General features: G+C 44.9%; 56 protein-coding genes (2 of these 56 only partly in view). 34 read left to right on the plus strand and 22 right to left on the minus strand.

Going from position 1 to position 57671, the window contains the following annotated elements:
• The 6 genes from R8N49_RS03365 to R8N49_RS03390 form a co-directional block, all read right to left on the minus strand.
• A protein-coding gene (locus tag R8N49_RS03365; protein WP_390904731.1) for a F390 synthetase-related protein crosses the window boundary here: on the minus strand, positions 1-85 show its 5' end (the start). 1184 nt of this gene lie to the left of the window's left edge; only the first 85 of its 1269 coding nucleotides appear in the window; its start codon is at positions 83-85; its stop codon lies off the left edge, out of view.
• Positions 73-936: an MBL fold metallo-hydrolase gene (locus R8N49_RS03370; RefSeq protein WP_186584721.1), complete on the minus strand. Its 864-nt coding sequence runs from the start codon at positions 934-936 to the stop codon at positions 73-75. Before R8N49_RS03370 ends, R8N49_RS03365 begins: the two co-directional genes overlap by 13 nt.
• A complete protein-coding gene (locus tag R8N49_RS03375; RefSeq protein ID WP_186584722.1) occupies positions 905-1891 on the minus strand; it encodes an NAD-dependent epimerase/dehydratase family protein in 987 nt (328 codons plus the stop codon). Before R8N49_RS03375 ends, R8N49_RS03370 begins: the two co-directional genes overlap by 32 nt.
• Complete coding sequence (locus tag R8N49_RS03380; protein WP_186584723.1) at positions 1888-2877, minus strand: ketoacyl-ACP synthase III; 990 nt, start codon at positions 2875-2877, stop codon at positions 1888-1890. The genes R8N49_RS03375 and R8N49_RS03380 overlap by 4 nt, the downstream gene beginning before the upstream one ends.
• A gap of 194 nt (positions 2878-3071) precedes the next feature.
• Complete coding sequence (locus R8N49_RS03385) at positions 3072-3521, minus strand: YaiI/YqxD family protein (RefSeq protein ID WP_005380310.1); 450 nt, start codon at positions 3519-3521, stop codon at positions 3072-3074.
• A complete protein-coding gene (locus R8N49_RS03390) occupies positions 3518-3811 on the minus strand; it encodes a hypothetical protein (RefSeq protein WP_005391777.1) in 294 nt (97 codons plus the stop codon). The genes R8N49_RS03385 and R8N49_RS03390 overlap by 4 nt, the downstream gene beginning before the upstream one ends.
• A gap of 932 nt (positions 3812-4743) precedes the next feature.
• On the opposite strand from R8N49_RS03390, the gene R8N49_RS03395 reads away from it, so the two are divergent.
• Positions 4744-5229, plus strand: a complete 486-nt coding sequence (locus tag R8N49_RS03395) for a GNAT family N-acetyltransferase (RefSeq protein ID WP_025768243.1) — start codon at positions 4744-4746, stop codon at positions 5227-5229.
• Here R8N49_RS03395 and R8N49_RS03400 read toward each other — a convergent pair.
• Positions 5189-5488, minus strand: coding sequence for a DUF3301 domain-containing protein (locus R8N49_RS03400; protein ID WP_005380315.1), 300 nt, complete (start codon positions 5486-5488; stop codon positions 5189-5191). The two genes, R8N49_RS03395 and R8N49_RS03400, sit on opposite strands and share 41 nt — an antisense overlap.
• 13 nt (positions 5489-5501) lie before the next feature.
• Positions 5502-6539, minus strand: a complete 1038-nt coding sequence (locus R8N49_RS03405; RefSeq protein ID WP_017636035.1) for a DUF3549 family protein — start codon at positions 6537-6539, stop codon at positions 5502-5504.
• Positions 6540-6615: 76 nt separating this feature from the next.
• Here R8N49_RS03405 and R8N49_RS03410 point away from each other — a divergent pair, with 76 nt between their 5' ends.
• Together R8N49_RS03410 and truC are read left to right on the plus strand one after the other, a co-directional pair.
• Complete coding sequence (locus tag R8N49_RS03410) at positions 6616-6930, plus strand: YqcC family protein (protein ID WP_186584724.1); 315 nt, start codon at positions 6616-6618, stop codon at positions 6928-6930.
• 4 nt (positions 6931-6934) lie between these two features.
• The gene (gene truC / locus R8N49_RS03415; RefSeq protein ID WP_186584725.1) at positions 6935-7705 is read left to right on the plus strand and encodes a tRNA pseudouridine(65) synthase TruC; all 771 of its coding nucleotides are present in this window, start codon (positions 6935-6937) and stop codon (positions 7703-7705) included.
• Between the two features lie 66 nt (positions 7706-7771).
• Here truC and R8N49_RS03420 read toward each other — a convergent pair.
• The 4 genes from R8N49_RS03420 to map all read right to left on the minus strand — a co-directional run bounded on the left by R8N49_RS03420 (position 7772) and on the right by map (position 13228).
• Positions 7772-8976, minus strand: a protein-coding gene (locus R8N49_RS03420) for an IS3 family transposase (RefSeq protein WP_186584726.1) whose coding sequence is annotated in 2 segments (ribosomal slippage) — positions 7772-8625 and positions 8625-8976 — 1206 coding nt in all. Because the reading frame shifts where the segments join, the coding sequence is not laid out codon by codon here.
• Between the two features lie 114 nt (positions 8977-9090).
• Positions 9091-9474, minus strand: a complete 384-nt coding sequence (locus R8N49_RS03425) for a DUF3461 family protein (RefSeq protein WP_005380322.1) — start codon at positions 9472-9474, stop codon at positions 9091-9093.
• 142 nt (positions 9475-9616) lie between these two features.
• Positions 9617-12241: a bifunctional uridylyltransferase/uridylyl-removing protein GlnD gene (gene glnD, locus R8N49_RS03430; protein WP_017636037.1), complete on the minus strand. Its 2625-nt coding sequence runs from the start codon at positions 12239-12241 to the stop codon at positions 9617-9619.
• A gap of 108 nt (positions 12242-12349) precedes the next feature.
• The gene (map, locus tag R8N49_RS03435; protein ID WP_005380326.1) at positions 12350-13228 is read right to left on the minus strand and encodes a type I methionyl aminopeptidase; all 879 of its coding nucleotides are present in this window, start codon (positions 13226-13228) and stop codon (positions 12350-12352) included.
• Between the two features lie 384 nt (positions 13229-13612).
• Here map and rpsB point away from each other — a divergent pair, with 384 nt between their 5' ends.
• The 21 genes from rpsB to R8N49_RS03540 all read left to right on the plus strand — a co-directional run bounded on the left by rpsB (position 13613) and on the right by R8N49_RS03540 (position 36452).
• On the plus strand, positions 13613-14341 hold the full coding sequence (gene rpsB, locus R8N49_RS03440) for a 30S ribosomal protein S2 (protein WP_005380327.1): 729 nt from the start codon (positions 13613-13615) through the stop codon (positions 14339-14341).
• A gap of 132 nt (positions 14342-14473) precedes the next feature.
• Positions 14474-15319, plus strand: coding sequence for a translation elongation factor Ts (tsf, locus tag R8N49_RS03445; RefSeq protein WP_005380328.1), 846 nt, complete (start codon positions 14474-14476; stop codon positions 15317-15319).
• 147 nt (positions 15320-15466) lie between these two features.
• Positions 15467-16192 (plus strand): UMP kinase, encoded by a 726-nt coding sequence (pyrH, locus tag R8N49_RS03450; protein WP_005380329.1) that lies wholly within the window; start codon positions 15467-15469, stop codon positions 16190-16192.
• A 100-nt stretch (positions 16193-16292) separates the two neighbouring features.
• Positions 16293-16850: a ribosome recycling factor gene (frr, locus tag R8N49_RS03455; protein ID WP_005380330.1), complete on the plus strand. Its 558-nt coding sequence runs from the start codon at positions 16293-16295 to the stop codon at positions 16848-16850.
• A 96-nt stretch (positions 16851-16946) separates the two neighbouring features.
• Entirely contained in the window at positions 16947-17702 is a 756-nt protein-coding gene (locus R8N49_RS03460; RefSeq protein ID WP_005380331.1) for an isoprenyl transferase, read from the plus strand.
• Between the two features lie 12 nt (positions 17703-17714).
• Positions 17715-18557, plus strand: coding sequence for a phosphatidate cytidylyltransferase (locus R8N49_RS03465; RefSeq protein ID WP_005385351.1), 843 nt, complete (start codon positions 17715-17717; stop codon positions 18555-18557).
• Between the two features lie 50 nt (positions 18558-18607).
• On the plus strand, positions 18608-19813 hold the full coding sequence (gene ispC / locus R8N49_RS03470; protein WP_005385353.1) for a 1-deoxy-D-xylulose-5-phosphate reductoisomerase: 1206 nt from the start codon (positions 18608-18610) through the stop codon (positions 19811-19813).
• Positions 19813-21171, plus strand: a complete 1359-nt coding sequence (rseP, locus tag R8N49_RS03475) for a sigma E protease regulator RseP (protein ID WP_318189862.1) — start codon at positions 19813-19815, stop codon at positions 21169-21171. Before ispC ends, rseP begins: the two co-directional genes overlap by 1 nt.
• A 44-nt stretch (positions 21172-21215) precedes the next feature.
• Positions 21216-23630, plus strand: coding sequence for an outer membrane protein assembly factor BamA (gene bamA, locus R8N49_RS03480; RefSeq protein WP_005391802.1), 2415 nt, complete (start codon positions 21216-21218; stop codon positions 23628-23630).
• 13 nt (positions 23631-23643) lie between these two features.
• A complete protein-coding gene (locus tag R8N49_RS03485) occupies positions 23644-24153 on the plus strand; it encodes an OmpH family outer membrane protein (RefSeq protein WP_165935368.1) in 510 nt (169 codons plus the stop codon).
• A gap of 6 nt (positions 24154-24159) precedes the next feature.
• Positions 24160-25191, plus strand: coding sequence for a UDP-3-O-(3-hydroxymyristoyl)glucosamine N-acyltransferase (gene lpxD, locus R8N49_RS03490; protein WP_005380347.1), 1032 nt, complete (start codon positions 24160-24162; stop codon positions 25189-25191).
• 232 nt (positions 25192-25423) lie between these two features.
• Positions 25424-25876: a 3-hydroxyacyl-ACP dehydratase FabZ gene (gene fabZ, locus R8N49_RS03495; RefSeq protein ID WP_005380349.1), complete on the plus strand. Its 453-nt coding sequence runs from the start codon at positions 25424-25426 to the stop codon at positions 25874-25876.
• A 1-nt stretch (position 25877) separates the two neighbouring features.
• Positions 25878-26666 carry an acyl-ACP--UDP-N-acetylglucosamine O-acyltransferase gene (gene lpxA, locus R8N49_RS03500; RefSeq protein WP_005380357.1) on the plus strand — a complete coding sequence of 263 codons (789 nt, stop codon included), beginning with the start codon at positions 25878-25880 and terminating at the stop codon, positions 26664-26666.
• Positions 26667-26785: 119 nt separating this feature from the next.
• The gene (lpxB, locus tag R8N49_RS03505; protein WP_017636041.1) at positions 26786-27925 is read left to right on the plus strand and encodes a lipid-A-disaccharide synthase; all 1140 of its coding nucleotides are present in this window, start codon (positions 26786-26788) and stop codon (positions 27923-27925) included.
• A gap of 9 nt (positions 27926-27934) precedes the next feature.
• Positions 27935-28570, plus strand: coding sequence for a ribonuclease HII (gene rnhB / locus R8N49_RS03510; RefSeq protein WP_085570097.1), 636 nt, complete (start codon positions 27935-27937; stop codon positions 28568-28570).
• 81 nt (positions 28571-28651) lie between these two features.
• On the plus strand, positions 28652-32131 hold the full coding sequence (dnaE, locus tag R8N49_RS03515; protein ID WP_005385364.1) for a DNA polymerase III subunit alpha: 3480 nt from the start codon (positions 28652-28654) through the stop codon (positions 32129-32131).
• A 46-nt stretch (positions 32132-32177) separates the two neighbouring features.
• Positions 32178-33137, plus strand: a complete 960-nt coding sequence (gene accA / locus R8N49_RS03520) for an acetyl-CoA carboxylase carboxyl transferase subunit alpha (RefSeq protein ID WP_005380365.1) — start codon at positions 32178-32180, stop codon at positions 33135-33137.
• Positions 33138-33244: 107 nt separating this feature from the next.
• The gene (tilS, locus tag R8N49_RS03525) at positions 33245-34555 is read left to right on the plus strand and encodes a tRNA lysidine(34) synthetase TilS (protein WP_258489260.1); all 1311 of its coding nucleotides are present in this window, start codon (positions 33245-33247) and stop codon (positions 34553-34555) included.
• Positions 34556-34625: 70 nt separating this feature from the next.
• Complete coding sequence (locus R8N49_RS03530; RefSeq protein WP_005391816.1) at positions 34626-34940, plus strand: c-type cytochrome; 315 nt, start codon at positions 34626-34628, stop codon at positions 34938-34940.
• A 187-nt stretch (positions 34941-35127) separates the two neighbouring features.
• Positions 35128-35466 (plus strand): nitrogen regulatory protein P-II, encoded by a 339-nt coding sequence (gene glnB, locus R8N49_RS03535; RefSeq protein WP_005380372.1) that lies wholly within the window; start codon positions 35128-35130, stop codon positions 35464-35466.
• A 140-nt stretch (positions 35467-35606) separates the two neighbouring features.
• Positions 35607-36452, plus strand: coding sequence for an endonuclease/exonuclease/phosphatase family protein (locus tag R8N49_RS03540; protein WP_025768251.1), 846 nt, complete (start codon positions 35607-35609; stop codon positions 36450-36452).
• A 1-nt stretch (position 36453) separates the two neighbouring features.
• On the opposite strand, the gene R8N49_RS03545 is transcribed toward R8N49_RS03540, so the two are convergent.
• From R8N49_RS03545 to gloB, 3 genes are all read right to left on the minus strand, one after another.
• Complete coding sequence (locus R8N49_RS03545) at positions 36454-37140, minus strand: YIP1 family protein (RefSeq protein WP_005380375.1); 687 nt, start codon at positions 37138-37140, stop codon at positions 36454-36456.
• Positions 37137-38720, minus strand: coding sequence for a LysM peptidoglycan-binding domain-containing protein (locus R8N49_RS03550; RefSeq protein ID WP_017820746.1), 1584 nt, complete (start codon positions 38718-38720; stop codon positions 37137-37139). Before R8N49_RS03550 ends, R8N49_RS03545 begins: the two co-directional genes overlap by 4 nt.
• 254 nt (positions 38721-38974) lie before the next feature.
• Positions 38975-39733, minus strand: coding sequence for a hydroxyacylglutathione hydrolase (gloB, locus tag R8N49_RS03555; RefSeq protein ID WP_017636045.1), 759 nt, complete (start codon positions 39731-39733; stop codon positions 38975-38977).
• Positions 39734-39770: 37 nt separating this feature from the next.
• On the opposite strand from gloB, the gene R8N49_RS03560 reads away from it, so the two are divergent.
• Positions 39771-40517 carry a class I SAM-dependent methyltransferase gene (locus R8N49_RS03560; RefSeq protein WP_017636046.1) on the plus strand — a complete coding sequence of 249 codons (747 nt, stop codon included), beginning with the start codon at positions 39771-39773 and terminating at the stop codon, positions 40515-40517.
• On the opposite strand, the gene rnhA is transcribed toward R8N49_RS03560, so the two are convergent.
• Entirely contained in the window at positions 40514-40978 is a 465-nt protein-coding gene (gene rnhA / locus R8N49_RS03565) for a ribonuclease HI (RefSeq protein WP_005380384.1), read from the minus strand. The genes R8N49_RS03560 and rnhA overlap by 4 nt on opposite strands.
• A 59-nt stretch (positions 40979-41037) precedes the next feature.
• On the opposite strand from rnhA, the gene dnaQ reads away from it, so the two are divergent.
• From dnaQ to R8N49_RS03590, 5 genes are all read left to right on the plus strand, one after another.
• Positions 41038-41760, plus strand: a complete 723-nt coding sequence (dnaQ, locus tag R8N49_RS03570; protein ID WP_005380385.1) for a DNA polymerase III subunit epsilon — start codon at positions 41038-41040, stop codon at positions 41758-41760.
• A gap of 8 nt (positions 41761-41768) precedes the next feature.
• Positions 41769-43019 (plus strand): TIGR03503 family protein, encoded by a 1251-nt coding sequence (locus R8N49_RS03575; protein ID WP_047102600.1) that lies wholly within the window; start codon positions 41769-41771, stop codon positions 43017-43019.
• Positions 43020-43241: 222 nt separating this feature from the next.
• Complete coding sequence (locus R8N49_RS03580; RefSeq protein ID WP_258489259.1) at positions 43242-43772, plus strand: hypothetical protein; 531 nt, start codon at positions 43242-43244, stop codon at positions 43770-43772.
• A 191-nt stretch (positions 43773-43963) separates the two neighbouring features.
• Positions 43964-44356, plus strand: a complete 393-nt coding sequence (locus tag R8N49_RS03585) for a DUF1353 domain-containing protein (protein ID WP_017633769.1) — start codon at positions 43964-43966, stop codon at positions 44354-44356.
• A gap of 84 nt (positions 44357-44440) precedes the next feature.
• On the plus strand, positions 44441-44851 hold the full coding sequence (locus R8N49_RS03590; protein WP_017633770.1) for a GNAT family N-acetyltransferase: 411 nt from the start codon (positions 44441-44443) through the stop codon (positions 44849-44851).
• Positions 44852-44924: 73 nt separating this feature from the next.
• Here the strand turns inward: R8N49_RS03590 and R8N49_RS03595 are convergent, their stop codons facing one another.
• Together R8N49_RS03595 and fadE are read right to left on the minus strand one after the other, a co-directional pair.
• Positions 44925-46700: a SulP family inorganic anion transporter gene (locus R8N49_RS03595; protein ID WP_005380390.1), complete on the minus strand. Its 1776-nt coding sequence runs from the start codon at positions 46698-46700 to the stop codon at positions 44925-44927.
• Positions 46701-46906: 206 nt separating this feature from the next.
• A complete protein-coding gene (fadE, locus tag R8N49_RS03600; RefSeq protein WP_005385392.1) occupies positions 46907-49351 on the minus strand; it encodes an acyl-CoA dehydrogenase FadE in 2445 nt (814 codons plus the stop codon).
• Between the two features lie 376 nt (positions 49352-49727).
• Between fadE and lpcA the strand changes: the two genes are divergently transcribed.
• Both lpcA and R8N49_RS03610 read left to right on the plus strand, forming a co-directional pair.
• Positions 49728-50303, plus strand: a complete 576-nt coding sequence (gene lpcA, locus R8N49_RS03605) for a D-sedoheptulose 7-phosphate isomerase (protein WP_005380392.1) — start codon at positions 49728-49730, stop codon at positions 50301-50303.
• A 50-nt stretch (positions 50304-50353) separates the two neighbouring features.
• Positions 50354-51199, plus strand: coding sequence for a class II glutamine amidotransferase (locus R8N49_RS03610; protein ID WP_005380394.1), 846 nt, complete (start codon positions 50354-50356; stop codon positions 51197-51199).
• Between the two features lie 389 nt (positions 51200-51588).
• Here R8N49_RS03610 and purN read toward each other — a convergent pair whose 3' ends face one another.
• Positions 51589-52245 carry a phosphoribosylglycinamide formyltransferase gene (gene purN, locus R8N49_RS03615; protein ID WP_005394347.1) on the minus strand — a complete coding sequence of 219 codons (657 nt, stop codon included), beginning with the start codon at positions 52243-52245 and terminating at the stop codon, positions 51589-51591.
• A gap of 151 nt (positions 52246-52396) precedes the next feature.
• Positions 52397-53437 (minus strand): phosphoribosylformylglycinamidine cyclo-ligase, encoded by a 1041-nt coding sequence (gene purM, locus R8N49_RS03620; RefSeq protein ID WP_005389861.1) that lies wholly within the window; start codon positions 53435-53437, stop codon positions 52397-52399.
• 179 nt (positions 53438-53616) lie between these two features.
• Here purM and upp point away from each other — a divergent pair, with 179 nt between their 5' ends.
• Positions 53617-54243, plus strand: a complete 627-nt coding sequence (gene upp, locus R8N49_RS03625; RefSeq protein ID WP_005380401.1) for a uracil phosphoribosyltransferase — start codon at positions 53617-53619, stop codon at positions 54241-54243.
• A gap of 116 nt (positions 54244-54359) precedes the next feature.
• Here the strand turns inward: upp and R8N49_RS03630 are convergent, their stop codons facing one another.
• The gene (locus R8N49_RS03630) at positions 54360-55613 is read right to left on the minus strand and encodes a uracil-xanthine permease family protein (protein WP_186584727.1); all 1254 of its coding nucleotides are present in this window, start codon (positions 55611-55613) and stop codon (positions 54360-54362) included.
• Positions 55614-55978: 365 nt separating this feature from the next.
• On the opposite strand from R8N49_RS03630, the gene R8N49_RS03635 reads away from it, so the two are divergent.
• Positions 55979-57187, plus strand: a complete 1209-nt coding sequence (locus tag R8N49_RS03635) for a DUF2066 domain-containing protein (RefSeq protein ID WP_053306713.1) — start codon at positions 55979-55981, stop codon at positions 57185-57187.
• Positions 57188-57327: 140 nt separating this feature from the next.
• Here the strand turns inward: R8N49_RS03635 and R8N49_RS03640 are convergent, their stop codons facing one another.
• Positions 57328-57671, minus strand: the 3' portion of a protein-coding gene (locus R8N49_RS03640) for a DUF2069 domain-containing protein (RefSeq protein WP_005380407.1). 97 nt of this gene lie beyond the right edge of the window; the window shows 344 of its 441 coding nt (coding positions 98-441); its start codon lies off the right edge, out of view; its stop codon occupies positions 57328-57330.

Below are 57671 nucleotides of genomic sequence, written 5' to 3' on the forward strand. Positions count from 1 at the left end.
GCCACGCTTCGACTTGTTCCCTTGAACCGAAAGGGCGGTAGCGGGTTCGCCAGAATTCTGAGATAAGCGTTATCACTTCATCCACCTTTCTTTGATTAGCTGCTGGATAGTTTCCTGACAATGTGAAGGCACGAAGCGAACAAAGTGGTGGGTTTGTTGGTAGCAACTTCTCAACTCGGAGAGGGTGTTTTTATAGGCCTTTGTGTCATCGCAAAGCATGTTAGCCAGCCAATGCTGATCGATATTTTCACTCAAGCTCTCAATTAACCAACATGCATCGGCGAGTAAGAACATCCAATCTCGTTCTCTTTTAACTAATAGGCCCACTTGACCCGCAGCATGGCCTGGCAAGCTAACCATATAAATGAATCCGTCGTCGAACATGTCTTTACAGAGCAAATTAACACCTTGGCACTGAGGAAGAATTTGGCTGATTGGTACAGAAAAGTCATCATGAATGAATAAGTTAGATTCAAGTTGTGGAGGAAGTAGAGCTTTTAGGTATCCTTTTCTTACGCCTCCAATTCGACCACTTTTAGTAATTGCATTCACCCCTTTTTGTTGGCAATGCAATTGAGAGTGGGGAAACTCAGACACGGCAGCAATGTGATCAGCATGGAAGTGGGAGAGCACCAAGTGTTCAATATCATGAGGTTTGAGACTTTCTTTTGCTAACTGCGCAACAATTCCGTGTTCTTTTTTATAGCGACAAGGTGTTGTCCAAGCATAAAAACGTTCAGGGAAGGGACGAGTCGCGCTAAAAAAGTGCTCGTGATATCCCGTGTCAAACAGGATGTTGCCTTGTGTTGGGTGCTGAATTAACGCAACGGCTGCCGGAAATGCTCTAGGCTTGATACCAGAGCCTGGTTTGACAACAAAGCCTGGGTGTACGCAGTGTCCAGCCTCAAAGATTTTTATTTTTAGACCAGTTTGCATACTGCTGTATTCCTTCTTGAATTGAAAAAAGCGGTTGGTAATTCAGTGCTTGTTTCGCCTTGTTGATATCCAGAGTTTGATGGTAGTTAAACAATCCTGCGCTGTATGAGGTGAGCCTTGGTTCTGGCTGATGTGGTAAGTGCCTTCGTATTTGCTCACTGAGCTTTAATAATGGTGATACAACGCCGTATGGTAATGATTGTAACGTTACTTTTAGGTTTAACCCCTCACATAAAGCTTGCAGAACAGTCTCAATTGGCATTGGTTCGTTGTTGGAAATGTTGAACACATCACCATGCTGAAGTCGGTCTGCCTGAGTGCAAGCGAGCATCGCTGCATGGGCAACGTTGTCGACATAGGTCAGATCAACCACAGGATTTCTACCCGATGGCAGAAGCAGAGTGTTGTTTTTTATCGCCTTAAGCACTCTTGGGATAATCGCGCGATCATTGGGTCCAAAAATGCCACGCGGTCTTAAAATGATCGCTTTGCTTTGGCCTTTTACGGCTTCAATTTCCGATAGGTATTTTGTGTGTGCGTAATCATTACACCAGTATGAAGCTATGGCGTCGGTTTCTCGAATATTCCAACGGTCTTGATGGTCAAAGTAGACGCTGGTGGAGGAAATATGGATAAAACGCGAGATTTGATAGGTATTAGCCGCATTGACGAGGTTTTTGGTGGCATCTACATTGGCTTGATAAAACGCCTGCCACTTTCCCCATGGGCTTGAGAGAGCGGCACAATGGATGATTGCATCCATACCTTGGCATACCGCATGAACTGCTGAGTGGTCTCTTAAATCGACTATATGTGGGATAACATCGAATTGCTCGGCGAGTTGTTTAGCGATGACTGTGTTTCGTGCTGTAAAGTGCAGTTCATGCTGCTGGTGAAACATTCTCAGAATTGCGCTACCCAACATCCCGCTGCCACCAGTGACCAATATCTTCATAGTTTTAGCACTCCCATCCCTAGTGACAACCCTGCGGCGGTGCCAGCTAATAACACATGTTTTCCTGCGGCTTCTGGCTGATTACGCAGCCAGTGTAAGTTAATTGGGAGTGAGGCGGCAACTTGGTTTCCCAAAGTCGAAAAGTGATTAACGGTTTTCTCTGTTGGTAGCCCGGTGAGTGAAGGCAGTTTTTTTAATCCATGCGCGCTGGCTTGATGAGGAAGAAAATAATCAATATCGCTGAATGTTACCGGAGAGGCGTCAAACCCTTTTTTTAGAAACGCTGGTAAGGCTTTACGCACATGTTTAAAGAGTGCTTTGCCCTCCATCTCAAACTGGCAACTTTTTAAATAGGCTTGATGCTCAGAGGTATGCGGATTGATATGACTACCTCCGCCCTTAATTTGACAAAATGAATACCCGGTATGATGCGTTTCAAAGTGACTGGTGAGCAATCCATCATCGTTGCGTTCTTCGAGCAAAAATGCGGCGGCACCGTCTGCGAATAGCGTTGCAACTTCTGGTTTGAGCGTAAAATTTCGATTCAGTGTGATGCCAGTGGCGAGTTCGCTGGTGACAATAAGAATCCGACGGTATCGTTTTGCTAAGAATAGACTCTGGGCAAGATCAAGCGCAGAGAGAAAGGATAAACAGGTGCTGTTCAAATCAAAGCTTTCTAGCCATGTTGGAGCGTCTAACGCGGCGAGAACCGCTGAGGCGTCGTAGGGTAGAGACTGGTGGTGTGTGCCGCTAGCGTAGATAAGAAGATCAACGGAGCTTAAGGTATGTGTGTTTCCTAAACACTGCTCTATTGCCTGCACCGCCATGTAAATAGCGGTCTCTTTTGTATTGGCTACATGACGATATTCAACGTCGAATTTATTTCGGCAGGTCCCTGGCGCTAATTTTAGGAAGCGATCCATCTCTCGATCAGACCATTGATTCGTTGGCAGGTAGCTTCCACTGGAAACGATGTTAAAGCCCATTATTCTCTATACACTTATTAAAAACGTCGTTCAAAATAAACCACGTTGCATATTGAAGCTATGGCGAGCGAGATGAAAAATAAACAGAACAAAACAAATGTGAGTAAGAGCACGCTTTGGGTGCAATGCTGAGAATGAATTTTCAGGAATGAGCCAGGCTTTGATTTGCTGGCTCAATATGAATAGAGTGAGGGTTACTTCTTGAATTTCGCCAAAATACGATCCAAATGGTTTGCAAATTCGCGTCGATCGGTTTGAGAAAGCGCGGCGGGCCCACCTGTCTGAATTCCGCTTGAACGCATGGTTTCCATAAAGTCGCGGATATTTAGGCGAGCTTTGATGGTGTCTTTTGTATAGAGCTCGCCACGAGAACTGAGGGCTTGAGCGCCTTTAGAGATGACCTCATCTGCAAGCGGAATATCTGACGTGATCACCAAATCGTTGGCTTCTACACGCTTGACGATTTCGTTGTCTGCGATGTCAAATCCCGCAGGGACTTGCAGCGAGTGGATGTTGTCTCTTTTCGGCACAGGGACAACGTGGTTAGCGACAAACGTACATTCAATCCCCGTACGCTCGGCGGCACGCACAATGGTTTCGCGAATAACTTTCGGACACGCGTCTGCATCTACCCATAACTTCATGATGATTTCTCACTGAGTTTCGCTTCTAACTCTTCAATACGAATGGCTAGCATTTTTACGGTGCGCTCTAGGGCTTCAAGACGATCATTATCGGTGTGGTGTTGTGCTGCGATTTCAACCTTGGGTACGCGTTGAGCACTCTTCCAACTTTTTATTGCGGTGATTAATGCTGGCATTGGAACTGGCGTTTTCAAGCGTGCTTTCACTAACGCTACGGTTGGCTCTTTTCCTTGTTGTTGCAACTGTTCCATTGCCGCTTCTAATTCTTTAGTAACGTCTTGAGTTAACATTTTTAATCCTTAACAACGATATATCTATCATCATACGTTGAGTGCGCTAATTTGGCGAATGGCATTTTGGAGAGTGTAGTGTGAGAGATCTCTTACATAGGTTGTGAGAGAAAACGATTTCGTAAGCGGAAAAAGAGAAGATAAAGAGCTTAAGTTTATGATAAATAATAATTTAACAACTTGTTAACCAATGTGAGAGCCAAATATTTATCTTAGATAGATTGTCTATTTTTGGAAAAGGCGTAAATTGAGAGTTGTCAGCAGGAAGCAGACATGGAACAGGAAAGCACCAAGGATTTGGTTATCGTCAGGAAGACGATTTGGTTGGTCAGGATGATTAATCAAGCATGGAGCGTAGGACATTGTAAGGATACGATCATCAATAGGATGTTGATGACTAAGGATAGACAATGGACCCCTCTAGGATTGAGGCTATGGACAGCATCAGGAAGATGCAAGGGACACCGCTCAAGGAACAAGTGACGTGTGCTAACGAGGAATGTTAGCAGTCAGGATGATAAGGACACCGCTAGGACGGCGACGTAAGGAATAAGCTGACGGAATCAGCCACTATTATGGATGATGCATGGAGCACTTTTAGTAGCCGGACTGCTGCGAGTAAGACCATGACCCCGATACTTATGTGTCGGGGTCTTTCTTATATAAAAACGATATCCAGTGTTCTCATTGAATTAAGCATCTCGATGTTACTTGGGGATATCAATATCACAAAATATATAAATTCCTAATAACACTTAATAAAAAACAACTCAGATCAATATCCTTTCCAACCAGTTGGTTTAACTTTCGGCTTCTCTACAAGGTGTTATGCCCGCAATCATTGAGCATGTTCAGCTCATCGAGTTTGTGATCTGCGGATAGATTAAGTTTGTTGTAATCAAGGAACAGATGTGGCCATAGTAACCAGAAGAATGCTTCTTCTACCCTACAATGAGTCGTTGCAACTAGAATTCGTCATGCTGAATTGCTGTGCGAAAAACCGTGCTGAATTGAATGGTCCGTATACAGTTGCGTCTGCCAAACAGATGTTTGAGAAAATACTGGATGATGAGAACATTTATAGTATGGCAGTGCTAGAGAGCACCAGTCGTGACTATATGGGGCACGTGTTTATTGCTAATCTCGATTCCGAACCTGAATTAGGGTTTATTTTTGATAAATCATATTGGGGTAAAGGGTTAGCAACAGAAGCACTAAAAGCATTTTTCCCCAAAGCGTGCCGTGAGTTGGGCTTGAATAAGGTGAAAGCTAACGTGAATAGCAATCATCAGGCTTCTATGGCGGTACTGAAAAAGCTGGGATTTGTTAAAACAAAAGAAAGTAAGGATGTATATGGTCCTTACTTTGAAATGGAATTTACAAGCGATGCGGTGGTAGGTGAAAGTTCTGCGGCCTGAAACCGACCATGGTTAACTCTCCTTGGTAGCAATCGTCACCAAGAGATGAAAACTCAAATTGATACACCGTATGCCAACGCCAGACTCCGTCTGGCGTTTTTAGTTTATGGGCACCAAAGGCGATGCTGATTAATTGGAGATCCAATTGCTCACATTTACGCGTGATGGCCGCTTTTGCGAGTTCGGCTTGGCGACGCTGTTGCCAAAACAGGTAACAGAAAAAGCAGAGCCCTAAAATTGCTAAAAGATCACCAATCATTCCTGAACCTTTCTTAGCTTTTTGTTGCTTGTTGTAAGCTTACTAGCGCATTTGCTAGTTCCTCTGATGGGTTTGAATGCAGCAAAGGCAATAACACCATTCTTAACTCTGGCAGCATCACTAAATCGGCAAATAACTGATTAAATAGGGCTTGATTACCGGTTTGAGCTAAACGCAGCAAAAACTGTTCTGCTACCTTTTCATTGGCGAGTAAGTGCCAAGCGCGACCCGCCACACCAATCAATACCTCCTGATGGCTTAAACGAGGGCTATGCAATATCGCATCTAATACTGGAGAGGCGACTTCTGTTGGTGCACCAGCAAGGGCTCGGATAAGTGCTGAAAGTAGGAAGAGATCAGGTTCGCTACTTGCGATTTCTTGCTGTGCCTTTTCCGCGATACGTTCTGCTAAACGCTCTTGAAGCTCTACATGCTCAAGCGCACCTAATAGGGCATAAAGTGGCTCATTTGGTAGGTGGTTCAACGCTTTGCGTATCATTACCCCGTTTTGCTCTTTGTCCAAACGAGCGGCCATGTCGGTGATCCCTTGCAGACCTACGGTTTGCCAATTATCCCAGCCTAAACCACCTGAAAAGTAATGCTGAGTGTGCTCATAATATTGGCTGGTAGGAAGATCGAGGTTCGCGCGGACCTGGCTATGAAACACGGCCATTTTGTCTTCGGAAGGTTTGAACGTATATGGGTTATTAGACAGCTTTTGCTGTTGCTCTTCAGAGATATCACCATTGAGGCGTGTTCCCATGGCTTCCACTACGTATTTAATGAAATTGCCGATATCTGATTGCTTTAACAAACCGCGCTCGTCCAATTCAAACTTTAGAAACCAAATCCAAGGTTGCTTTTGTTCATTCCAATAAGCGATGGCAAGGTGTGCTTTACGCTGCATTGGGAATGGGTACGGTGCTTGACCTTTTTCTACATCGGCAAACTCTTTCTTAGCGATGGTTTTGATACGACGACCAAGATCGAAGATTTGATAATCACAGCGGCTGTTGTTCAACAGTTGAGTGAGGGTTTGAATGTTTTCCATTAAATACGACGTCCTAACGTTCTTTTCACAAGAAATGGTATCATTCTCGGCTAATTCAAGGTTCGAGATAGAATTAATGGTAACAAATACTCAATTGGTCGACTTACTTCACCAACTTGAAACGCAGCTTAAAGAACATAAGTTGTGGCAACACACTAGGCCTTCAGAGCAAGCCTTACAAAGCGTGGAGCCATTTGCGATTGATACATTGCATCCTCATGAGTGGTTGCAGTGGATCTTTATAGACAGAATGCACGTGCTAGTGGAAAACAACCAACCATTGCCAAGAGGGTTTTCTCTCGAGCCCTATTTTTCAGAAGCGTGGAAGCAGGAACCGCAGTTCGTAGAGCTGCTTGTTACAATCCGAACCATTGACGAACTGTGTAAGTAAACGAATGCTAGAACAAGAAATAGCGCGATCTTCAGAACCAGTTGAGCTGGAGATCGTTTATCAGGATGAATATTTTGTAGCGGTCAACAAGCCTGCAGGCATGTTAGTGCATCGCAGTTGGTTAGATAAACACGAAACTCAGTTTGTCATGCAAACTTTGCGCGACCAAATTGGTCAGCATGTGTTCCCATTGCATCGTCTGGATCGTCCAACATCTGGTGTGCTCGTGTTTGCGTTGTCGAGTGAAGTCGCATCACAAGTCATGCCGATGTTTGCTGAACATAAAATGGAAAAGACATACCACGCAGTAGTACGCGGTTGGATTGAGGAAGAGGGCATCTTGGATTACGCACTCAAAGTGGAGTTAGACAAGATTGCGGATAAGTTCGCTTCACAAGAAAAAGAAGCGCAAGAAGCGGTGACGGAATATAAGCCGTTGGCTAAAGTGGAGGTTCCCTATTCGACGGGTAAATTTCCTACAACGCGTTATTGCTTAGTTGAGATGAAACCTAAAACGGGGCGTAAGCACCAACTTCGTCGTCATATGGCACATCTACGCCATCCGATCGTGGGTGATACAACGCACGGGGATGGAAAGCACAACAAGCTGTATCGCACAGAGTTTGATTCTCATCGTTTGCTACTGCATGCTTCAGAGTTACGGTTTGTCCATCCATTTACCGATCAAGAGATTGTCATGACGGCCAATCTTGATGAAACTTGGCAGCAATTGTTTACTCGATTTGAGTGGGATGAATCGATGATTAACCGATAATCGGTGCAGTTAGATCTCGATAATGATTGGGTATGACCCGTCCTGATATGGGTTGACACTTTTTAACTAAAACGCTCGATGTACTTCATCGGGCGTTTTGTATTTTAAAGCCGTATGAGGCCTCATTTGATTATAGATATCTACGGACTCTGCTACCATCGTCCTTGCTTCTTTCAGATCTTTCGGTTTCTTCAGCAAGAGCTCCATTTTGAGTATCCCATTTACACGCTCAGCTAAAGCATTCTGATAACAGTCATACCCGTCAGTCATTGAGCAAGTCACTCTATGTTTCTTATGGATATCTTGATATTCCTTCGAACAGTATTGTGAGCCTCTATCTGAGTGGTGTATTAGCTTTTCTTCACTCTGCGGTTGCCTGAGAGCTGAGATAAATGCCCGCTTAACTGATTGAGTTTTCATGTTGTCATCCACATAAAAACCAACAATCTTCCTTGAATAAGCGTCTGTAACCAAGCTGAGATAACTCTCTCCATTTTGAGTTGGCAAGTAAGTAATATCAGCAACCCACAGTTGTTCTGGCTTCGTTGGTGTCAGCCCATCTTTCACTTTGTTTGGGTGACAGAAAAATCGATGACGGCTGTCAGTCGTTCGGTGATAGGCTCGTCTTGCTCTCACTAACAGCCGATGCTTTCTGAGAAGTTCAAAGAGCTTATCGCGACCTATTTGAATGCCCTTTGTTGCTGCTAAGAACTTCAGTTTACGCGTGCCAATGCGTGGCTGCTTCAGCCTGACTTCACGGACAAAGCCAATGACAGCATGCTCATGATGTTCACAACGAGATTGAGTTTGGCATTGCTTATAATAAGCTTGGCGAGAGATTTGTACTAACTGACAAAACTTCGTAACGCTCAAACCTACTATGGTTTTCTCTTGGACAACGCTTCTTTGTGCTTTTTTGTCACTCTAACACCATAGTCACGTTCCATAACGTTCACGACAGCTTCAAAGAAGTCGGCTTTGAGTTGAGCATCTTCGAGCTGCTTCTCAAGCTCTTTAATACGTTGCTCTGGTGTAGGAGGTGAATTGAACTCGGTCATAGAGTCTCCTTTGGACATAAAGTTAGGTGTCCCTTTAGACCAATCTAGTCGACCATGCTTACGAAGCCAAACCAAAACCGTAGAGCAACCTTGGATGCCATACTTCTCTTGGGCTTGTTTGTAAGTGAGGCTTCCTTTTTCAACCTCATCAACTACAGTGAGTTTAAAAGCGAGGGAGTAATCGCGCTGAGTTCTTTTAGTTGTTGATTTCATAACACTCTCCAATTTTGGGGGTGGAAAGTGTCAACCTTATTTAGGACGGCACAGTACAAATAAAAAGGGTTAGCATCAATGCTAACCCTTTTTTAATATTTAAGACTTAACGTTTTACTTTAGTTTTTCGAGATCCGCTTCGATCTCTGCGATCTTGCTCGAAACGACTTTTTCTAAATGACGAAGGTCTGAAAGAATTTTCTCTTTTACATCAACCTCAGGTTGTTTCGTTGGCTTAGTAATTTTATTCAGTTCATCAATGACTAATGTGAGGTTACGGTTGATTTCCGTTACTTCTTTATATTTGTGACTGCCACTATCAACAAGAACATTTTTGATTTGGCGTGGGTATTTGAATTTAACGCTTTTAGCGAATAGTTCGCCTTTTTGCTTGTGGAAATAGATCTTGAGTACGTCTTTGTGTGCTTCTTGGCGTAGGGAATAACGTTCAATCTGCTTAGGGTCGTGAATACCCAAACCAGTGAGGTGGGGATACATAGGCTACCTCTATTACATCGAATTGATATTGATATAACTGTAGCAGCCTATGTATGAGCTAGATAGCTGATATTTAGCCAAAATGCTTAACTTGTGGGCAAGATCGCTCTCGCCCTGAACCGAAAAGATTGGCAGGTTTTATCTAAGCTGCGACCTCATCAGATAACTTTTCGATCAATCTCTCTCTTAGCTCATCTTGCTGTTCTTCACTTAATCTTCCTCCTGCATCACTGGTTAAAATAAACAAGTCTTCTGCTCGCTCACCAATGGTGGTGATTTTGGCACCGTGAAGGTTGATATTTAAATCAGCAAACGTACGGCCTACTTTGGCCAACAGCCCTGGTGTGTCTAGCGCGACAAACTCCATTAAAGTGTGTTTTTTACCTTTGGTTGGTAAGAAGTCGACTTTGGTTTTCACATTAAAGTGCTGAAGTTTGTTCGGAGTACGGCGCGTTTTAATCTTGGTTGGTCGGCCCGCCTCCAGTACATGGGTGAGGTGTTTAATCACCGCCGCGTGACGAGACTCATCGATCGCTTCGCCATGTTGATCGAGTACCATAAAGGTATCAATCACGTGCCCATCTTTGCTGGTCATGATTTGCGCGTCGTGTACATTAAAATTACGCCTATCTAACTCTGCCACGACCGTCGCAAATAAAGCAGGCTGGTCTTTCGTATATACAAACACCTCAGTGCCGCCACGAGTGGCTTTTTTACTGATCAATACCAAAGGCTTAGTCGGATCTTCCATGCGAAGTAAGTGTTCGCAGTGCCACGCGATTTGCGTATGGGTATGACGAAGGAAGTAGTCAGCTTTGAAGCGTTGCCACAATACTTCAATTTCGCGCGCGGCAAACCCCTCTTTGCGCAGCATTGCGGAGGCCATTTGTTGATTGTGGCGAATTCGCTCACGCACATCGACAGGGTTCTCTAGGCCTCTACGTAAAGCACGTTGTGTGGAGTAATACAGCTCCGCAAGTAAAGTTCGTTTCCAAGCATTCCAAAGTTCTGGGTTGGTTGCACAAATATCTGCAACTGTCAGGCATACAAGATAATCGAGAGATTCTTCGTCTCTGACTTTTTTGGCAAATTCGGTAATGACATCAGGATCATAAATGTCTCGGCGCTGTGCGGTGACAGACATTAATAGATGATGTCTTACCAACCAAGCGACAAGTTTGGCTTCGGGCTTCGATAAGCCATGCTCAATGCAGAAGTCGTATGCTTCTCCTTCACCGATAATTGAGTGATCGCCGCCACGACCTTTCCCGATATCGTGGAAAATAGCGGCAATAATCAGCAGCTCTTTCTTTTGCATTCGAGGGTAGACGTCACAGCAAATTGGGTGCTTCGCATGATTTTCTGGGTCACTAAAAGTGTTGATGTGTTTAAGTAAGCGAATACTGTGTTCATCAACTGTGTAGGCATGGAATAAGTCAAACTGCATTTGACCAACAATCTGACTCCATTGCGGTAAATAGGCCGCCATAACCCCTAATCGGTGCATGAGACTGAATGCTTTGTGCAGAGCATTAGGGTGACGACATAACGCCATGAACTTTTCACGCGCAGCAGGAATGGTGTGCAAAAACTTGTTGAGCCGACGGCGAGCGGTGCGCAGTTGACGCAGCGTTGGTGGGCTCACCCCTTCAATAGTTGAGTCGTTAGCAATATGTAAGAACATATCCAGAATAGTTTCTGGGCGAGCTTGGAACAATGCGGGTTTCCGCGCTTCAATTAAAGAACCGCGACGTTGAAAGTCCGTATCGAGAATCTCGGCACTTTCTGTCGCCCCACCATTAATGATCGCTTGGTCAAAGAGTTTGAGTAGCATTTTATTGAGCTCTGCCACACGACGAAGCGTGCGGTAGAACTCTTTCATCATCATTTCTACGCCTCGATTGCCTTCTCCGACGTAGCCTAGATTTTCCGCAACTTGTGCTTGATGGGCAAAGGTCAAGCGGTTGTCATAGCGGCGAAGCTCCATGTGCAGAGCGAAACGTACTCGCCAAAGGAAGTCCTGACATTCAACCAATTCTCGGTATTCTGCGTCAGTTAAAAATCCGTATCGGCTCATTTCTAACAATGAAGTCGCACCAAAGTGACGTCGAGCGACCCAGCTTAATGTATGAATATCGCGCAGCCCGCCAGGGGTTGATTTAATGTCCGGTTCTAAGTTGTAGGTCGTGTCGTGGTAACGTGCATGGCGTTCGCGCTGCTCTTGAATTTTAGCGCGGTAAAACGTCTCACTTGGCCAGAAGGAGTCTGATAACACGACTTTCTTCAGTGCCTGAAAGGTGTCCTCGCTTCCACACAGCAATCGCGCTTCTTGCAGGTTTGTCGCGACCGTTAGATCGGCTTTACCAATTTCAGCACATTCAGTAACGGTGCGAACAGCGTGTCCGACCTCGAGTTTTAAATCCCACAACAGCGTAATGAATTCGCTGATTTTTGCTTCTAACGCGGTTGGCAGTTTATTGTTCGACAGAATCAAAATATCGATATCGGAGAGCGGATGCAGCTCGCCTCGTCCGTAGCCACCAACGGCAACTAGGGAAATGTTGTAAATATCCTTGAAACCAAAATGTTGCCACAAACGATTGAGAAGCAGATCCATATATTCAGCTCTGGCTAAAACCAAGCTTGTTACCGGATGATGATTGAGAAACTCTTGGTTTTGATTAGAGCTAAACTTCTCTAATTCTTGTTTGAGTTCACCGATATTGATTTGTTCATCGGAAAAGGTAAGAGGGGACTGAAGTGTCATATTTGCCATCCGTGCAAGCTAATCTAATAACAATCTAACAAATTTGCGGCAGATAAAAAATATCCCCGCCGAAGCAGGGATATAGTAAACAACGAGTGGTTGTCAGCTTTACGCGTTTTTCATTAGGCGAGGAATCGTATCGTCGCTACGAAGCGTCAGTACTTCACAACCTTCTTTTGTTACTACAATGGTATGTTCCCATTGCGCAGAGTTCTTGCCGTCGCCCGTGTAAACAGTCCAGTCATCTTGTGCATCAACAGAGCAACCAAATTTACCTGCGTTAATCATCGGCTCAATAGTAAAGCACATGCCTTCTTTTAATACGCGGCGGTCTTTGTTCTTGTAATGAACCACTTGTGGTTCTTCATGGAACTCATCGCCGATACCGTGACCACAGAAGTCTTTCACAATAGAAAACTTGTTGCGAGGATTGTTCTTGTTGTTCTCTTTGATGTACTTCTCGATAGCTGTACCGATGTCGCCAACTGTTGAACCTGGCTTAACGGTACGCATACCAACGTACAGTGCTTCTTGAGCTACCATGCACAGACGTTTGTTTGCAGGCGAAACATCACCGACTAGGAACATCTTAGAAGTGTCACCATGGTAACCCTGAGGACGCACGCTCAGATCGGCATTCTCATCATTTGGAACGATTACGGTAATATCAACGTTTAAGATGTCACCATCTTTTAGTACCGCCGGCTTCATTTGGCCGTTGCTACCGATTTCGTCTTTTTCCGCTGGAATACCGTGGCATACGATATGGTTGATTGAAGTACAGATCGACTTAGGGAAACCATGGTAATCAAGCGGAGCAGAGTATGCACCTTTTTCTAGAGCGTACTCATGACAGATTTTGTTTAACTCTTCTGTCGTCACACCAACTTTGATGTGTGGTTCGATCATTTCTAGAATCTCTGCGGCTAGCTTGCCCGCAATGCGCATGCGTTCTATTTCTTCAGCAGTTTTAATCTTGATTGACATTGGCTTTCTCTACTTATTCCTAAGCACGTAAACGTGCGAATGGCCGCATTCTATCAGACATCGGGGCGTTAACCCAAGTTAGATAGGAATATGCATCATTCTTAATTCGATCATATGTTTAAAGTTTTGCTTATAAATAGGAGAAAGTGGCTCGGTGAAGAAATAATTTTTACTAGCCACAGTGAGCTAAAATATGGTATAAAGCGCGCCGGAATAGAGGACTGTTCTCTTCGTTTAGCAAAGTTAAGCGGCGAAGCAAGCTTCATCCGAATAACCTTTTATCTTTAAATCACACACATTCCGTCACATATTCCGGGGTGCTGAGCAGAAGCTTGGTCGGAGTTATGGGGAATGTGGAGGCCTAACCCCATAGAGGATTTTAAAATGGCAACTGTATCAATGCGCGATATGCTAAAAGCTGGTGTTCACTTCGGTCACCAGACTCGTTACTGGAACCCAAAAATGAAGCCATTCATCTTTGGCGCTCGTAACAAAGTTCATATCATCAACCTAGAAAAAACTGTACCAATGTTCAACGACGCTCTAGCTGAACTAGCTAAAGTTGGCGAGAAGAAAGGTAAGGTTCTATTCGTAGGTACTAAGCGCGCTGCATCTGAAGCTGTTAAAGAAGCTGCAATCGCAAGCAACCAGTTTTACGTAAACAACCGCTGGTTAGGCGGTATGCTTACAAACTACAAAACAGTTCGTCAGTCTATCAAGCGTCTAAAAGAACTAGAGACTCAATCTCAAGACGGTACTTTTGACAAACTAACTAAGAAAGAAGCTCTAATGCGTACTCGCGAAATGGAGAAGCTAGAGAAATCTCTTGGTGGTATCAAAGACATGGGCGGCCTACCAGACGCTCTATTCGTAATCGACGCTGATCACGAACACATTGCAATTAAAGAAGCTAACAACCTAGGTATTCCAGTATACGCTGTGGTAGATACTAACTCTAACCCAGACGGCGTTGACTACGTAATCCCAGGTAACGACGACGCGATCCGCGCTGTACAGCTATACCTGAACGCTGCTGCTTCAGCAGTATCTGAAGGTCGTAACAAAGACGTAGCTGCAGTTGCTGAAAAAGACGGTTTCGTAGAAGCTGAATAATAGCGGCTCTGTGTCACACTTGGTCTATGTGAAACCTTTGTGTAGCATAAACTAAGTTATAGTTAGCAATGGGGGCCGACAATGTTAGGCCCCTGTTTTTTACCTTATTTCGAATCAAACGAGGAAGACAGAATGGCAACTGTAACTGCTGCTCTAGTTAAAGAACTTCGCGAGCGTACTGGCGCTGGCATGATGGAATGTAAGAAAGCGCTTGTAGAAGCAAACGCTGACATCGAACTAGCAATTGAAAACATGCGTAAATCTGGCGCAGCGAAAGCAGCTAAGAAAGCTGGTAACGTTGCAGCTGAAGGCGCAATCATCATCAAAGAAGAAAACGGCGTTGCTGTTCTTCTTGAAGTTAACTGCCAAACTGACTTCGTTGCTAAAGACGGTAACTTCACTGCATTCGCAGAAGAAGTTGCAGCTGCAGCTCTAGCTTCAAAAGCTTCTGTTGAAGAACTACAAGCACAATTCGAAGACGCACGTGTAGCTCTAGTAGCTAAAATCGGTGAAAACATCACTATCCGTCGCGTAGAATACGTTCAAGGCACTGCAATCGCTTCTTACCGTCACGGTGAGAAAATCGGTGTTGTTGTTGCTGGTGAAGGCGACGCAGAAACTCTTAAGCACGTTGCAATGCACGTTGCTGCTTCTAAGCCAGAGTTCGTTAACCCAGAAGACGTACCAGCTGACGTAGTAGAAAAAGAGAAAGCGGTTCAAGTTGAAATCGCAATGAACGAAGGCAAGCCTGCTGAAATCGCTGAGAAGATGGTTGTTGGCCGCATGAAGAAATTCACTGGCGAGATCTCTCTAACAGGTCAAGCTTTCATCATGGAGCCTAAGAAAACTGTAGGCGAAATGCTGAAAGAAAAAGGCGCTTCAGTTTCTACGTTCGTTCGCCTAGAAGTAGGTGAAGGTATCGAGAAGAAAGAAGAAATGAGCTTCGCTGAAGAAGTTGCAGCAGCTCAAAAAGGTTAATCCTTAGAGACTGTATAAAGATTAGACCGTAGCCAAGGCTGCGGTCTTTTTATGAGCAGTGAACGATTAGCCGTGATGAATAGCCATAACTGAAGTTGTGTCTATTCATGACTGTTAATCAACAACTCTCTTTGGAAGGTAAACTCCATGACTACGAACCCTAAACCAGCGTATCAACGTATTCTATTAAAACTGAGTGGTGAAGCTCTTCAAGGTGAAGACGGTTTTGGTATTGATCCTGCGGTCCTTGATCGTATGGCACAAGAAGTTAAAGAACTGGTTGAACTGGGTGTTCAGGTTGGTGTAGTTATCGGTGGCGGTAACTTGTTCCGTGGTGCAGGCCTAGCTGAAGCTGGTATGAACCGCGTAGTTGGTGACCACATGGGTATGCTTGCTACAGTAATGAATGGCCTAGCGATGCGTGATGCTCTTCACCGTGCATACGTAAATGCGCGCGTTATGTCTGCAATCCCTCTAAAAGGCGTATGTGACGACTATAATTGGGCTGATGCGATCCGTGAGCTTCGCCAAGGCCGAGTTGTCATCTTCTCTGCTGGTACTGGTAACCCGTTCTTTACAACGGATTCTGCTGCTTGTTTACGTGGTATCGAAATTGAAGCGGATGTCGTACTAAAAGCGACGAAAGTTGATGGTGTATTTACTGCTGACCCTGTAGCAAACCCAGACGCAGAGCTGTATGATAAGCTATCTTATGCAGAAGTTCTGGATAAAGAGCTGAAAGTTATGGACTTGGCGGCGTTTACGCTAGCTCGTGACCACAAAATGCCAATCCGCGTATTTAATATGAACAAGCCAGGCGCACTACGTCGCGTGGTAATGGGCGAAGCAGAAGGCACGCTCATCAACGAATAAGCTTGGCTTAAGGTGCCACTCCAACGCGTTAGGGTGGTGCTTGCTTTGCTCAACCGTTTTAGGCTTTCTTCAGGAAAGATGACATTTTTAAGGTGAAACTGTGATTAACGAAATCAAAAAAGACGCGCAAGAGCGCATGGATAAAAGCGTTGAAGCGCTTAAGAACAACCTTTCTAAAATTCGTACAGGTCGTGCACACCCAAGCCTACTATCTGGTATTTCTGTAGAATACTACGGTGCAGCAACACCTCTAAACCAAGTAGCAAACGTTATTGCTGAAGATGCACGTACACTTGCAATCACGGTTTTTGATAAAGAGCTGACGCCGAAAGTAGAAAAAGCGATCATGACGTCTGACCTTGGTCTAAACCCTATGTCAGCTGGCACTATCATCCGCGTTCCACTTCCACCGCTAACGGAAGAGCGTCGTAAAGACCTAGTTAAGATCGTTCGTGGTGAAGCTGAAGGTGGTCGTGTTGCTGTTCGTAACATCCGTCGTGACGCAAACAACGATCTTAAAGCGCTTCTAAAAGATAAAGAAATCTCTGAAGATGAAGACCGTAAAGCACAAGACGAAATTCAAAAGCTAACTGACGTTGCAGTTAAGAAGATCGATGAAGTTCTTGCTGCAAAAGAAAAAGAGTTGATGGAAGTTTAATACTCCCACACACATCACTGTTGGAAAACGCTGTGCTCACAGCTCAGCGTTTTTTTATGTTAGTCTATCCAACTGATGGAACTCAATTAACTCCCTATGCAAAATTCTCAAGCCTTCTCTGATTCCCTTCCTAAGCATATTGCCATCATTATGGACGGTAATGGCCGTTGGGCTAAGTCCAAAGGAAAACCTCGCGTATTTGGTCATAAAAAAGGCGTTAGTGCCGTTCGTAAGACCGTGGCTGCTGCTTCAAAACTAGGCATTAGAGCCATGACGCTGTTTGCTTTTAGTAGTGAAAACTGGCGTCGTCCGGAGGAAGAAGTGGGTCTTTTGATGGAACTGTTTATCACGGTCCTGTCTAGTGAAGTAAAAAAACTACACAAAAATAATTTACGGTTGCGCGTGATCGGTGATACCAGTCGATTTAGTGAGCGTCTACAAAAGAAAATTGTAGAAGCAGAAAACCTAACGGCAGATAACACGGGTATGGTGATCAACATTGCAGCCAACTATGGCGGTAAATGGGACATCACAGAAGCTGCTAAAACGTTAGCGCTAAAAGCACGTAACGGTGAAATTCGTGTAGAGGATATCAATGAGCAGCTAATCACTGAGCATTTGACCATGGCAGACCTACCGGAAGTGGATCTTTTAATTCGCACCAGTGGAGAGTGCCGCATCAGCAACTTTATGTTGTGGCAAATGGCTTATGCAGAAATGTACTTTACACCAGAGTACTGGCCAGAATTCGATGAAGACAGTTTGGTAGAAGCTGTGACTTGGTTTATCAACCGAGAACGTCGTTTTGGCTGTACAGGTGAACAAATAAAGGCATTGATGGCAGCTCAATAAGGACTAGTTAGTTTGAAACAGAGAATAATAACAGCACTAATTTTAGCTCCCCTGGTTATTTTAGGCATTTTTAAATTACCGCTAATGGGCTTTATTGCCGCTTTAACTGCAATAACGCTATTAGGTTTTTGGGAGTGGACTCAGTTTACAGGAAGCAACTCTCGCATTGCTGCCCTTGTGCCGGCAATCATTATTACCGGACTTAGTTTTCTATACATCTCGCCTGATGCATATAGCCTCAATCACTTAACGACACCTCATTATGTCGTCTTGGGTATTGGTTTTGTTTGGTGGATTATTGCTAGCTTAATGGCGATTACTTACCCCAAAACGACGAAATCTTGGCAAAGTAATTTTGTTTTACGTCATGTATTTGGTTTTCTGACATTAATCCCATTCCTTTGGAGTGTGATTATTCTCAGAGCGTATGACATCACTGTAGATCCATACCACGGCGCAAAGCTTGTGTTGTACGTTTGTTTCTTGGTATGGGCTGCAGATAGCGGCGCCTACTTTGCAGGCAAAAGCTTAGGCAAACGTAAGATGGCTCCTCATGTAAGCCCCAATAAAACCATTGAAGGGCTAATTGGTGGCATTATCACGGCATTAATCGTAGCGTGGGCATTTGCTGATTGGTTCGATATCCAGTTCACTAGCCCTGTCCATATGGTGCTGATTACGCTGGTTACTGTCGTTATTTCAGTGCTTGGTGATCTGGTTGAAAGTATGTTCAAACGTGTCTCAGGCATTAAAGACAGCAGTAACATTATCCCAGGGCACGGTGGTGTGCTAGATCGTATCGACAGCCTAACCGCAGCATTCCCAGTTTTTGCTCTTCTTTACTACGTATTCTAATTTATCAGGAGCGGCGTCGTCGCTCCTGAGCTTTCTAACGGTCTTACAACATGCAAAAGTTAACGATTCTTGGTGCTACTGGATCAATTGGTGCAAGCACGCTTAAAGTGGTCGAACAAAACCCAGATCTGTTTTCTGTCGTTGCCTTAGCGGCAAGCACTAACGTTGAAAAGATGATCGGTCTATGTCGTCAGTGGCAACCTAAATATGCGGTCATGGCAGATAAAGCTGCGGCGTCTCAACTTCAAGCTGAGCTACACTCGGTTTCGCCAGGTACCGAAGTGCTAGGTGGTGTTGATGCGCTATGCCATATTGCTTCGCTGGACGAGGTCGACAGTGTAATGGCTGCTATTGTAGGAGCAGCCGGCTTATTGCCTACCATGGCTGCCGTGAAAGCAGGTAAGCGAGTCTTGTTGGCAAATAAAGAAGCACTTGTAATGTCAGGCCAGCTATTTATTGATGCCGTTGAAGAATTTGGCGCAGAGCTACTTCCCGTCGACAGTGAACACAACGCCATTTTCCAATGTTTACCACAGCAAGTACAAACCAATCTAGGTCGTTGCAATTTACAAGAACATGGCATTTCTCATATTTTGTTGACTGGATCTGGTGGTCCTTTCCGTTACACTGACATCGCAGAACTGGAGCAGGTGACACCCGCGCAGGCGATTGCTCATCCAAACTGGTCGATGGGGCCAAAAATTTCTGTTGATTCTGCCACGATGATGAACAAAGGCCTTGAGTATATCGAAGCTAAGTGGCTATTTAATGCTGCTCGCGAACAACTGAAGGTGGTTATTCATCCTCAATCGGTAATTCATTCTATGGTTCAGTATCGTGATGGTTCGGTCTTGGCACAAATGGGAGAAGCGGATATGGCGACGCCAATTGCGCTCACCATGTCATACCCGTCAAGAGTGGAAGCTGGGGTTAAGCCGCTAGACTTCACGAAAGTTGGTGAGCTGACGTTTTTGCAGCCTGATTTTGCTCGTTACCCATGTTTAAAACTCGCAATTGATGCCTGTTATGAAGGTCAACACGCAACAACAGCATTGAATGCAGCTAATGAAGTCGCTGTTGATGCATTTTTAAATAACAGACTAGGTTTTACCGATATTGCTCGCATCAATGAGTCTGTGTTGAATAAAATCAACGCAAGCTGCAAAGCTGAGAATGCGAATAGCTTGGAAAGCTTGCTCGAGCTAGATAGAATGGCACGAACTATTGCCCTAGAAACCATACGCGAGCGTAGCTGATGACTGGTATATTGTGGAATCTCATTTCTTTTATCGTCGCACTGGGCATTCTTGTTGCCGTGCACGAATTTGGGCATTTTTGGGTTGCTCGCCGTTGCGGCGTTAAAGTTGAAAAGTTTTCAATCGGTTTCGGCAAGTCTATTTGGAGTAAAGTAGGCAAAGACGGAACGGAGTACAGCATCTCAATTATCCCTCTCGGCGGCTATGTGAAAATGGTTGATAGCCGTGTCGATGAGGTGCCAGAACATGAGAAGCACCTAGCGTTTGATAAGAAGCCGTTATGGAAGCGAACCTCTATTGTTGCGGCTGGCCCCATCTTTAATTTTCTTTTCGCAATTTTTGCCTATTGGCTGGTATTTCTAATTGGTATCCCGGCTGTTAAGCCTGTAATTGGTGAAGTTACGCCCAATTCGATTGTTGCGGAAGCTGGAATTGAATCTGGAATGGAACTTAAATCGATATCTGGTATCAAAACTCCGGATTGGGAATCAGTAAATATGGGATTGATTTCTCATATTGGCGATGATTTGATGACGGTAACACTAACGTCAGCGAATGAAGTTGGTTCAGAAGTAACGAAAACGCTCGATTTACGTGAGTGGAAGTTCGACCCAGAAACTCAGTCAGCGATGCAGTCGTTAGGTTTTACTCCGTATACACCGGAGGTGTATCGAGTTATTGAGCAGGTCTCGCAAGGTGGAGCGGCGGAAAAAGCTGGTGTGCTTCCAGGTGATGAGGTTGTCGCAATTGGTCAACAACGCGTAACCGAATGGAAGCAAGTGGTTGAAGCGGTTCGTTCTAATCCTGATACACCGCTTGAATTGACGGTGTTACGTCAGGGTTATGAGCAAACATTGACGCTGACGCCCGGTAGCCGTGAGCTAGCTAACAAAGAAGTCGTTGGTTTTGCAGGTATTGCACCTAAAGTCGCAGAATGGCCAGAAAGTTATCGCTTCGATCTTCAGTTTGGTGTATTCGAGTCAATAGGTAAAGCAGTAGACAAAACTGGCCAAGTCATTGGTTTGACAATCAGCATGCTTAAGAAGCTTATTGTTGGAGACGTTGGTCTGAATAATCTGAGTGGACCAATATCAATAGCCAAAGGCGCAGGCGCGACAGCAGATTATGGTTTGGTCTACTTTTTAGGTTTTCTCGCTCTAATTAGTGTTAACCTAGGTATTATTAATCTCGTTCCTTTACCAATGTTGGATGGCGGTCATTTGTTGTTTTTTGCAATTGAAGCAGTCATTCGACGTCCTGTTCCTGAGAAAGTGCAGGAAATGGGCTTTAGAATTGGTGGTGCGATCATCTTCTCGCTCATGGCGTTAGCGCTATTTAATGATTTTACTCGTCTGTGATAGTTCAGAGACAAAAGCAGTAGCAAGGAATAATTAGAACAAGTATGGCGATTAAGCGAATTCTATTTGCAAGTTTACTGGCGACCAGTGTATCTGCAAATGGAGCAGAGAACTTCGTAGTTCAAGATATTGAAATCGATGGATTGCAGCGTGTAGCACTGGGTGCTGCATTGTTGAAAATGCCTGTACGTGTCGGTGATACCATTGGCCAAGGCGATGTTGCAGAAATTATCCGCGCCCTGTATGCATCTGGTAACTTTGAAGATGTGAAAGTGTTGCGTGACGGTGGTGTTCTGATGGTTCAAGTCAAAGAACGTCCTACCATTGCAAGCATCTCTTTTTCAGGTAACAAAGCAATCAAGGACGAGCAGCTACAAGAAAACCTGAACGCGTCTGGCGTTCGTGAAGGTGAAGCGCTTGACCGCACCACGCTAAGCAACATTGAAAAAGGCTTAGAAGACTTTTACTACAGCGTAGGTAAATACAACGCAACAGTAAAAGCGGTGGTGACTCCACTACCACGTAATCGTTCTGATCTTAAGTTTGTCTTTACTGAAGGTGTGTCGGCAAAAATTCAGCAAATCAACTTTATCGGTAATGAAGTGTTCAGTGATGAAGAACTGCTTTCGCGCTTTAACTTAAATGTTGATGTGCCGTGGTGGAATTTCCTTTCTGATGAAAAGTATCAAAAGCAAGTTCTTGCAGGTGATATTGAAGCACTCAAATCATTCTACCTGGATCGTGGTTACTTAAAATTTAACGTTGATTCGACACAAGTTGCAATCTCTCCTGACAAGAAAGGGGTATACATTACTCTTGGTCTAGAAGAGGGCGAGGTTTACACCGTTAAGGACGTGAAGTTCCGTGGTGATTTGATTGGTGAGGAAGCGACGTTCGAAAGACTTGTGCCATTTGAAGACAATGAGACATACAACGGCTCGTTGGTGACTTCAATGGAAGAAGGGATTAAGCGTGTGCTTGGTGAGTCCGGTTATGCTTATCCTCAAGTGAATACCATTCCAGAGTTTGACGACGAGAATCAAGAAGTTTCTTTGGTCGTTAACGTAGACCCGGGTAACCGAATTTATGTTCGTGATATTCGCTTCACGGGTAATAACTCAACCAAAGATGAAGTCCTTCGTCGTGAAATGCGTCAGATGGAAGGCAGTTGGTTGAACTCGAAATCGATTGAAACGGGTAAAACTCGTCTAAATCGTTTGGGCTACTTTGAAAATGTTGAAGTACAGACGGTTCGAGTTCCTGGTAGTGATGATCAAGTTGACCTAGTTTACTCTGTCAAAGAAGCAAACTCTGGTAGTGTTAACTTCGGTGTTGGCTACGGTACAGAATCGGGTGTGAGCTTCCAGGTTGGCCTGCAACAAGATAACTTTATTGGTAGCGGTAACCGTGTTGGTATCAACGCGATGATGAATGACTACCAGAAAAACATCAGTCTAGATTACCGTGATCCGTACTGGAACTTAGACGGTGTAAGCTTAGGTGGTAAGGTTTTCTATAACGAATTTGAAGCTAAAGAAGCCAATATCGTTGACTATACCAACGAAAGCTATGGCGCGAGCTTAACGTGGGGCTTCCCATTCGATGAGTTGAACCGTTTTGAATTCGGTGTCGGTTATACGCACAACAAGATCGGTAACTTATCGCCTTACTTGCAGGTAGAGCAGTTCTTACGAGCACAAGCAGACAACATTGATTCTAGTGGAGCGTTGAACACAAACGACTTCGACTTCAATATCTCTTGGACACGTAATAACTTAAACCGTGGCTATTTCCCAACAGCAGGTAACCATCAACGTGCATTCTATAAAATGACCGTACCTGGCTCTGACGTTCAATATTTCAAAATGCAGTACGATGTTCGTCAGTATGTGCCATTGACTAAAAAGCACGAGTTTACCCTCTTGTTCCGTGGCCGCTTAGGTTACGGTAATGGTTACGGTCAAACGGATGGTAACGATAACTTGTTCCCATTCTACGAAAACTACTACGCAGGTGGCTTTACATCGCTTCGTGGCTTTGGCTCAAACTCTGTTGGTCCTAAAGCGGTTTACCGTGATACATCTGGTTCAAACAATGGCGCAGATACAGCAACAGATGACTCTGTTGGTGGTAACGCCGTAGCGCTAGCAAGTGTTGAGTTGATTGTCCCAACACCATTTGCATCAGAAGAAGTACAAAACCAAATTCGTACCAGTATCTTCTTTGATATGGCAAGTGTTTGGGATACGGAGTTTGACTACCGCGATTCAGGTGCGGAATATGGTGACCGTTACTACTACGATTACTCAGATCCAACCAACTACCGCTCTTCTTACGGTGCGGCGTTGCAGTGGATGTCTCCAATGGGGCCACTAGTATTCTCACTAGCGAAACCAATTAAGAAATTTGATGGCGATGATGAAGAGTTCTTCACATTCACTATCGGTAGAACTTTCTAAAGAGGAAAATATTTTGAATAAAATGATCAAAGCGGCTGGGATTGGCCTTCTTGCACTGAGCTCTTCAATGTTTGCAAATGCGGCAGAAGCTGCACAGAAAATTGCTTACGTAAATACAGCTCAAGTTTTTCAAGCTCTTCCTCAACGTGAAGTTGTACTACAAAAAATGCAGAAAGACTTCAAAAGCAAAGCTGATGAACTGAAGTCAATCCAAGCACAAGCTAAAACAAAGATTGAGAAGCTACAACGTGACGGCGAGCTTTTGGGTCAAGACGAAGTTGAAAAGCTACGTATCGATATCGCGAAGCTCGACAGCGAGTACAAAGTGAAAGCACAAGCACTTGAAAAAGCAAGTGCGCGTCGTGAAGCTGAAGAAAAAGCGAAGCTTTTCAAAACGATTCAAGATGCAGTTAAGAAAGTCGCAGACAAAAATGGTTACGATCTTGTGATTGATATCTCTGCTTTGCAGTACGGCAAGCCAGAATACAATATCTCTGAAGACGTAATTAAAGCTCTAAAATAAGAAGTTATGAAGACATTAACATTAGCCGAATTGGCGACAATTACCGGGGGTGAGCTGTTTGGTGACGAGTCTCTCGTTGTAAGCCGTGTTGCTCCAATGGATAAAGCACAAGAAGGTGACGTAACCTTCTTGTCTAACCCAAAATACGCAAAACACCTTTCTGAGTGCCAAGCTACCGTTGTTATGGTAAAGGCTGAGCATAAAGATCAATGCGTTGGAAATGCGCTAGTGGTTTCAGACCCTTATGTCGCATTTGCTCGTGTGGTCCAAGCGATGGATACCACACCAAAACCGGCAGACGATATTGCACCAAGTGCTGTGATTGCCGCTGACGTTAAGATGGGTGAGAACGTTACAATCGGCGCTAACGCTGTGATTGAAACGGGCGTGGAACTCGGCGACAACGTAAGTGTTGGTGCTGGTTGTTTTATCGGTAAGAACGCCAAGCTAGGGAATAACACCAAGCTTTGGGCTAATGTCACTATCTACCATGAAGTGTCATTGGGTGATGACTGTCTCGTTCAATCGGGTACCGTCATTGGCTCTGATGGCTTCGGTTACGCGAATGACAAAGGCGAGTGGATTAAAATTCCTCAGCTTGGTTCAGTGCGTATCGGTAACCGCGTTGAGATTGGTGCTTGTACTACGATTGACCGCGGTGCACTCGAAGATACTATCATTGAAGACAATGTCATTCTGGATAACCAACTTCAAATCGCGCACAACGTGCAGATCGGATATGGTACCGTGATGCCTGGTGGTACTATTGTCGCGGGCAGTACAAAAATTGGTAAGTACTGCCAGATTGGCGGCGCGTCTGTTCTGAATGGCCATATCACTATCGCAGATGGTGTGGCGATTACAGGTATGGGCATGGTAATGCGCAGTATCGAAGAAAAAGGCCTTTACTCATCAGGTATCCCACTACAAACGAACAGAGAGTGGCGTAAGACCGCAACTCGAGTTCACCGTATTGATGAGATGAATAAGCGCCTAAAAGCGGTTGAAAAACAGCTGGAACAGAAAGAAGAAATTTAGAACAAGTTATCTTTCGCTCTGTATTTAACACGAAGGCTAACAAGTTCTAGTTCCATATTCTGTAAGAAGACTCGCGAAATGCGGGTCTTTTTCTTCTATAATGACGCGCTCTAAGTAGATTTAACTCCAAGATGGTGCGTATTTTGCTAGTATATTGCAAAGCGATTCGGCTTTACGACCTGTTGCCACGTTTGCCATCTTGGCGGCAAAAAATTGATATAGGAAGACGACTTTGACTACTGAAAAGAAAACGATGAACATCTCTGAAATTCAAGAGCTACTACCTCATCGCTACCCATTCTTATTGATCGACCGAGTGATAGACTTCCAAGAAGAGAAGTACCTTCACGCGATTAAAAACGTGTCGGTTAACGAACCTCAGTTCACAGGTCACTTTCCTCAACTACCAGTATTCCCAGGTGTTTTGATTTTAGAAGCAATGGCTCAGGCAACAGGCTTACTTGCATTTAAATCATTTGGTGCACCAACAGAAAATGAACTGTACTACTTTGCAAGCGTAGACGGCGCGAAATTCCGTAAACCAGTGGTTCCGGGCGACCAATTGGTTATTGAGGTAGAATTTCTGAAAGAACGTCGCGGCATTGCTGCATTTAGCGGTGTAGCAAAAGTTGACGGCGAAGTGGTATGTTCTGCAGAACTGAAGTGTGCTCGTCGAGAGTTTTAATATGATTCATGAAACCGCTAAAATCCACCCGGCAGCGGTGGTAGAAGAGGGCGCCAAAATTGGTGCTAACGTAACAGTAGGTCCTTTTACGTACATCACCTCTACGGTTGAAATTGGTGAAGGCACAGAAGTGATGTCTCACGTTGTGATCAAAGGTCACACAACTATTGGCAAAGATAACCGTATTTTCCCACATGCTGTCATTGGTGAAGAAAACCAAGACAAAAAATACGGTGGTGAAGACACAACTGTGGTTATCGGTGACCGTAACGTCATTCGTGAAGCGGTCCAAGTTCACCGCGGCACAGTGCAAGACAAAGCAACCACGATCATTGGTGATGACAACTTATTGTGTGTTAATGCACACGTTGCGCATGATGTTGTTATTGGTAACCACACTCATATCGGTAATAACTCGATTCTTGGTGGTCACGTTACTGTTGATGACTATGCCGGTGTGATGGCACTGTCTGCGATTCATCCGTTTTGTACAGTGGGCGCTTACGCATACATTGGCGGCTGTTCAGCTGTGGTGCAAGATGTCCCAGCTTATGTACTCGCGCAAGGTAACCACGCTACTCCATTCGGCTTGAACCTTGTTGGCTTGAAGCGTAATGGCTTTGAGAAACCAGAGATTCGTGCGCTACAAAAAGCGTATAAAGAAATCTACCGTTCAGGTAAGACGCTAGAAGAAGTGAAGCCTATTCTGGCTGAAATGGCTCAAGAGTGGCCGGCTGTGAAGCGTTTCTCAGATATTCTGGAAACGACGGAACGTGGCATTATTCGTTAATTGGCGAATGAACCAATAAATAAAAAGATCGTGACCAAATTTGAGGTTACGATCTTTTTGTGTTTTATGGATAAGGCAAACCGTTATCCATAGCGCACAGGAAAAATAGCGAAGTAGATATGGAAAGACCATTACGTATTGGCATCATTGCCGGAGAATTGTCTGGCGATACGCTAGGTGAAGGCTTTATCAAAGCAGTAAAGCAACAATATCCAGACGCAGAGTTCGTAGGCATTGGTGGTCCGAAAATGATAGCCCAAGGTTGCGAGTCTCTGTTTGATATGGAAGAGCTTGCGGTGATGGGATTAGTCGAGGTTTTAGGCCGCTTACCGAGACTTCTTAAAGTGAAAGCTGAGCTCGTTCAGTATTTTACTCAGAATCCGCCTGATGTTTTCATCGGGATCGATGCTCCTGACTTCAACTTACGCCTGGAGCTTGACCTCAAGCAAGCGGGCATTAAAACCGTTCATTACGTGAGTCCGTCTGTTTGGGCTTGGCGTCAGAAGCGCATCTTTAAAATAGAAGCGGCAACGAACTTGGTGCTAGCATTTCTTCCGTTTGAGAAAGCGTTCTACGACAAATTTAATGTACCTTGCGAGTTCATTGGTCATACCTTGGCTGATGCCATCCCACTAGAATCAGAACAAGCGCCTGCACGTGAGTTGCTTGGTTTAGAACAAGATAAAAAGTGGCTTGCTGTCCTGCCAGGCAGTCGTGGTAGCGAGTTAAAAATGCTCTCAGAGCCATTTATTGAAACCTGCAAGTTACTCCATAAAAAATTTCCAGAACTGGGGTTTGTTGTCGCGCTTGTTAATCAAAAACGCCGTGAGCAGTTTGAACAAGCATGGAAAGAGCTAGCGCCAGAGTTGGACTTCAAGTTAGTTGATGACACCGCACGCAACGTCATCACCGCATCCGATGCCGTGATGTTGGCCTCCGGTACCGTAGCGTTGGAGTGTATGCTTCTCAAGCGTCCAATGGTGGTGGGTTATCGTGTGAATGCATTTACTGCTTTCTTAGCTAAACGTCTATTGAAAACGAAGTATGTGTCATTGCCGAATATCTTGGCGGATGATGAGCTCGTCAAAGAATATCTACAAGATGAGTGCACACCAGACAATTTGTTTACTGAGGTTTCTCGCTTATTGGAAAGCGACAATAAACCGATGTTAGATAAGTTTACGGAAATGCATCATTGGATCCGTAAAGATGCGGATCAACAAGCCGCAAACGCGGTTCTAAAACTGATTGAAAAATAGAGATTTATCATGGCTGTTAAACCAAAAGCGACCAAAACCAAAGTTGAACTCCCTCCGTTTGAATATCCGCAAGGTTACCAGCTTGTGGCCGGAGTCGACGAGGTAGGACGTGGCCCTTTGGTGGGAGACGTCGTCACCGCTGCGGTTATCCTTGATCCTCACAATCCTATTGAAGGGTTGAACGATTCGAAAAAATTGACCGAAAAGAAACGCATGGCGTTGCTTCCTGAAATCAAAGAAAAAGCATTGGCGTGGGCGGTCGGGCGTTGTTCTCCTGAAGAAATCGATCAACTGAATATTTTGCAGGCGACTATGGTTGCGATGCAGCGTGCAGTGGCGGGGTTACAGGTTCAACCTGATTTGGTGTTGATTGATGGTAACCGTTGTCCGGAGCTGCCAATGGATGCTCAAGCTGTAGTAAAAGGCGATCTACGTGTTGCCGAAATCAGTGCGGCGTCAATTATTGCCAAAGTCGTGCGTGACCAAGAGATGGAAGAGTTGGATAAACTTCATCCACAATTTGGCTTCGCGAAGCACAAAGGTTACCCAACTAAAGCGCACTTTGAAGCGATTGAGCAACACGGAGTGATCAGTGAACACCGCAAGAGTTTCAAGCCAGTAAAAAAAGCGTTAGGCATAGAATAATCAAACGATCTAATTGGTGTTATAAACCCAACCTCTTTAGGTTAGAATCCCCAACAAAATAGAGTTACACGGTACCTGTTAATGTCAGATCCCAAATTCATCCACCTGCGTGTTCATAGTGACTTCTCGATGGTGGATGGCCTCAACAAAGTTCCGCCAATCGTAAAGAAAGTTGCTGAGCTCGGTATGCCCGCAATGGCGTTGACCGACTTTACCAACCTATGTGGTTTGGTGAAGTTTTACGGTACGGCGCATGGCAGTGGTGTTAAACCGATCATTGGTGCTGACTTTAAAATGCAGTCGGACGAGTTTGGTGAAGAGCTGACACAAGTGACTTTGCTTGCGGCGGATAATGTAGGTTATAAGAACCTGACGTTATTGATATCAAAAGCGTACTTACGTGGACATGTTCAACACCACCCTGTGATTGATAAAGCCTGGTTGGCTGAAATGTCTGAAGGCTTGATTGTATTATCCGGCGGTAAAAGCGGGGAAATTGGTCGCGGCCTTTTGAAAGGCAACCGTCAAATAGTGCAGGGGTGTGTTGATTTTTATAAACAGCATTTTCCAGATCGCTTTTATCTTGAGCTACTTCGTACCGGTCGTCCAGATGAAGAAACTTATCTTCACTTTGCGGTTGAATTGGCAGAGCAGCAAGACTTGCCAGTAGTGGCGACCAATGAAGTTGTATTCCTGAGTCCAGACCTATTTGATGCTCATGAAATACGCGTAGCGATTCACGATGGTTACACATTAGAAGATCCGCGTAGGCCAAAAAACTACAGTCCGCAGCAATATCTTCGTACAGAAGAAGAAATGTGTGAGCTGTTTGCTGATATTCCTGAAGCGTTAGAAAACAGTGTCGAGATAGCGAAGCGTTGTAACGTGACTGTGCGCTTAGGTGAGTACTTCCTACCAGCTTTCCCAACCGAAGGGATGAAAGAGACTGAGTTCCTAGTCATGAAATCCCGAGAGGGGTTGGAAGAGCGTTTAGAGTTCCTATTTCCAGATGAGGAAGAGAGAAAACGTCGCCGCCCTGAATATGATGAACGTCTTCAGATAGAGCTAGATGTTATCAACCAAATGGGATTTCCTGGTTACTTCTTGATCGTAATGGAGTTCATCCAGTGGTCAAAAGATAATGGAATTCCTGTCGGTCCTGGACGTGGTTCCGGTGCTGGTTCTTTGGTGGCTTACGCACTAAAAATCACCGATCTGGATCCACTAGAATACGACTTGCTGTTCGAACGTTTCTTGAACCCAGAACGTGTTTCGATGCCCGATTTCGACGTCGATTTCTGTATGGATAAACGTGACCAGGTTATTGACCACGTTGCGGAAATGTACGGTCGTGACGCGGTGTCTCAGATCATCACGTTTGGTACCATGGCGGCAAAAGCGGTAATCCGTGACGTTGGCCGCGTATTGGGCCACCCATTTGGTTTTGTTGATCGTATTTCAAAGCTGATCCCGCCCGATCCAGGTATGACGCTAGATAAAGCGTTTAAAGCTGAACCTGCACTACCTGAATTGTATGAGGCCGATGAGGAAGTTAAAGAACTCATCGACATGTGTCATATTTTGGAAGGCTGTACGCGAAACGCCGGTAAACACGCTGGTGGTGTTGTAATTTCACCTACAACAATTACCGATTTTGCGCCAATTTATGCAGACGCTGAAGGTCACTTTCCGGTTACTCAATTTGATAAAAACGATGTTGAGACCGCTGGCCTAGTTAAGTTTGACTTCTTAGGTTTACGTACCTTAACCATTATTGACTGGGCGTTAGGGCTGATTAACCCACGCCTAGAGCGAGAAGGTAAAGAACCGGTTCAAATTGAATCCATACCGTTAGAAGACCCCGCCTCTTTCCGTTTGTTGCAAAACTCTGAAACGACAGCAGTATTCCAGCTTGAATCTCGAGGCATGAAAGAGCTGATCAAACGACTTCAGCCAGACTGTTTCGAAGACATCATCGCATTGGTAGCACTCTTCCGTCCGGGTCCTTTGCAATCGGGCATGGTAGATAACTTTATCGACCGTAAACATGGTCGAGAAGCGATCTCTTATCCAGATGAAAAGTGGCAACACGAGTCGCTAAAAGAGACGCTAGATCCAACCTACGGCATCATCCTGTACCAAGAGCAGGTAATGCAGATTGCGCAGATCTTAGCAGGTTACACGCTAGGTGGTGCGGACATGCTTCGTCGTGCAATGGGTAAGAAAAAGCCAGAAGAGATGGCAAAACAACGTGCTATCTTTGAAGAAGGTGCGATAAAGAACGGTATCGATGGCGAGTTGGCGATGAAAATCTTCGACTTGGTAGAGAAGTTCGCCGGTTATGGTTTTAACAAATCGCACTCTGCTGCTTATGCATTGGTTTCTTATCAGACTCTTTGGCTGAAAACACATTACCCTGCCGAATTTATGGCTGCGGTAATGACAGCCGATATGGATAACACGGAAAAAGTCGTTGGCTTGGTCGATGAGTGTTTCCGTATGAAGCTCACCGTGCTGCCACCAGACATCAACTCTGGCTTATATCGCTTTAATGTTGATGAAAATGGCGCAATTGTTTACGGTATTGGTGCGATAAAAGGGGTAGGTGAGGGTCCTATCGATGCGATTCTTGAGGCGAGAAATAAAGGTGGTCACTTTAAAGACCTATTTGATTTCTGTGCTCGAGTTGATCTAAAACGCGTCAATAAACGAGTGATAGAGAAGCTGATTTACGCGGGCGCGTTGGATCGACTAGGCCCACACCGCGCGGCGATGATGGCGTCACTCAATGATGCGGTAAAAGCAGCAAGTCAACATCACCAAGCTGAAGCGTTTGGTCAAACGGATATGTTTGGTGTGCTAACGGATGCACCTGAAGAAGTAGAGCATAAGTATACGCAGGTTCCGCCTTGGCCAGAAAAAGTGTGGTTAGAGGGCGAGCGTGATACCCTAGGTCTATATTTGACAGGGCACCCAATTAACGCCTACGTAAAGGAACTAAACAAATACACCAGTTGTCGACTAAAAGACGCAACGCCCACTCGCCGCGACCAATCTGTCACGGTGGCAGGTCTGGTTATTGCCGCTCGTGTAATGACGACTAAGCGTGGTACACGAATTGGCATTATGACACTGGATGACCGAAGTGGTCGCATGGAAGTGATGTTGTTCTCAGATGCACTGGATCGATACGCTGAACTTCTCGAAAAAGACAGAATTTTGGTCGTTTCTGGACAGGTCAGCTTTGATGACTTCAACGGTGGCCTTAAAATGTCGGCGCGTGAAGTTATGGATCTCGGCAGTGCGCGCGAGAAATACGCTCGTGGTTTGTCGGTATCGATAGATGCAAATCAGATCAACGATCAGTTTTTTGAGCAGTTCAGCCGTATTTTAGAACCGCACAAAGCCGGAACCGTACCCGTCAATGTATACTACCAGCGTGCCGACGCCAGAGCGCGGTTAACATTGGGCACCGAGTGGCGAGTTACGCCAAGTGATACATTACTCGACGATTTAAAACAGTTGCTTGGCAAAAGCCAGGTAGAACTCGAATTTAACTAAAAATTCAGCGCAATATGTTAGACGCTGAGTAAACAAGGATTCATAGATGAGCCTAAACTTTCTTGAATTTGAAAAGCCAATTGCAGAACTAGAAGCGAAAATTGAAGCATTACGTGATGTCTCTCGTCACGGTGGTGATTCTGCGATTGACCTGGATAAAGAAATCGAACAGCTTGAGAAGAAAAGCTTAGAGCTGAAGAAAAAAACCTTCAGTGACCTAGGTGCATGGGAAACAGCTCAACTGGCTCGTCACCCACTACGTCCTTACACGCTGGATTACATCCAACACGCTTTTGAGGAGTTTGATGAATTAGCGGGTGACCGCGCGTTTGCAGACGACAAAGCGATTGTGGGTGGCATGGCTCGCCTTGAAGGCCGCCCTGTGATGATCATTGGTCACCAAAAAGGTCGTGAGACCAAAGAAAAGGTGAAACGTAACTTTGGTATGCCGAAACCAGAAGGCTACCGTAAGGCTCTACGCTTGATGGAAATGGCAGAGCGTTTCAACATGCCGATCATCACATTTATTGACACGGCTGGCGCATACCCAGGTGTGGGCGCAGAAGAACGTGGTCAATCTGAAGCTATCGCGAAAAACCTAAAAGTGATGTCTGGTCTTAAAGTACCAGTAATCTGTAACGTTGTCGGTGAAGGCGGTTCTGGTGGTGCATTAGCAATCGGTGTAGGCGACTACGTGAACATGCTTCAGTACTCTACGTACTCAGTAATTTCTCCTGAGGGTTGTGCTTCAATCTTATGGCGTGATTCAGACAAAGCGCCACAAGCGGCAGAGGCAATGGGCCTAACTGCTCCGCGTCTTAAAGAGCTTGAACTGATCGACGAAATCATTGAAGAGCCACTAGGCGGCGCTCATCGCGATCATGTTCAAATGGCAGCGAATATGAAAGCGACACTACTTCGTCAGCTAGAAGATCTAGAACAATTGGATGAAGAGACGCTACGTGAGCGTCGTTACCAGCGTCTAATGAGCTACGGTTACTGTTAATTTCGGTGATTGCTATTAAGCGTTAGCTGATATCTCAAGTGATAACAGTTAAAATAGAAAGGGTTGGATGAGAGTCCAGCCCTTTTTTTGTACCTATCGGATCGCTTATGGAATCGCTTTACCCGCATTTTGCTCAAGTTCTCGGCCGCTACTATCAATTAGGCACTAAGGTTGTCTTGGCGTTTAGCGGAGGAGTGGATTCACGTCTTTTACTCGAATTACTCAGTCGCTACCAACAAGCGCACTCTGTAGAGTGTCACGCTGTGTATGTGCACCATGGTTTAAGCTCGAATGCCGATGATTGGGCTGATAAATGCCTACTGTGGGCAAAACAAGTGGGGATATCATGCTCGATTGAGCGAGTGAGCTTAGACATCAGCAATGGTGAAAGTATTGAACTTCTTGCTCGTGAAGCTCGCTATCAAGCCTTAACTAAGTACGTTCAAGAAGGCGATATACTGTTGACCGGCCAACATGCTGATGATCAACTAGAGACTTTTCTCCTTGCTCTTAAGCGAGGCAGCGGGCCAAAAGGGTTATCTTCGATGGCGGAGAGTATGCCGTTTTCTAGTGGGTCCCTAGTTCGACCATTGCTTACTATCAAGCGGAAAACCATCGAAGACGCGGCTACTAAATTAGGTTTGGAGTGGGTGGAAGACGAAAGCAATCAAGATACCCGTTATGATCGTAACTTTCTTCGTCATTGTGTTATTCCTGAGTTGTCTGGTCGTTGGCCGAGTATCCATCAAGCGGTTCAGCGCAGTGCAAGTTTATGTGCTCAACAAGAAGCGCTATTGGATGAACTATTGAGCGCGGTGTTTGAACGCGCTTTACAAACGGATCTAAGTTTGAGTATTGAAGAGCTGGCTAAGCACAGTGAGTTAGCTCGTGCGCGCTTGATTCGTATGTGGCTAGCTAATCTTAATACTAGTATGCCGACTCAGGTACAACTCAATCTCATCTGGAATGAAGTGGCATTAGCTCAGCAAGATGCCAACCCCAAACTACAACTTAAACAAGGTGAAGTGCGCCGTTTTCGAAATCGTCTCTATTGGGTAACGGAAATCGCTGACGTCACTGAGTGGCAAAGTACGATTCAAGTCGATACCGTTTTATCGCTTCCAGAGCGGCTAGGGGAGCTGACCTTAACGACGAGTTCTAGCAACGCAACGATTGCGCTTCCGAGTCAGCCAGAATTGCTTCGCGTGACCTTTAATCCGGAAGGCTTATCAGCGCATCCAACCACGCGTAATCACAGTCGAAAACTGAAGAAGTTGTTCCAAGAATACAATGTGCCAAGCTGGCTGCGTCGTCAAATTCCGATTTTGATGTATCAAGATCGAGTCGTTGCTGTGGCAGATCTGTTCGTTGATCAGGCGTTTAATGGTCAAGATTGTGAACTTATTTGGCGCAGGTAATGAAAATTCATGCCACAATGTCGATTATAAAATATAAAAATCCTTAAATAATAATTGATTAGGTGAAGCAATGAAGAAAACAATCATGGGTGCAATGGTGGCGTTAACCATGTTTAGTGGGCAAGCTCTAGCTGCGGGAGATGCTACAGCAGGTCAAGCAAAGTCGGGAGTATGCGCGGCGTGTCATGGCGCTGATGGTATTGCTGTCATTCCGGGTTACCCAAATCTGAAAGGGCAAAATGAGCAATATATTATCAGTTCAATTAAAGCTTATAAAAATAAAGAGCGAACAGGTGGGCTTGCTGCTGTGATGCAAGCTCAAGCTTCATTGTTGTCTGATGAAGATATCGCTAACCTAGCGGCTTACTACGCAAGTTTGAAGTAAACGCGAGTCTGAAAAAGCTTGGACGATTGGGCATTGAGCAGTTCTCACTGGGGTTTTATCAACTCACGATATTCGCTATGTTAATTTGCTCAATCTGGATTTTCGCTGGTGGATCAGAGACAAACATTGAATGTTGCGAAACGCTAAACGATAATAAGCGCAATCGATTGAAGCTTAAGGGATGAACATGAAAAAAATTGAAGCGATTATCAAGCCATTTAAACTGGATGATGTTCGAGAAGCGCTAGCTGAAGTTGGCATTACAGGGATGACCGTCTCTGAAGTGAAAGGTTTTGGTCGCCAAAAAGGTCACACAGAGCTTTACCGTGGTGCAGAGTATATGGTGGACTTTCTACCTAAAGTGAAGCTCGAAATCGTTGTAACGGAAGATGTGGCTGATAAATGCGTAGAGACAATCATTGAAACCGCGCAAACTGGTAAGATTGGTGATGGTAAAATATTCGTCACTGATATTGAGCGTGTGGTTCGTATTCGTACTGGTGAAGAAGACGAAGACGCGATCTAAGGTTTCTTGTCACCTGTTTCGTATTTATTATGCTAAAAGGGAGCCAAGTGGCTCCTTTTTTGTTGTTTGCTTATTAGTGAAATCATTTAACCCGAGATTGGTTGTTCTAGATTTCGGGTGCCTACATTCAGGTTTGTCGTATGTTTAAGCGTTTTTTTCTGGCGTTAGCTTTTCTCGTAATGGCGGTATTGGTTGGCTTCCAGGTTATTTTCACCGTACCAGATCAGCCGCAAATTATTACTCAAACAGGTACCGAGCTGACACAAGATATCAGGTGCATCGAATTTAGCGATTCAAAAGCTCTCGATCATGACGGCAAAATCAATGTGCTTGTCTGGAATATCTACAAACAGAACCGGGCTAATTGGCAACGTGCACTCGATGAGTTTTCTGCTGATAAGCAGTTACTGTTATTGCAAGAAGCCAGCATGACACCATCATTTAAACAGTGGTTGGTGGATGGTCGCTGGGTTAGTAATCAAGTGAGTGCTTTTAAGGCGCTGGGTAGCGGTGCCGGTGTAATTAGTATTGCTCAAGGGCAACCAGAAAAAGCCTGCGCTTACACCTCTAAAGAGCCGTGGCTTCGCTTACCTAAGTCTGCATTATATAGCCAGTATCACTTGAGTAATGGCGAGAAACTCGCAGTGGTGAATGTACATGCAATTAACTTCACCGTGGGTACAAAAGAGTATGTATCTCAGTTAACGGCGCTTGAAATGCTTTTAAAGCATCATGTGGGGCCAATTCTATTTGCTGGAGACTTCAATAGCTGGAGTGAATCTCGCGTTAATGCGATGAGGCAGGCCTTAAAGGCTGCGGACTTACAAGAGGTGACGTTCTTGCCGGATCATCGAGTCCAATTTATAACAGGGTTACCACTGGACCATGTGTTTTACCGAGGTCTGACGCTTAAGTACGCAAAAGCGCCGCAGAGCGACGCTTCCGATCATAACCCATTGTTATTGTCATTTACGTTAAATAACTAGCTTAGGTTACCACAATATAAAGTGCCCAAATAACGTAGAAGAATACCCATGGCAGGCTTGCTATCACCAAAGCTTGGCCACGTTCAAACTCCGTCCACGTCAGTACAACGCCGTAGCCGAGCACAATGTACCAAGGCAGAAGCAAAGGTAACGAGCTAGCGAAATGAGACCATTCGTTAGTAAGAGGCAGCTTTAATAGACCATTGAGGCTATTTAAATCGGCAGCGTAAGTCATTACCTGACCATGCTTGAGTAGCAAGCTCGCGTAGCTTGCTACATCGCCCAATACTGCTGGGAATAAGATAGCACACGATGCGGCAAACCATTTCCAGTAACCGTATTGTTGTTTGCTTGCCTTTGTTGCAAGAAAGAACCAAAGCGCGAGCAATAGTAAGGTGGCAAAGCGGTTGAATACATCATTGATGATCGCGCTTGCCATTAGCGTGTTTGGTTCTAATAGCTCAATCTGCTTCGGGTCGATTTGCTGAAATTGCGCAGCAAGTTGGTCACTGAGCCACGTGAAATCGACATTCGAAAAGTAAGCACCCCAGAATAAAAACGGACTAAGCATCAGGAAGATGAACGGTTGCCATCCCCATCCACCGCGTTGATAAAGCGCAAGAAAACAAGATGTTGGAGAACGAAAAATGTCCAACAGCATCACAAGTGGATTGCTTGATGGGTTCATACACTTACCTTCGTTACGTCAACGTACAACTTAAGCTTTTGACCCGGTTGTAAGTATTTTTTCTTGTGTAGCGAGTTCCATTTCACGATGTCGTTCGTTTTTACTTTGAACTTGCTTGCAATGCCGCTAATGGTGTCGCCAGAGCGAACGTTGTAGAAAACGGTACGGATCACAGAACCTTTGTCTGAGTCTTTCCAAATCACTAGCTTTTGACCCACACGCAATGGATCTTTAGGGCCCATACCATTCCATTTAGCTAACGATTTATACGACACTTTATTGTTACGTGCGATTGACCACAAACTTTCTCCAGACTGAACGACATGGGTGAGCTTGAGTTGACCACGAGCACGAGATTGAGTCTTGTTTAATCGGTTTTGTGCCGTTAATGCATATTTTGCATCGTCTTTTGTTGATGTCGGAATCAATAGGTATTGACCAATACGAATGTTGTTATTCGATAGGCCGTTGGCACGTCGAATGACTTTCGTGGTTGTGCCGTATTTATTAGCTAGCACGCTTAAAGAGTCACCAGATTTCACCTTGTAGCGAGCGACCTTCATCCCTTTACCGCGATTTTTCTCCACCTTGGTGAGAAAAGTCTCTTTTTTCTCTACGGGAATCAAAAGTTGGTGCGGCCCCTCAGGCGCTGTCGACCACTGGTTGTATGCTGGGTTGTAACTCTGCAACTCTTTTACGCTAATGCCGGCATAATCTGCGGCAATAGCCAGATCTAACTGCTCTTCTGGATCAACAAGCGTTAGAACAGGCTTGTTTGGAATTGCAGGAATATTAAGTCCGTACTTGTCTTGGTTTGCGATAACGTCAGCCAAGGCCAATAGCTTAGGAACGTAACTGCTGGTCTCTTTTGGTAAGTCTAATGAGAAGAAATCGATAGGTTTACCGAGCTTTTTATTCTTACGAATTGCGCTAGAAACTCGGCCTCCACCGCTGTTATAAGCGGCGATTGCATGTTCCCAGTTACCATCAAAACGCTCGTTTAGTTGTACTAGGTAGTCCAGCGCTGCATCCGTTGCTGCTGCCACATCTCTGCGACCGTCATACCAGTAGTTTTGCTCTAATCCCATCATTTTTCCGGTGCCTGGGACAAATTGCCACAACCCAGCCGCGCTACCATGTGAGTAGGCAAAGGCATCGAATGAACTTTCCACTACAGGAAGTAATGCAAGCTCCATTGGGAGTCCGCGCTCTTCGATACGTTTTGTGATCATGTATAGAAAAGGAGTCGCACGCTTAGATACCGTGTAAAGGTGATTTGGGTGCTTTAAATACCACGTACGGTAGTAGTCCACTTTCTTGTGGTTTGGGATATCCATGTCCAGCTGCATGGCGATACGTTGCCACACATCTTCTTGTTCTTGGGGGGAGAGAACTTTAGGCGCGTCGTTAGCGGATTTTTTTGCTAGTGACGATTTATTGCCCGGTTGAGCTTTTACTGCATTTTGCTTTGCAGTCTGCTCAGATTTATTGGTTTCTGGTGTAGAAGACGTTGAATCTGACTGAGTCAATTGACAGCCAGATAATAACAACGCCAACGCCCAAGTATACTTCAAACGCATGGATTCAGCCTATTTAGGGCCTGTTTATCTTCACCTGCCTGTCGCGCAACGTAATGTGCGTGGCAGTCGCAAGATAATAGACATCTTTTAAACACTAACTAATTTATAGAGGCAAAGAGCTTCTAATTATGCAATGGGGAGAAATTCAAATAGATTTATATCAACCCCAAACGTAAGAGAAGCGCCAGTGGCGCTTCTCGAAAAATCAGTCCCTGATAATACTGGGGTCTTGCAAACTTACAAGCAGAAAATGGTTAAAATTCGTTCTTCCACTCGCGTAAAGCAGTAAAAACCGAGCATGGATCGCTATTTTTAATGCGACTAGCAACAGATTGAACCACGTCAGGGTTAGAGGTTCGCAAGAACGGATTAATCCACTTTTCTTTGCGTATTGTTGTTGGAAGTGTCGGAATGTTGAGTGCTCGCAGTCGGTTTACATCGTCGCGATATTGGCGAAGTTGCTCATTGTCAGGTTCAACCGCTAGAGCAAACGCCACGTTACTCGCGGTGTATTCATGCGCGCAGAAGACTTGAGTTTCTTCTGGTAGAGACGTTAGTTTGCTCAGTGATTCAAACATTTGCTCAGGCGTACCTTCAAAAATACGACCGCAGCCAGCAGAAAAGAGCACATCACCGCAAAACAGTTTTCCGTCCCCAACGTAACCGATATGGCCCAAAGTATGGCCGGGTAACCCAAGTACTAAGAAAATCTCACCAAACAACTCCAGCTTGTCGCCTTCTTCCATTGGTGTCGTTAGGGTTGGAATTGGCTCTGATTTTGGGCCCACAACGGCGACGTCAGGAAATGCACGCACTAAGTCTGGAACGCCACCAATGTGATCGTTGTGGTGGTGCGTAATTAAAATCGCTTCTAAAGTTAATTCGTTAGCCTGCAGAAATTCTAATACTGGCTTCGCATCGCCCGGATCAACGACTGCGCAGCGCTTATCGCTATTTTGTATCAGCCAGATGTAATTATCATTAAATGCGGGTATGCTTTTGATCTCTAACACGATTCGTTCTCCGTCACCCATTTTAGTCAGGTGGTTAATGAAACCAGCACTCAGCAACAAAACTATACCACACCCGTCGACTTGGTCAGCAATGAACAACGGTCCGTGGGTGCTTGAGTCAATCCAGACCCGACTTGATGAATGGTGTCCGAAACTCTTCGGCTACCATATGCTCAAACTGGGCGGGTTGAGCTGTGAGCTAACCAGCTGTAATTGTAACATTCAACACCAAGTCAACGTAGATATCCAGAACCCGTTGCATAATGTGATTGCAGATGGTTACGAATTACCCTTTTTGGAAAAAAGCTTTGATGTTGTGATACTCGCTCATCAGCTCGACTATGCAAGCGATCCACACCGTTTGTTGCGTGAAGTCGATAGAGTGATGATGGATGATGGCTATGTAATTATTACTGGATTCAACCCATTAAGCTTGACTGGATTAGCGAGTTTACTTCCATGGCGTAAACATAATTTGCCTTGGAGTGGACGAATGTTTACGTCGAACCGCATCAAAGATTGGTTAGGGTTACTTAATTATCAAGTGATTCATTGTGATCGTTATGCGCTGTTTCCGATGAAACGTTACCGTACGATGTGGACATGGTTGGAAAATAGTCTTGGTGATTGGGCATCACCCGCTGGGAGTTTGTATTACATAGTCGCGCGGAAACGGACATACCCTCTCAAGCCTATCAAACCGCATTGGCGCTTGAAGAAAAAGCTCACACCACTTGGGGTGATGAATCGAGAGGGTAACACTATGAGGAAAGAATCTCGCTAAGAGGGTTGGTAACCTGTATCTTCCTCAGTTGGGTTTTCTGCAGCAGTCCGGGCTAGCTCATCACACATTTCGTTCTCACGATGGCCTGCGTGGCCTTTTACCCAATGCCATTCAACTTGATGGCGTGCGGTTTCTTTGTCTAGAGCTTGCCATAAATCGGCATTCTTCACGGGTTTTTTATCCGCTGTTTTCCAACCACGCTTCTTCCAGTTATGGATCCACTGAGTAATACCTTGGCGCACATATTGGCTGTCAGTCGTTAAAGTGACTTTACAAGGTTGTTTTAACGTCTGTAGCGCGACGACAGCCGCCAACATTTCCATGCGGTTGTTGGTAGTTAACGTATAGCCTTTGGAAAGTGTCTTTTCTACGTCTTTGTAACGCAATACTATGCCGTAACCACCTGGTCCTGGGTTACCTAAACAAGAACCGTCAGTGAAAATCTCAACGTGTTTGGTCATATTTTTTGGTACTATTAGCCGAAACATTTAATAAAGCATAGTCTGACATACATAACCTTATGAATACCAGCAGCAATTCTGAATATAACCGCATTGTCGTTCTCGATACCGAAACCACAGGTATGAACCGCGAGGGTGGTCCTCACTACATGGGACACCGCATTATTGAAATCGGTGCCGTGGAGATCATCAACCGTAAGCTGACTGGTCGTCACTTCCACGTTTATTTAAAACCCGATCGTGAAATCCAACCAGAAGCGGTGGAAGTTCACGGTATTACGGATGAATTCTTGGTTGATAAACCGGAATACGCGAGCGTGCACCAAGAGTTTCTTGAGTTTATTAAAGGCGCAGAACTTGTTGCCCACAACGCGCCCTTCGATACCGGCTTTATGGATTACGAGTTTGGCATGCTCGATCCTAACATCGGCAAAACGGACGACTACTGCAAGGTGACCGACACCCTTGCTATGGCGAAGAAAATCTTCCCTGGTAAGCGAAACAACCTTGATATCTTATGTGAACGTTACGGTATTGATAACTCGCACCGTACTCTCCACGGAGCTTTGCTCGATGCGGAGATTCTAGCCGACGTTTACCTCTTTATGACGGGTGGTCAAACGAGTCTAGAATTTAACGCGAATAAACAAGAGGGTGGAGTAGAAACCATTCGTCGTATTGAAGGAAGAAAAGCGCTAAAGGTTTTGCGCGCAAGTGCCGATGAACTAGAAGCTCACCAAAAAAGATTAGAGTTGGTGAACGACTGTATTTGGCATCAATAGGAGAAGCTATGTTGAGGGCTTTGTTGGTCGCGTTTTTAGCGATATGGAGTAGTCTCTCGAGTGCTGCGAGTGAATCTACAATGTCTTTGTTAGACAATCGCTTTCGAGTTGATCCAACCATCGAGCAGATCACGTTTTTGGTTTATCGTGAGCAAAGTTCTCAGCCAGTTGTTTTAGTCCGTCCTGACGGTAAAAAATACTATGCCTGGGGCTCTTACGACAATGTACGTTGGTATCAAGAAGCCTCACTCGATATTATTTCCGTTGATAGCCCGATGCCAGGTCCATGGCAGGCTGTGGGGAAAGTTACGCCTAAAAATAACATCCGCTTAATTTCTCACCTAAAGCTCAGTACGGATCTGTTCCCAAACCGATTATATAATGGGGAAGCGCTTAAGTTTACAGCTCGCCTGACCTCCGACGGCAAACCTCTTGTACTGCGCGACTTCCTTGATCGCGTGAATCTGCGCGTGACATTTACCAAGTTTGTCGAAAATGAAGATGAGCTGATCAAAGAAGCACGTCCAGTGCCGATGGTTGTGGGTGAGTTTTCTGATGACGGCCGAGGCTTGGATGAAAAAGCAGGGGATGGTGTGTTTACGGTTCAGCTCCCAATAGACGTTGAGCCTGGTAAGTACCGCGCGCGCATCACGTCTGGCAATGGCGTATTTTTACGAGCGCAAGAACAAGTCATCTTGGTTTATCCGAACCCAATCTCTCGTACTTTTATTCAGGCTCGTAATCCCGATAAGCCACACCAATTAGTGGTGAGTGGCGAGCAAGGTATGATTGCACCAGGCTCTATTGCAGTCACAGTGAAAAAGGACGCTCCCGATGGTTTCATTAGTTACCGCCAAGGACAGGTCTCTAAAGATGGAATGAGAGTTACGTTGAACCTCAATAACGATGCTGAGCTTGGTAAGTACGCATGGCGCGGCGAGATCTTTACCACTGATTTTGCAACCCAGCGTCCGTTGGTGTTTCCTATTCCAGAGCAAACCTTCAGTGTTGTTGATGAAGTTGATCTAGAAGCTGCTCGAATTGCAAAAGAAGCTGAATTAGCCGAGCAGCGCCGTATTGAAATGGAAAAGCAAATTATCGCTGAGCGGGAGGCTGAGCGTAAGCGCAGCATGATTATTATCGCGGTGGGTAACGTGATAATGCTGCTGATTGTGATCATTGCATGGATAGTCTGGCGCAAAATTAAAGCGAAGCGCGATGCCATGCCAGAGATGCAATTAGAAGTACCAAAGAAATAGTAGTAACACATAAAGCGAGAAACGGAGCCAATCGGCTCCGTTTTTTTATCAAGTTACCAAGTTGGAAGAAGAAAAATGGATAAATTATGAATATTTAAGTTTACTGTATTCAAATATATGTTTGGGATTTTATATAAATAATATATCATTTTTACTTTCTAAATTGGTTGCATTTTTAATGTGACTAACTTTCAAAACAATCAATTAAAGATAAAAGAAATAATGAATAAAATTTTAGCTTTTTTTTGTGCAGTGATAATTGTAGGTTGTTCTTCTATTGATAATGGTGTTAATAATCCAGATTCGGGAAGTAATAATTCAAAATCACTTGATACCTTCACTTTCGATCCCTTAAGTAAAATCCAAAAAGTAGAAATACCAACTTATTATGATGGCTTGTTTGATACAGCAAGACCCTATTTAGATGAAAAGTACCCTTACACTTATGTCAGTAAACCTCAAGCATACATAATTGATGACGAGATTATTTCTTTTGCTCCCTGGTTTCCTGTCGAAGGAAGGTTTACGGTTTTTCCAACCGCTCACTATATAGTTATAACTCAAGAAACCGAGAGTGGCTTAGTCTCCGCACGATTTAATCATGAACAAGTAATTAAGCTGTTAAGTGAAGAGTATAAAATTACTGAGCATACAAGTCCGTTTTTTCATTATGTTCTAGAGGTTTCTCCAAGTGAACAAGCCAATTTTGTAGAAGATATCCATAAAAAATTGAGTAGACTTCCTTCAGAATAAGGGTTTCTGGTTGAATTTTGATCAATAAAGTCAGGGGTTCTGGCTTTATTGATTGCATGGAGTTCTATTCATATTGATTTGGGCTTTGTAATAGGTAGTACGCCATAATAACAAGAGCCGATCTTGTAGGGTTTCTGGATAAATATTCAGCTGTGCGTGATAAATAAGAATAAGTAAACGCGAGGTCTCTGATGAAATACAAAAAGCGTCAGAAGTATAAATACACTCTCCATTCTGAAGAAAAGATTGAGACTCACATTTCAGTGAGTAACGCGTATGACAGCCCTTTTCTTAGTTTGTCCAAACAAGGCGTGTTAACGATTAAAAAGGGCTATGCATGGGATGGAGCGAGTGGGCCAGCGTTAGACACAAAAAACATTATGAAAGCTTCTTTAGTGCATGATGCTCTTTACCAACTCATGAGGGAAGAGGTGTTGCCACAAAGTGCTCGAAAGCATGCGGATACGTTGTTGAGAGAAACATGTTTAGAAAAAGGAATGTCTAGCTTCAGAGCAACTTATATCTATTATGGCGTCAGAGTTGTCGGTGGCTTCTTTTCTAGACCTGATACTTTGTGTGCTTAATGGGAACATCTTTCCAACGTCTAACTGTTTATTTATACAGTTTAGTTATGTAAGCTCCAAGGTGATACAAAGGAGTAGTACATAATGACAATAAGATATGAAGAGCATGTGCCAAGCCCGAAAGAATACTGTGATATGCGTGTCAAAGCCGGGCTATCACCCAAATCGTTGAAAGCTGCTGAAATTGGTCTACCCAATTCGTTATATGGCGTATCTGTTCGGGATGAAGGAAAGCTCATTGCAATGGGTCGGGTTGTTGGTGACGGGGCGTGTAACTTCGAAATTGTCGACGTTGCCGTTGATTCTGATTATCAAGGTAACGGTTTAGGTAGAAAAGTCATGGAATACATCGACGGTTATCTTTCTTCTGTTGCACTTGAAGGCTCTTACGTTTCTATGATTGCTGATGAACCGGTCTTTTACGAAAAGCTTGGTTATAGGCTGGTGGCTCCTAAAAGCCAAGGGATGACAAAAAAGTTTAAGCCAAAGGCATAACACGTATTCAGCTGTGAAGATAAGCACTAGAAAACAGGAGTTTAATTTCCTGTTTTCTATATTAAATTTCTATTTAAGCCACTTCTGGAATTGGTTTGGGTGGCTGCTCTAAATCAGGCTCTTTTTGAACAGTAGGAATTTGTCCCTCACCCACAGCACTGATGTAACAGCCACTAAGTTTAATGGCAAGGTACATATCAGCTCGCAGTAAGATGCCTCCTTCACTGGTGCTGATACCAGTAAGCTCACACCATTGACGAAGACGTCGTTTCCTTCCTGCTAGGATTAAGCGTACGCCTCTCTTTTTCAAAGTATTGTGAATATCTGCCAGTGTTGCCATCACACTGAGATCCAAGTGAGTAAAGCTCGATACGGCGTCGATGACAACGCAACTTGCGTCTTTGTGATGCTCTGCCTGCTCTAACACTCTACGTTTAAAGTAAGGAGCATTGAAGTAAGTTAGCGGTGAGTTAAAGCGGTAAATCACCATTCCAGGAATAGGCGAAGCTTTTCCTGAGTCGTCGATGGTCCGAATGGTACCTTTTTCATCCAAGCCAAGTAGCTGATCACTCGGTCGCATGACAATCCGTAAAAATTGAAACAGCCCTAGCAATACCGCCAAAGTGATCCCCGGTATTACACCCACGATCAACACAGAAATAAAAGTAATGATGGCCAGATAAAATGCATCTTTGTCACGAGATTTTAATTTCCAAATTGCTTTAAGATCGAGCAGCGATAGGGACGCAATGATCAATACAACACCAAGTGAAGCGATAGGGATGAACTGCAAAGGCTCGTAAATAAATACCGCAATAATGGCAATGGTGATTGCGGCGACAATCGAAACTAATTGAGATTTACCGCCATTTGCATCATTGACGGCTGTGCGTGAGTCAGCGCCGCTTATTGCGAAACCTTGTGAAAACGCTGAGGCAATGTTGGCAAAACCCAACGCCTGAAACTCTTTATTTGCATCAATATCATAACCGTTTTTAGCCGCGAAACTGCGGGCGGTGAGCATCATGCTAACAAAACTGACAATCGCAAGGTTGAGCGCCGGGACTACTAGTTCACGAACTTCACCTAGCTCAAATTCCGGTGTTTGAAACTGAGGGAAGCCACCTTGAGTGAGTCCGACAACCGATACGCCCATCTCTTGTAAATGGAAAAACCAAACTGACGCAGTAGTTACGAGGATCGCCAGCATGGCAGCAGGCCAAGTTGGTCGGTAGCGTTTGGTGAGCAAATAAACGACAACCGTCACGATACTCAGAGTTACAGTAGGCCAATGAAGATCGGTTAATCGTTGTGGAGCTTCCCATAAACGTTCCAGTAAATAACGTTGCTCGTATTTCAAACCGACTACTTTCGCAAACTGACCAACGATAATTGTGAGAGCAACACCGTTGAGTAGACCCAAAAGAATCGGACGAGAAAGGAAATCTGCAAACACTCCTAGCTTGAAACGACTTGCCAGTACACACCAAATCCCCGTCATCGCTGTCATGGTCATAACCAACTGCCAATGTTTTGTGGGGTCACCTGCGGCAAGTGGTGTCACAACAGCAGCAATCACTGCACAGGTTGCTGCATCGGGTCCGACAATGAGTTGTCGAGATGTGCCCATCATGGCGTAAACCAACATTGGCAGTACACACGAATACAGACCGACAATTGCGGATACACCAGTTAACTGTGCATAAGCTATGGCAACTGGCAGTGCAACCGCGACAACAGAAAAGGCGGCTCTGAAGTCGTTAACAAACCATTCTTTTTGATAATGCTTAAGCTGAACAAGCCCTGGGAACCACTGTGCGAGTAATATTTTAGCCAACGGATTTACCATATATGTGAGTGAGTTACTTAAAGTATACACCGCTTAGTTGGAACGTCTGTGAGTTCGTTATCACTGGAAATCGGGGGAAAGATTGGAGTGCGTGGCTTTTATTGCGATTGCGCAGGGGCTTCGTGGTGTGAGGTGTTATGAACGCTATTCTGGAAGCAATAAAAAACGGGAGCTGATACTCCCGTTTGTGGTCTCAGATTCTAGAGTTATGCGACGCTATCCATCTGAGGGTATAGCGGCTTTGCGGCAAGCAGTTCCGGCTCAAAATCGTCAACGTTGATTGTATCTAGACGATGCTGTTCCGCTTCTCTGAGTAGATCGGCTTCTTCTTGCGTGATAAAGCCTTGCTCTAGCCCTTCCTGAGCAATCATATCCAAACGTAAGAATGGGCGACGCTTACCTTGCGCTTTACATACTTTGTCAAACACAGGCTCAGCTTGAAGAATGACTGATAGTGCAAGCTCAATCTTACCTGCTGCGTTGTGCTCGGTTGGTTCAAGGTATTGACCGCGACCAATGCGTGAGCGCGTTGCACTTGGCGTTTGTAGAATGCGTGCCACTTTACTGTCTAGTTTATCGCTTGGTGCTTTGCGTACGCGACCAAATGGCATGATTAACACGCGTAGCGCACGGCCAATCACTTTGTTCGGGAAGTTTGCTAAGAACTCATCTACTGCCACTTCCGCTTGTTTCAAACTGTCTTGTAGACCCCAGTGTACTAATGGTAAATCTTCGACTGGGCGGCCATCTTGCTCAAAACGTTTCAACGTCGCAGAGCTCAAATATAGCTGGCTTAGAATGTCACCAAGACGTGCTGATAGACGCTCTTTACGCTTCAAAGAGCCACCTAGCACTGCCATTGAGATATCCGATAGCAGAGCAAGGTTTGCACTGTAACGGTTCAATTGTTGGTAGTAACGCTTGGTTGCATCTTTGGTTGGTGATGAAGAGCCCAGACCGTCGCTCAAACCAAACCAGATACTGCGCACTAGGTTACTCATTGTAAAGCTCACGTGACCAGCAAGCGCTTTATCAAATTTCTCGACAGCATTACTTGCTTCAGAATACGCCGCGTTCATTTCTTCAAGAACGTACGGATGGCAACGAATTGCGCCTTGGCCAAAGATGATCATTGAGCGTGTTAGAATGTTAGCACCCTCAACCGTTACCGCGATTGGCGCACCTTGGTAACCACGAGCTAGGAAGTTAGAAGGTCCCATACAGATACCTTTACCGCCTACGATGTCCATTGCATCGATGATGCTTTGCTGGCCGCGGTGCGTACAGTGATACTTCACGATAGCTGAGATTACTGATGGCTTTTCACCTAAATCGATACCCGCAACGGTTAAGTTGCTTGCTGCATCCATCACGTAAGCATTACCACCCAAGCGTGCTAATGGTTCTTCAACTCCTTCCATATGGCCGATCGGCTGTTTGAACTGACGGCGAATACGTGAGTAAGCACCGGTTGCCATTGCCGCAGTTTTGATGCCACCTGTTGAGTTTGAAGGTAGCGTGATACCACGTCCAACCGACAGACACTCAACCAGCATACGCCAACCTTGGCCCGCCATTTTTTCGCCACCGATAATGAAATCGATAGGAACAAAGATGTCTTTACCGCGCGTTGGACCATTTTGGAATGGCACATTGAGTGGGAAGTGTCGGTTACCAATCTCAACACCTTTGACATCAGTTGGGATAAGCGCACAAGTGATGCCAAGATCTTCTTTGTCGCCTAGCAAACCTTCAGGATCGCGAAGTTTAAATGCTAAGCCTAGTACCGTTGCGACTGGCGCTAGGGTGATGTAGCGCTTGTTCCAAGTCAGGCGCATACCCAGTACTTCTTTTCCTTCCCATTCGCCTTTGCAGACCACACCGTAATCTGGAATAGAGCCTGCGTCAGAACCCGCTTCTGGGCTCGTTAAGGCGAAACAAGGGATTTCCTTACCTTCAGCTAAACGCGGTAAGTAATGATTTTTTTGATCTTCAGTACCGTAGTGTTGCAGTAGCTCACCTGGGCCCAAAGAGTTAGGAACACCAACGGTAGACGATAGAACGCCAGAAACACCCGTTAGTTTTTGTAGTACTAGTGATTGCGCGTATGCTGAGAATTCCAGACCACCGTACTTTTTCTTAATGATCATGGCGAAGAACTTATGATCTTTCAGGTATTGCCAAACTTCTGGCGGTAAGTCCGCGAGTTCATGGGTCACTTGGAAATCACTCACCATGGCGCACACTTCATTCACAGGGCCGTCTAAAAAGGCTTGTTCTTCCGCACTTAACTTAGGTGCTTGAATCGCGTGTAGCTTTTGCCACTCTGGTTTGCCTTTAAACAGTTCGGCTTCCCACCAGACGGTACCTGCGTCTAACGCTTCTTTTTCGGTTTGAGACATAGCTGGCAGCACTTTCTTGAAAAGTACTAACGCTTTGCGGCTAATTAAAGACTGACGTACGCCAGGAACCGCGAGCACAGCTGCGGCGAGAACGTAAATAGCCCAACCAATAACGCCGACAGTTCCTGCTACTGTAAGAGCCAGCATGGCCGCGGTGAGTAAGCTAATAGATTTCACGAGAGACATGCGGTGGTAGAGCGTAATGCCTAGCACGATCGCCATCGTGATGATTGAGAGCAAGATGTCCATATATATTTTCCTTTTCAGACTTTATAAGTTTTGTACGTCTGCATGTTAGGTAAGAGGTCTAACCAGTTGGTTTAAGTGTAATCAAAATATTAAGGAAATGTAAAACATAAGATTGGATAAAAAGTGATCTAAGTAGAGTTAAAATTCTAAAGTTGAGATTTGAGTGATGGTTTCATGAGCAAGTTGACAAGTTTATTACCATCACTAATCTAAATCTGTTGGTTCACTATCGACACTAATTCTCGTTTGTGGGTAAACTCAGAGTAATCAAACCCGAGCTCAGGTTTATGAAATGTCCGATACCAAATTGGTATCAGAACAATTTGCTCAGTGAGTCTAGAGCTGACTGAAGCCGAAATAATAAAGAGAACGTCTTATGTACCATGATCTGATTAGAAGTGAATTAAACGAAGCTGCTGAAGTGCTCAACAAATTTTTAAGCGATGACCATAACATTGCGCAAATCGAAGCAGCGGCGAAAATGATTGCTGACTCATTCAAGCAAGATGGTAAAGTATTGTCATGTGGTAACGGTGGTTCTCACTGTGATTCAATGCACTTTGCCGAAGAGCTAACAGGCCGTTACCGAGAAAATCGTCCTGGCTATGCTGGTATTGCTATTTCAGATCCAAGCCACCTTTCTTGTGTGAGTAATGACTTTGGTTATGACTTCGTGTTTTCACGTTATGTAGAAGCGGTTGGTCGAAAAGGTGACGTACTGTTTGGTCTGTCGACTTCAGGTAACTCAGGTAACATCCTGAAAGCGATTGAAGCAGCACAAGCGAAAGGCATGAAGACGATTGCGCTAACAGGTAAAGATGGCGGCAAAATGGCAGGCCTTGCAGATATTGAAATCCGCGTGCCACACTTTGGTTATGCAGACCGCATTCAGGAAATTCATATTAAGATTATTCATATCATCATTCAGTTGATCGAAAAAGAGATGGAATAATCGTTTACGGCCACCGTTTCGAGCTGTGTTGTTAGGGAGTTTTTTAAACCATGTGTGAATTGCTCGGTATGAGCGCTAATGTTCCGACGGATATTTGTTTCAGTTTTACTGGGCTCATGCAGCGTGGAGGTCGAACCGGCCCACACCGTGACGGATGGGGGATCACCTTCTACGAAGGGAAGGGCTTTCGAACCTTCAAAGATCCCAAGCCAAGTTGTGAGTCTAAAATAGCAGAGTTGGTACAAAATTATCCCATCAAAAGTCGTGCGGTCGTTAGTCATATCCGACAGGCGAATCGTGGTGGTGTTAATTTAGAAAATACTCATCCCTTTACACGTGAGCTGTGGGGTAGGTATTGGACGTTTGCGCATAACGGTCAGCTCTCTGGCTATCAAGACTTGCATACAGGTCGACATCGACCTGTCGGTGAAACAGATAGTGAACTGGCATTTTGCTGGTTATTGAAGCAAATGGAAGATCGATATCCTGAGCCACCAAAGGATATGGAGTCGGTATTCTTATATGTTGCTAAATGTTGTGATGAGCTAAGAGAGAAGGGTGTATTTAACATGCTTCTGAGTGATGGTGAGTATGTAATGACGTATTGCACCAATCATTTGTATTGGATCACAAGACGCGCACCGTTTGGAAAAGCTGCTTTGCTTGATGAAGATGTGGAAATTAACTTCCAAGAAGAAACAACGCCACATGACATCGTTTCTGTGATCGCAACTCAACCTTTGACGGGCAACGAAGCTTGGCAGCGTATGAAACCTGGCGAATACGGCTTGTTTCACCTAGGTGAACTAGTCAAAAATAATGCCTCTGAACTGGTAAATGTGCCGTTTGCGGCGGCTAAGCCGGGCAATCAAGCGCCAACGGAACCGTTAGAGTGATGGTCTCTTACTCTGAATATAAAAATAAAGCTCGCGATTAAGCGAGCTTTATTTTTATGCGTTTTAAACCGAGTTCGGATACGGATGAGCATTCTTACTTTCTAGAGTGCTGGTAGTAGAGTCCTAGTCTCGCTAAGGCTTGCTGTAAAGACGTAACTGATAGAAATTTCTCATAAAACACCTCGTCAGTCTGAACGGTGAAGAACGAACCAGATGCAGAATCTACTTTCCGAGTGTTATGTTACTCAAGTGGTTATGGGATTTTTTAGAATGCTGGGTTTTAGGTTTCTAGTCTCACCATGGTTTTCTTGAATCAAGTTTATAAGTATTAAAACAACCAAGAGCAGCCCTCAGGCTGCTCTTTTGTGCTTGGAGTTTATTATTCAGGGCTACTCATCTGAGGCGTACCCATGTACGCCAAGCTCTGCGCCATCTAAATAGGCTTTACCATCCTTCATGATCAACCGCTCGTCTACCAGCCACTTAGCCACCATAGGGTAGATTCGGTGCTCCTGCGCCTGAACACGTGCCGCAAGTACACTAGCATCATCGTCTTCGAACACAGGAACTTTTGCTTGCAGTATGACAGGGCCACCATCAAGCTCTTCCGTTACAAAGTGCACACTCGTACCATGTTCTTTATCGCCAGCATCAATTGCTCTCTGGTGTGTGTGTAGCCCAGGATATTTTGGTAGAAGAGAAGGGTGGATATTGATCATCTTACCCATGTAATGAGAAACAAATGCGCTGCTCAGAATGCGCATGTAACCAGCAAGAATAATCACGTCTGGTTGGTATTCATCTATTTGACTCATTAGCTCTGCATCAAAGCTTTCACGCGAGCTGAATGCTTTAGGGTCGACAAAGTGACCGTCCACATCAAACTTTTTTGCACGTTCTAAACCAAAAGCATCTGCTTTGTTAGAGAACACGGCTGCCACTCGTGCGTTTGGCATGCTGTCTTCGCAAGCTTCCAAGATAGCTTGCAGGTTACTTCCGTTACCCGAGATGAGGACCACAATGTTTTTTAGGGTATGGTTTTTCATGATGTCGAGAGCGCCTTGGTATTGTAGGTTGGAGTTATGTAGCTTCTAAACTACCTACTAATAGAATGGTTTTTAGTGTTCTAGATAGCAAAATGAGGACCTAGTCATCTAGTGTCCTCATTCTTCTTATCTTTTGAGCTCGATTTGCAAATTATTGGATTTCAACTTGCTCTTCGTTCGCGTCTGCTTGTGCGATTTGACCAATCACCCACGCGTTTTCGCCTTCTTCTTTAAGAAGAGCAACTGCTGCATCTGCCTGGTCTTTCGGTAGTGCGACGATTAGACCTACACCACAGTTGAATGTGCGGTACATTTCGTGTGTGTCGACGTTGCCTTTCTCTTGTAGCCACTTGAAGATAACTGGCCATTCCCAACTGTTACCATCGATAACTGCTTTCGTGCCTTCAGGCAGTACGCGTGGGATGTTTTCCCAGAAACCACCACCAGTGATATGAGAAATCGCATGGATGTCGTGTTTCTCAATCATCTTAAGTGCTGACTTGATGTAAATTTTTGTTGGTTCTAGTAGGTGCTCACCAATAGTGCGGCCTGCTAGCTCTTCGCTCTTATCTGCACCAGATACTTCTAGGATCTTACGGATAAGGGAGTAACCGTTTGAGTGTGGGCCGCTTGAGCCAACAGCGATAAGTGCATCACCAGCAGCGACTTTCGTGCCGTCAATCACGTCTTCTTTTTCTACTACGCCAACACAGAAACCAGCTACGTCGTAGTCTTCGCCTTCATACATGCCCGGCATCTCCGCAGTTTCGCCACCAATTAGGGCACAACCTGCTTGAACACACCCTTCTGCGATACCTGAAACAACATCCGCTGCGGTATCAACGTCTAGTTTGCCTGTTGCATAGTAATCTAGGAAAAACAGTGGCTCTGCGCCTTGCACGATAAGATCATTTACACACATTGCCACTAGGTCGATGCCGATCGTGTCGTGCTTGTTCATATCCAGTGCTAGGCGAAGTTTTGTGCCAACGCCATCAGTACCGGAAACCAGTACAGGTTGTTTGTATTTAGTTGGCAATTCGCATAGCGCGCCAAAACCACCGATACCACCCATAACTTCAGGGCGACGAGTACGTTTTACCGCACCCTTAATACGATCCACAAGCGCGTTGCCTGCATCAATATCTACACCAGCGTCTTTATAGCTAAGAGAAGAGTTGTTACCACTCACAGGGAAGTCCTCGGTATTAAGTTGGATATGAAAACGGCGCTATTCTAACAGTGCTTAAACATAGATGGCAAACGTTTGCGTCTGTTTTTTTCTTTAGTGATTTATCCTGATATCCCTGTGAAAATCATGTATAATCTGAAGGTTTGTTTAAATATTGCCAACTATAGCCGGAGATGGACATGAAAGTTGTTGAAGTAAAGCACCCTCTAGTAAAACATAAAATTGGTCTAATGAGAGAAGGTGACATCAGCACAAAACGTTTTCGTGAGTTAGCGACTGAGGTCGGTAGCCTACTTACTTACGAAGCAACGTCAGACTTTGAAACAGAAAAAGTGACCATTGATGGTTGGAACGGTCCGGTAGAAGTAGACCAGATTAAAGGTAAAAAAGTAACCGTAGTGCCAATCCTACGTGCAGGTCTAGGCATGATGGATGGAGTTCTTGAGCACATGCCAAGCGCACGTATCAGTGTTGTGGGTATTTACCGTGATGAAGAAACGCTTGAGCCAGTTCCTTACTTCAACAAGCTTGCTTCAAACATCGAGGAGCGTATTGCGCTTGTTGTTGACCCAATGCTTGCAACAGGTGGTTCTATGATTGCTACTATCGATCTCCTAAAAGAGAAAGGTTGTAACCAAATCAAAGTGCTGGTACTTGTTGCTGCACCAGAAGGTATTGAAGCGCTAGAAAAAGCACACCCAGATGTTGAACTATACACTGCGGCAATCGATGAGAAGCTTAATGACAAAGGCTACATCGTTCCGGGTCTAGGCGATGCAGGTGATAAGATCTTCGGTACTAAGTAATTCTTTGATGTATTACTATGACTGAACAGAAAAAGGCTTGGTGAAAACCAAGCCTTTTTTGTATCTACAAGAGGAGAAGAGTAAGACACGCCACCTAATAAAGCGGCGCAAACGAACTATTTCGCGCTTTCTTCTTCCATTTGTGCGTTATCCACAACGTGGTTTTCACCTAAATCGTTTGGTAGCACAAGGTTAAGAATAATTGCCACGATACCGCATAGGCTCACACCTTGTAGACTGAACTCACCAATACCGAAAGCCATACCACCAATGCCAAACACAAGTGTTACGGCAACAATCACTAGGTTACGAGACTTATGTAAATCAACGTTATTCTTGATCAGTGTGTTGAGGCCTACCGTTGCGATGGAGCCGAACAGCAGAATCATGATGCCGCCCATAACAGGAACTGGAATCGTTTGAAGAACCGCACCTAGCTTACCTACCAATGCAAGTACGATTGCGGTGATTGCTGCCCAAGTCATGATCACAGGGTTAAATGCTTTGGTTAGCATTACCGCTCCTGTTACTTCACTGTAAGTGGTGTTTGGTGGAGCACCCACCATCGAAGCTGCGATAGTTGCCACCCCGTCACCTGCGATTGTGCGGTGAAGGCCTGGTTTTTTCAGGTAGTTTTTACCTGTAACGTTTGAGATAGCAAGCATGTCACCTACGTGCTCAACCGCAGGTGCGATAGCGACAGGAATCATGAACAAAATTGCGTTGATATTGAACTCTGGCGCGGTGAAGTTTGGCATGGCTAGCCAAGCCGCTTGTTCTACGGGAGTGAAATCAACCACACCGTAGGATAGAGAAACAGAGTAACCAGCAAGAATACCACCAACAATAGGAACGAGCTTCAAAAAGCCTTTTGCAAAAACGCTGAGTACAATGGTTGTGAGCAGTGAGACCGCCGAGATAATGATCGCAGCATCACCATTAACTAGCTGTGCCGCTCCATCACCAGTTTTACCTACCGCCATGTTCACTGCTGTTGGGGCAAGGCCAAGGCCGATAACCATGATCACAGGGCCAACGACAACGGGCGGGAGAATTTTATGGATAAATCCAACACCGCGCACTTTGATCATCGCCCCTAGAGCCACATAAACTAAGCCCGCTGCCATCAAGCCGCCCATTGTTGCACCGATACCCCAAGTTTGGATACCGAACATAATAGGAGCAATAAACGCAAAAGAAGAGGCAAGGAAGATGGGAACAGAACGTTTAGTCATTAATTGGAAGAGGAGAGTACCGACACCGGCACCAAAGAGGGCTACGTTTGGATCAAGGCCAGTTAGGAGCGGCACAAGCACCAAAGCACCAAAAGCGACAAAGAGCATTTGAGCGCCTTGTAACGCGTTTTTCATAATAATTCCCTATTTTCAAGATACGCAGACAAATCCGGCGAATACTATCATCCTGCAATCGTTTGCAATGTTGCATAGATCAAACTTTCGATTGAATTTTTCCCATAAATAGCACTTTTGAGAGTTGCTTGCTTGCAAATTGTCCTCTTTTACGTGTCTTGCGTGAAGATGAAAAATGGACAGCCTAACTTGTTGAGATAGCTTAATAAGCAATGAGTTTATTATAAAAAATAGCACTGAAGCGCTGGTTGAGGCCCGAGTTAACAAAGCTGGTCATAATACAGACAATTTACTCAGTACTTACCTTGCTCAAGATTTGATAGTTGCTTATTATTCGGGTTCTTGTTCAGAGGATTATAAAAACTATGCGCTATTTAGCTCTCTTACTGATAGGTTGGTTGTCCCTACCAGTATATGCATTAACTCAGGTGGATATCTATCGTGCCGAAGTGGTTATCGACAGTGAGCAGAACGACGGTGAGTCTTTGGCTCGTCAACAAGGTATGCAGGATGTGATTGTTCGAGCGACCGGTTCTCAATCCTCTTTAAGCAATCCAGTGATTAAAAAGGCACTTAGCTCAAGTGCGCGTTACATTTCTCAACTGAGCTATGGGCAGGTTGATGGAAAAGCGAGCCTAAAAATGTTGTTTAACAACGACCAAATCAGCTCTCTTTTAACACAAGCACAATTGCCATCTTGGTCGCCAAATCGTGCCAATATTTTAGTTTGGATGGTTGAAGAACAGGGTTACGATCGTAACATCGCGTGGGAGCACTCTGAATCTTCAAATGTTGCAGCACTTCGTAGCGCAGCGAAATTAAGAGGCCTACCAATCACTATCCCGGTTGGGGACTTTGATGATGTAACCGGTGTTAATGTCTCTGATCTTTGGGGCGGCTTTATTGAGCCAATTGGTCAAGCCAGCCAGCGCTACCCAGCTGACGCCGTTTTGGTTGTACGAGCTCAAGGTGAACAAATTCGTTGGACACTCTACGACCAGTCGCCAACGAGAATTGTAGAAGCGCAACGTTCTCCGCGTAGCGGGTCTGCATCAGGTGCTAATGCTATTGCAGAAATGGTGGATGGCATCGCAGACTACTATGCAAGTAAGAGTGCAGTTGTGGTTTCAGGAAAGTCTTCAAAGGCGCTAGCAGTGAAAGTCCTTAATGTAACCTCTGCCACGGACTTCTTCCGTTTAGAGAATGCGCTAAAACAACTTAATTCGGTTGCGGGTACAGAGATTAAGCGTGTTCAAGGGGACGAGTTAACGCTCAACATCCACCTTTTGGCATCACAACAAGCTTTTGAGAAAGAAGCTTCTTCTATTTCTCAATTAATGGTTTTTGAAGATCCTATAGGTGAAGTTGATGCCCCAGCTTCAACTCAAGAAGAAGAGCCATTGGTTCAGAGTAATGAAGCAAAAGACGCCGCGACGCCAAAAGAAGCGCAGCCTGAAGTACCAGTAAATGTTGTGGCAGAAGCAAGTGACGAAACACAACCAACTCAGCCGATGATTGTGGAGCCTGTCCGAGAACAGTATGACTTGATCTACGAGTGGCGCTCGGCATCGTAATCGCCTTGGTAGCGTTCCAGGCGTGAAACGCAAGGGTCAAACACCAATGTGGTAAGCATAAAAAAGAGTCGCAATAGCGACTCTTTTTGTTTTCTAAATTCGTATTCGAACCAATGATCAGTGATTGACTGCGATTGGCGTTATTTATTGAATTTCGCTTTTTCTTCTTTTTCTACTTGAGAGAGGCGTTTCAACTTAAGGCCTAGCTCTTTGCCTCTCGCTCTAGCAAACAAAATATTGCCAGCGAAACCGAGTGAAGTCAGTATCAGTTCCACTGCCGCAAGCCAGCGTTCACCCCCATCCACATAGAGGATGGTCAGCGCATGCAAGAAATACAGCATAAGAACAAAGTTAGCCCAAGCATGAGTGTAAGGCTTACCAGCTAAAATACCAGGCAACGGAAGTAGTAGCGGAATACACCAAGCAATAGCAAGTGTTGTGCTGCTGAGGTGAGGGTGAGGGGATAACGCAAGCTGCCAAATAG

The organism is Vibrio sp. 1978 (genome assembly GCF_033344345.1).

Coding starts and splice junctions, on each gene's coding strand:
- R8N49_RS03370 (WP_186584721.1), bottom strand. CDS start 936: ATGCAAACTGGTCTAAAAATAAAAATCTTTGAGGCTGGACACTGCGTA.
- R8N49_RS03375 (WP_186584722.1), bottom strand. CDS start 1,891: ATGAAGATATTGGTCACTGGTGGCAGCGGGATGTTGGGTAGCGCAATT.
- R8N49_RS03380 (WP_186584723.1), bottom strand. CDS start 2,877: ATGGGCTTTAACATCGTTTCCAGTGGAAGCTACCTGCCAACGAATCAA.
- R8N49_RS03385 (WP_005380310.1), bottom strand. CDS start 3,521: ATGAAGTTATGGGTAGATGCAGACGCGTGTCCGAAAGTTATTCGCGAA.
- R8N49_RS03390 (WP_005391777.1), bottom strand. CDS start 3,811: ATGTTAACTCAAGACGTTACTAAAGAATTAGAAGCGGCAATGGAACAG.
- R8N49_RS03395 (WP_025768243.1), top strand. CDS start 4,744: ATGCTTCTTCTACCCTACAATGAGTCGTTGCAACTAGAATTCGTCATG.
- R8N49_RS03400 (WP_005380315.1), bottom strand. CDS start 5,488: ATGATTGGTGATCTTTTAGCAATTTTAGGGCTCTGCTTTTTCTGTTAC.
- R8N49_RS03405 (WP_017636035.1), bottom strand. CDS start 6,539: ATGGAAAACATTCAAACCCTCACTCAACTGTTGAACAACAGCCGCTGT.
- R8N49_RS03410 (WP_186584724.1), top strand. CDS start 6,616: ATGGTAACAAATACTCAATTGGTCGACTTACTTCACCAACTTGAAACG.
- truC (WP_186584725.1), top strand. CDS start 6,935: ATGCTAGAACAAGAAATAGCGCGATCTTCAGAACCAGTTGAGCTGGAG.
- R8N49_RS03425 (WP_005380322.1), bottom strand. CDS start 9,474: ATGTATCCCCACCTCACTGGTTTGGGTATTCACGACCCTAAGCAGATT.
- glnD (WP_017636037.1), bottom strand. CDS start 12,241: ATGACACTTCAGTCCCCTCTTACCTTTTCCGATGAACAAATCAATATC.
- map (WP_005380326.1), bottom strand. CDS start 13,228: ATGTCAATCAAGATTAAAACTGCTGAAGAAATAGAACGCATGCGCATT.
- rpsB (WP_005380327.1), top strand. CDS start 13,613: ATGGCAACTGTATCAATGCGCGATATGCTAAAAGCTGGTGTTCACTTC.
- tsf (WP_005380328.1), top strand. CDS start 14,474: ATGGCAACTGTAACTGCTGCTCTAGTTAAAGAACTTCGCGAGCGTACT.
- pyrH (WP_005380329.1), top strand. CDS start 15,467: ATGACTACGAACCCTAAACCAGCGTATCAACGTATTCTATTAAAACTG.
- R8N49_RS03460 (WP_005380331.1), top strand. CDS start 16,947: ATGCAAAATTCTCAAGCCTTCTCTGATTCCCTTCCTAAGCATATTGCC.
- ispC (WP_005385353.1), top strand. CDS start 18,608: ATGCAAAAGTTAACGATTCTTGGTGCTACTGGATCAATTGGTGCAAGC.
- rseP (WP_318189862.1), top strand. CDS start 19,813: ATGACTGGTATATTGTGGAATCTCATTTCTTTTATCGTCGCACTGGGC.
- bamA (WP_005391802.1), top strand. CDS start 21,216: ATGGCGATTAAGCGAATTCTATTTGCAAGTTTACTGGCGACCAGTGTA.
- lpxD (WP_005380347.1), top strand. CDS start 24,160: ATGAAGACATTAACATTAGCCGAATTGGCGACAATTACCGGGGGTGAG.
- lpxA (WP_005380357.1), top strand. CDS start 25,878: ATGATTCATGAAACCGCTAAAATCCACCCGGCAGCGGTGGTAGAAGAG.
- lpxB (WP_017636041.1), top strand. CDS start 26,786: ATGGAAAGACCATTACGTATTGGCATCATTGCCGGAGAATTGTCTGGC.
- rnhB (WP_085570097.1), top strand. CDS start 27,935: ATGGCTGTTAAACCAAAAGCGACCAAAACCAAAGTTGAACTCCCTCCG.
- dnaE (WP_005385364.1), top strand. CDS start 28,652: ATGTCAGATCCCAAATTCATCCACCTGCGTGTTCATAGTGACTTCTCG.
- accA (WP_005380365.1), top strand. CDS start 32,178: ATGAGCCTAAACTTTCTTGAATTTGAAAAGCCAATTGCAGAACTAGAA.
- tilS (WP_258489260.1), top strand. CDS start 33,245: ATGGAATCGCTTTACCCGCATTTTGCTCAAGTTCTCGGCCGCTACTAT.
- R8N49_RS03530 (WP_005391816.1), top strand. CDS start 34,626: ATGAAGAAAACAATCATGGGTGCAATGGTGGCGTTAACCATGTTTAGT.
- glnB (WP_005380372.1), top strand. CDS start 35,128: ATGAAAAAAATTGAAGCGATTATCAAGCCATTTAAACTGGATGATGTT.
- R8N49_RS03540 (WP_025768251.1), top strand. CDS start 35,607: ATGTTTAAGCGTTTTTTTCTGGCGTTAGCTTTTCTCGTAATGGCGGTA.
- R8N49_RS03545 (WP_005380375.1), bottom strand. CDS start 37,140: ATGAACCCATCAAGCAATCCACTTGTGATGCTGTTGGACATTTTTCGT.
- R8N49_RS03550 (WP_017820746.1), bottom strand. CDS start 38,720: ATGCGTTTGAAGTATACTTGGGCGTTGGCGTTGTTATTATCTGGCTGT.
- R8N49_RS03560 (WP_017636046.1), top strand. CDS start 39,771: ATGAAACCAGCACTCAGCAACAAAACTATACCACACCCGTCGACTTGG.
- rnhA (WP_005380384.1), bottom strand. CDS start 40,978: ATGACCAAACACGTTGAGATTTTCACTGACGGTTCTTGTTTAGGTAAC.
- dnaQ (WP_005380385.1), top strand. CDS start 41,038: ATGAATACCAGCAGCAATTCTGAATATAACCGCATTGTCGTTCTCGAT.
- R8N49_RS03575 (WP_047102600.1), top strand. CDS start 41,769: ATGTTGAGGGCTTTGTTGGTCGCGTTTTTAGCGATATGGAGTAGTCTC.
- R8N49_RS03580 (WP_258489259.1), top strand. CDS start 43,242: ATGAATAAAATTTTAGCTTTTTTTTGTGCAGTGATAATTGTAGGTTGT.
- R8N49_RS03585 (WP_017633769.1), top strand. CDS start 43,964: ATGAAATACAAAAAGCGTCAGAAGTATAAATACACTCTCCATTCTGAA.
- R8N49_RS03590 (WP_017633770.1), top strand. CDS start 44,441: ATGACAATAAGATATGAAGAGCATGTGCCAAGCCCGAAAGAATACTGT.
- R8N49_RS03595 (WP_005380390.1), bottom strand. CDS start 46,700: ATGGTAAATCCGTTGGCTAAAATATTACTCGCACAGTGGTTCCCAGGG.
- fadE (WP_005385392.1), bottom strand. CDS start 49,351: ATGGACATCTTGCTCTCAATCATCACGATGGCGATCGTGCTAGGCATT.
- lpcA (WP_005380392.1), top strand. CDS start 49,728: ATGTACCATGATCTGATTAGAAGTGAATTAAACGAAGCTGCTGAAGTG.
- R8N49_RS03610 (WP_005380394.1), top strand. CDS start 50,354: ATGTGTGAATTGCTCGGTATGAGCGCTAATGTTCCGACGGATATTTGT.
- purN (WP_005394347.1), bottom strand. CDS start 52,245: ATGAAAAACCATACCCTAAAAAACATTGTGGTCCTCATCTCGGGTAAC.
- upp (WP_005380401.1), top strand. CDS start 53,617: ATGAAAGTTGTTGAAGTAAAGCACCCTCTAGTAAAACATAAAATTGGT.
- R8N49_RS03630 (WP_186584727.1), bottom strand. CDS start 55,613: ATGAAAAACGCGTTACAAGGCGCTCAAATGCTCTTTGTCGCTTTTGGT.
- R8N49_RS03635 (WP_053306713.1), top strand. CDS start 55,979: ATGCGCTATTTAGCTCTCTTACTGATAGGTTGGTTGTCCCTACCAGTA.